Raw genomic sequence first — 41,271 nt, 5'->3', positions numbered from 1 at the left:
AGGGCGAACCGGTACGCCTGGATCGTCTTCACGTCGGGTCGTCCCCGGTGACGGCTTCAACGGCGCGGCGCGCACGGCTGGCAGCGGCACCCCGTCCGTACAGGCGCGCGCACAACGAGGTCACGATCTCGGTCACATCGCGCACGAGATCGTCGTCGACCTCAGCCGGATCGGCAACCAGCAGTCGGCGGCCCTGCGCAGCCAGCGCGGCTTCGACGTACTCGGCGCCGAAGCGGGCACACCGGTCTCGATGCTCGACCACGATCGTCGTCACGGCAGGGTCACGCAGCAGCGCGAGGAACTCCTTCCGCTGCCCGTTCAGCGCTGACCCAACCTCAGTCACGACCTGATCCACGGCCAGGCGCCGGCCAGTGGCCCAGACCGCAACCCGGGCGACCTGCCGGTCCAGGTCCGACTTCTGGCCGGCTGACGAGACGCGGGCATACACCACGGTCTTCCCGGCGTCGGATGCCGCGCCGGTCAGCGGTTCACCGACCATGATGAGACGACCGAGCCGGCACGTGGGAACGGGCAGCGCGCCGGCCGCGTACCGCCGCCGCGCGGTCACGTATGAGACGCCGGTCGCCGCCGCCCATTCCTTCACGTTCACGACGAAACCATACATCGCTATCTGTTGCTAACGATCATCGACACGCCAACAGTTGTCACCCCCGTGGGGCAGGCGGAGTTTCGCCGCCCTGCTCGCGTCCACAGTCGCGGCCGGCGCCGTCGCACTGACCGGCGCGAGCGCGGCGACCGCGGAACCAGCGGCCACGCCGGCCCCAGCGCCCGAGGCGCCCAAGGAGTCGCCTGCCGACACCCTCGGCAACCAGGACGCCGAACTGCTCGCCGACGCGCGGGCGCAGCACAAGCCGGCGGTCACGGTCATCATCGCCACCGACAAGGGCAAGGCCGACGAGGTCACCGCCGAGATCCGCAAGCTCGGCGGCACGGTCACCCACCGGGTCGACCAGGTCGGCTACGTGCTGGCGCAGGTCCCGACCGACAAGGTGGTCAAGACCGCCAAGCTGCCAGGTATCGCCGCGATCGACCTCAACGAGTCGATCAAGCTGCCCGACCCGCGCCCGGAGTCACTGCCCGGCGCGCGGGTCGCCGCGCAGGCCGCGCCGCCCGGCCCCGGCGGGTCGACCCCGGCGGACAACCCGTACATGCCGACCGGGGAGACCGGGGCGGTGGCGTTCAGAGAGGCCCACCCCACCTGGGACGGCCGGGGCGTGACGATCGGCATCATGGACTCCGGCGTCGACCTGGACAACCCCGCGTTGCAGACCACCACCACCGGCGAGCGAAAGATCGTCGACTGGGTCACCGCCACCGACCCGCTGCTGGAAGGTGACCTGACCTGGCGGGCCATGCGCACGCAGGTGAACGGACCCACCTTCACCGCCGCCGGCCGGCAGTGGGCCGTCCCGGCCGGCACGTGGCGCTTCAACGTCTTCAACGAGAGCATCACGGCAGGCAGCGAGCCCGGCGGCGATGTCAACCGCGACGGCGACACGAGCGACAGTTTCGGCATCCTCTACGACCCGGCCAGCCACGACATCCGCGTGGACTCCGACCAGGACGGTGACTTCACCGACAACCCGGTGATGCGCCCCTACAAGGGTGGAAGCCCGGCGCACCTCCCCGGCGCTGAACAACCCGTTCCAGCTCACCACCCGGGTACAGGGGGTGACCGTGGAACCGGCGGTCGTGACCCTGCCGAGCGTGATCGCCGGCGAGTCCACCCCGGTCACCTGGACGGTCACCAACACCTTCGGCCCGGTGGCGATCACCGGCCAGGGCGGGCCGCTGGGCAGCTCCGCATCCTCCCGGGAGACCATCGGCAACGGTCAGCGCAAGACCTACACCGTCGAGGTGCCAGCTGGTGCGACCCGGCTGGATGTGGCCATCGGCAACACCAGCGACCTCGGCGCGGACCTGGACCTGACCGTGCTGCGTGACGGGGTCCAGGTCGGCCAGTCCGCCGACGGCGACTCCGAGGAGGCGGTGTCCATACCGAACCCGGAGCCCGGCACCTACACGGTGCAGGTCGACGGGTACGCCGTGCCGGCGGGCACCACCGAGTTTGACTACCGGGACGTGTTCTACTCCCCCGCCCTCGGTGAGGTCGCCGCCCCGGGCACGGTCGTCTCCCTGGCCAACGGCGCCAGCGCCACCGTCACCGGCACCGTCACGGTCAACGCCGCACCGGCCGCCGGTCGGCAGCTGTTCGGTGAGCTGAACCTGGTCACCGACGAAGGCGCGGTCGTGGGCCGCGGGGCGGTGTCCATCGGCTCCGTGAACTGACCGCGCGAGGTCGATGCCCGTCCCCGGCCCCCCACGGGGACGGGCATCGCCCCGCTTCGAACACTCCGTGAGGTGCTCGTTCTGGGCCCGTATACGAGGGTGGGCCGACGATCGTTGCACGGGTGTTGATATGAACACCTGACAGCTAGACGCGGTTATTGCAAATGACTACCGTTCCGCTAAACCAATGAGCAAGGAGCGGTTGTGACCCTATCCATTCGTATGCTCGGCGCAGTCCTGGCGATCGCGGCGATCGGCGCCGCCGCCGGCTGCGGTGCTGACACTGGCACCGCGACCGCGGCGAAGAACGGCACTATCGCGGTGGTCGCCACGACGCCTGAGGTCGCCGACTTCACGCGCAACGTCGGCGGAAGCGCCGTCAGCGTCACCCAGATCATCAAGCCGAACGTCGACCCCCACGACTACGAGCCCACCCCCGCCGACATCCAGGCGATCGGGGCCGCCAAACTCGTCATCAAGAACGGCGTCGGACTCGAGGAATGGCTCGACGCCACCATCTCCTCGGCCGGCTTCAAGGGCGCTGTCGTCGACACCTCACAGGGAGTGGCCCTGCGCAGGGGCGACCCCGGCGACGAAGAGACGAAGGACGGCGACCCGCACATCTGGCACAACCCCCGCCACGCCAAAATCATGGCGGAGAACATCACGAAGGCCCTCGTCACCGCCGACCCCGGCCACGCCGACGTCTACCGCGCGAACTTCCAGGCGTACGCGGCGAAGCTCGACAAGCTCGACGCCGACAACGAGCGCAAATTCGCCGCCCTGCCAGCGGACAACCGCAAGCTGGTCACCAACCACGACGCGTTCGGCTACTACATCGACCGCTACCAGCTGCAATTCATCGGCGCGGTGATCCCCAGCCTGGACACCAGCGCCGAACTGTCCGCCACCCAGATCAACGACCTGGTGGCGAAGATCAAGGCCACCGGCACCAAGGCGATCTTCAGCGAGAGTTCCCTACCGCCCAAGGCCGCCGAGGCGATCGCCCGCCAGGCAGGCGTGAAGGTGGTCGGCGGGGAGGACGCCCTCTACGGCGACAGCCTCGGCCCCGAAGGCACCCCCCAGGGCACCTACCTCGGTGCCGAGGAACACAACACCGACACCATCGTGGCAGCCCTCGGTGGCTGATCCCACCGCCGCGCCGGTAGCCGATTCGGCCCTGCACCTCGCGCAGGCCGACGTCGGCTACCGGCGCCACGCCGTCCTCACCGACGTGAATCTCACGGTGGCGCCCGGCCAGATCGTCGCCCTCGTCGGTGCCAACGGCGCCGGCAAGTCCACCCTCATCAAGGCCGTCGTCGGCCTCGCCGACATCCTCGCCGGCACGATCACCGTCGCCGGACGACCAGCGCGGCAGGCCCGCGGCGCGGCCGCCTACGTGCCGCAGGTCGACACCCTCGACGCGGACTTCCCCGTCACCGCCGCCGACGTCGTGCTCATGGGCCGCTACCGGCCCGCCCGCTGGCTACGGCAGATCCGCGCGACCGACCGTGCCATCGCCGCAGACGCGCTGGAGCGGGTCGGGCTGGCCGACCGCGCGCGGACCCGCTTCGGGCTGCTGTCCGGAGGCCAACGCCAACGGGTCCTGCTCGCCCGCGCCATCGCCGCCCAGGCCCGGCTGATGCTGATGGACGAACCCTTCAACGGTCTCGACGTCACCAGCCAGGACGTCATCGTGACGCAACTGCGGGACCTCGCCGCCGGCGGCACCGCCGTTCTGCTCAGCACCCACGACCTGCGCCTGGCCCGCGACCTCGCCGACACCGCCTGCCTCATCCGCGGCGGCCGCGCCGTCACCGGCCCCACCGAACAGGTCCTCGCGGAGCTTCCCGGCGCCTACGGCTACGGCAGCCAGGCCGCCGACCTGCACGCCGCGCGGCCCGGACGGTGACGGCATGAGTGGTCTCGTCGCGCCGTTCAGCGTGCCGTTCATGGGCCGCGCCCTCGCCGAACTGCTCCTGCTCGCCGTGGTGTGCGGGCCGGTCAGCGTGCTGGTCTTCCTGCGCCGGCTGGCCTTCGTCGCCGACGCGCTGACCCACACCGTCTTCCCCGGCGTGGTCCTCGGATTCCTCGTCGCCGGCTGGACCGGCATCGCCGGCGGCGCGCTCGTCGCCGCCCTGCTGACCGCGGTCGCGCTCACCGGGCTCACCCGCTGGGGTCGGCTCAGCGACGACACCACCGTGGCCGTGCTGCTGACCGCCATGTTCTCCCTCGGCGTCGTGCTCGTATCCCGGCAACACTCCTACACCAGCGACCTGACCGCGTTCCTGTTCGGCCGGCTGCTCACCGTCACCCCCGCCCAGCTCGCGCAGACCGCCGTGCTGGCCGCGATCGTGCTCACCGGCCTCGCCGTCACCGCCCGGCCGCTGGTCCTGCGGGCCTTCGACCCCATCGCCGCCGCCACCGCCGGGTACCGCCTCACCCTGCTGGATCTCGGGCTCAACACGGCCGTCGCGCTGGTCGTCGTCGCCGCCGTGCAGGCCGTCGGCACCATCCTGGTGATCGCCCTGCTCATCGTGCCCGCCGCCACCGCGCGCCTGCTGACCGACCGGCTCACCGCCATGGCCGTGATCGCCACCGCCGTCACCGGTCTTGCCGCCTACCTGGGCCTGCTGGCCAGCTGGACCGCCTCCGTCCGATACGGCGTCCGACTCACCTCCGCCGCCGCGGTGGTGCTCACCCTCGTGGCCTGCTACCTGCTCGCCCTGCTCGCCGGCCACCTCCGCCGCCCGCCGACCCCACCCACTGCGACGGTGACCCGGTGAGCTGGCTACTTCAGGACACCTTCGGCCGCGCCCTGGTCGAAGCCGTCGCCGTCGGGATGCTCACCGGACTGGTCGGCGTGCACGTCGTGCTGCGCCGGCTGTCGTTCTTCACCATGACCATGGCCCACGCCACGTTTCCCGGCGTGGTCGCCGCCTCCATCCTCGGCATCAACATCTACCTCGGCGGCGTGGTCGCCGGGCTGCTGACCGCCGCCGCCGTCGCCGCCCTGGCACGTACCCGCGGCCAAGAGACCACCGCCGCGACCGGGGTCATCCTCTCCGCCGGCTTCGCGCTCGGCGTCGCGCTGGTCGCCACCCAGAACGGTTTCAGCCGGGACCTGTCCGCGTTCCTCGTCGGCTCGATCCTCACCGTCACCACCGAAAACCTGGTCGTGACCGCCGCCCTGCTGGCCATCACCGCGGTCGCGCTCACCGTCGGCGGCCGGCACCTGCTGTACGTCGGTTTTGATCCCGCCGGCGCCCGCGCCGCCGGGTACCGCGTCCGGCTGCTCGACCTCGCTCTCCTGCTGCTGGTCGACCTCGTCGTCGTCGCGATCGTGCCTGCCGTCGGCACCATCCTCGCCCTGGCGCTGATCGTCGCCCCCGCCGCGGCCGCCCGCGCCTGGACCGACCGTCTCGCCCCCATGACCGCTCTCGCCGCCACACTCGGTGCCGGCAGCGCGGTCGCGGGACTGTGGTTCTCCCGGCTGTGGGATGTTGCTGCCGGTGGCAGCATCTCGCTGGCCGCCGCCGCCGTCCTGCTCGTGTCGCTGGCGGCGCACCGCCTGCGCGACGGGTTCCGCACGATCTTCCTCAGCGCGACGTGACCGCCGAACCCGCCTCGATCGAGGAGATCAGCGAGCTGCTACGCACCATCGCCCACCCGGCGCGCATCCGCATCCTGCTGCAGCTCACGCGAGCCGACGCCTGCGTCACCGAACTTTCGGGCGTACTGCAGCTACCCGCCCCGCACGTGTCGCACCAGCTTCGGCACCTGCGCCACGCCCGCCTCGTACGCCGCTACCGCCAGCAGGGCCGGATGCAATACGCGCTCACCAGCGTCCCCGCCGTCTCTCTCGTCCTGGACGTGCTCAAGCACTGCAGGTGAGCGTGCCCGGCGTCGACGGGCCCGACGCGGACGAACTGTCGGTGCGGCGTGGCTCCTCGCCTGGCCCGGAGAGGAGCCACGCCGCGTCGGGTTGTTCAACCGGACTCACCAGTCCCCCTGCTGACGCATCCGCTCCAGTTGCCTCCGCTGTCGGGAAGGACGAGCGCCCGCGCCGACAGCGGCGCGGGCGCTCAGCGCGGTGGTTGGCGTTGTCACCAGGAGGCCTTGCGGATCCCCGGCAGTTCGCCCCGCAGCGCCATCTCCCGGAACCGCACCCGCGACAATCCGAAGCGGGTCAGCACACCTCGCGGTCGACCGTCGATGACGTCGCGGTTGCGTAGCCGCACCGGGCTGGAGTCGCGGGGCAGCCGCGCCAGTTGGCGGACGGCGTCGTCCCGCACCGCCGGGTCGGTGTCCGGGTGGGCGATGGTCCGCTTCAGCTCGGCGCGGCGCTGCGCGTGGCGAGTGACCAGGTCGGCGCGGCGGGCCTGTCGGTTGGCGAGGCTCCTGCGGGCCATGTCAGCGCGCCTCCCGGAACTCGACGTGCCGGCGGACGACCGGGTCGTACTTGCGCAGCACCAGCCGGTCGGGGTCGTTGCGGCGGTTCTTGCGGGTGACGTACGTGTAGCCGGTGCCGGCGGTGCTGCGCAGCCGGACGATCGGGCGGACGTCGGTCTGCCGGGCCATCAGACCGTCACCCCCTGGGCGCGCAGCTCCGCGACGACCTTTTCGACGCCCTTGCGGTCCACGGTCTTCAGCGCCTTGGCGGTCAGCGTCAGGCGGACCCAGCGTCGCTCCGAGGGCAGCCAGTAGCGGTGGTTCTGCAGGTTGGGGCTCCACCGGCGGCGGGTGCGCCGGTGGGAGTGGGACACGGCGTTGCCGAAGCTCGGCTTCGCGCCGGTGACATCACAGCGACGGGACACAAGTACTCCTCAAGGCTTGCCTTAACGATAACGGTTTTCATTCTTACCGTGGCTGATCGGCAGCCTCCACCCGGGGCCCCGAACGACCTCGGCCGACGCCGGCGAGCCGAGGCCATTCCCGACGCCACGGGCAGATCACCAACAGCCACCGACGTCACCGGAACCCCGGCACTTTCCTGCTAGAGAACCTTGCCTGCCGCCCGCCGTCGACCACGTGCCTATAATGACAATCGTTTTCAACTAAGTCGAGAGGACCGTGATGTCGACGTCCCCGCTCGCACCGGCCAACGCCGGAGTTCCGGCGTCCGACGCCCGACCGTCGTTGACCGTGCTCAGTGGCTTCTGGCCGTCCGCCACGTACGCCGTGGCCCGCAGCCTGCTCGCGGTAGACCCGTCGCTGCTGCTGATCCGCCACGACCTCGCCGGCCTAGGGGCCGGCACCGTCCACCGCATCGTGCGCGACCGCGAGGGAATACTCGAGGACGAGCGCATCACGCTCGCGCACGGCTGTGTCTCCTGCACCCTGCGCGAGGACGTACTGCCGACCCTTGCCCGGCTGGCACGCGCCCACCCACGCCGGGACCTGGTGCTGATGCTGCCGGAGGTGGTCGAGCCGGAAGCCGTCGCCGCGGTCTGCGCGCACTGCCTGGTCGACGGCGCGCCGATCACCGACCTGCTGCACGTCGACTCGTACGTCACCGTCGTCGACACCGAGCACCTGCTCGACGGACTGGCCAGCACCGACGACCTCAAGGCCCTCGGCATCCACGCCGCCGACAACGACGACCGCGGCCTCGCCGACGTCATCATCCGCCAGATCGAGTACGCCGACACCCTCGTGCTGTGGGGACAGTCGCGGGAGGGCGCGTACGACACCAGCCGGCTGTCGGTGCTGCTGGGGCGCATGGCGCCATGGGCGACCCAGGTGCGGATCGACGGTGAGGTCATCGACGCCAGCGCGCTGACCCGCCAGCTGCGCGGCACCAGTCGGCACCGCCCCGAGACCCCTGGCGTCCTGACCCGCGGGTTGGAGGGCTACAGCCTCGGCCTGCACGATCCACACCCCGACTGCGGAGTGGTGTCCGTGGTCTTCCGCGCCCGCCGCCCCTTCCACCCACGACGGCTGCACGACGTCCTCGAGGAGGTCAACGCCGAGGTGATCCGCTCCCGGGGGCACCTGTGGCTGGCCAGCCAACCGGACACCGTCATCGCCTGGGACTTCGCCGGCGGCGGCCTCAGCCTCGGCTCCCTCGGCCGCTGGCTGGCCGCCCTCCCCGACCGGCACTGGGACGAGGCGTCCGACCACCGCCGGCTCGCCGCCGCCCTCGACTGGGACCCCTACTACGGCGACCGGCACCAGCACCTCGTCTTCATCGGCCTCGACCTCGACCCCGGCGGCCTGCACCGCACCCTCGCCGGCTGCCTGCTCACCGACGCCGAACTCGCCGACGGCGAGGGCACCTGGCGCGATTACGACGATCCGTTCACCGGCTGCTTCCCCCTCGCCGACCTCGACCCGACCGACACCGACACCGACACCGACACCGAAGGAAAACCGGTATGAAGCCCGACATCCACCCCAGCTACAAGCCCGTCGTCTACCGCGACCGCGCCGCCGACTTCGCCTTCCTCACCCGCTCCACGGCCACGAGCGACCAGACGATCGAGTGGACCGACGGCAACACCTATCCCGTCATCGACGTGCAGATCTCCTCCGCCAGCTGGGCGGTGCACGCACCCCGAGCCGGAGAGCACGGTCACCGGCAGGGCGCCCGGTCACGGCTGGTCCACCACCTGACGTCCCTTGTAGAGCCCGCAGTGCGTGCAGGCCCGGTGCGGTACCACCATCTCCTTGCGCGGACACGGGCACGGGGTGAGCTGTGCCACCTGGGCCTTCCACCCCGCCGGCACCACGAACGGCGGCCCAGGCCCCGGTCGCGCGGTTAACCGAACATCCGGCAGCGCGCGGTCCGTCGGGACACCAGGCCATCAGGCCTGCTCGCGGGCATGCGAACCAGCACTCCAGCCGCCCCTCGCGGTCTCATCCACGCCGCTACTGGAAACAGTTTTCGTTTTCGTGTTCTAATGCTAGCCCGAAGCCGCCGCCCTGAGAGGGAGAGGTATGACCCAGCCGTACCGGCCAGCCGAGTGCCTGGAGGCCGTAAGCGCCTGCCTGGCGGAGGTGCTCGATCTCGACCCGCTACAGGTGCAGCCCGATGTGCTGCTCACCGAGCTGGGCCTGGAGTCGTTCACGGCCGTGCGGCTGCGGCGCCGGCTGCGCGAGGATCTCGACGCCGACCTGCCGCTGACCGTCTTCCTGGACGGGGCGACACCACGCACGGTCGCGGCCGCAGTGGAGTCGGCACGCCAGCAGGCCACCGACTCGATCCGAAGCGTGCCGGAGCAGGTAACCGTCTCCGCCGAATCCGGACGCGAGGCGTTCCCCCTCACCGCGGTCCAGGCCGCCTATCTGGTGGGCCGAGACCCGTCCTTCCCGTTGGGCGGCGTGGCGACCTTCTTCTACTTCGAGTACGACCGGCAGCCCGCGGGCGATCCGGAACTGGACGTGCTGCGGCTGGAGGCGGGCTGGAACCGGCTGGTCGCCCGTCACCCCATGCTGCGGATGGTGGTCGACGCCGACGCGCGGCAGCACATCCTGCCCGCGGCGCCGCCCTACCGCATCGCGGTGGTCGACCTGCGCGCCCGCGACGACGAGGACGTCGCCGGTGAGCTTGGCCGGCTGCGGCACCAGTTGTCCCACCAGCTACGGCCGGTTGAGGTGTGGCCGCTGTTCGATGTGCGGGCGGCGCTGCTGCCGGACGGGCGGACTCGCCTGTTCGTGGGGATGGACATCATCGCGCTGGACATGGCGAGCTGGATGCGGCTGATGCGCGAGTGGGGGCAGCTCACCGCTGACCCCGACGCGGACCTGGCGGAGGTGCCCACCACGTTCGCGGCGGTGCTGGCCCGCCGCGAACTCGATCCGGCTGAGGCGGCACGGCGGGCCGCCGATCACGACCACTGGTCGCAGCGGGTGCCGGCCCTGCCGCCCGGTCCGGCCCTGCCATGGGCGAAGGCGTCCGCCGACCTCGGCGTGCCGCGTTTCACCCGGTACGCCGCCGAGCTGACCGACCAGCAGTGGGCAGGCCTGCGGCGCCGCGCCGCGGCCCGTGGCCTGTCCGCGACGGCGGTGCTGCTGGCCGCGTGCGCGCTGGTGCTGCACCGCTGGGGTGCCACCGCGCCGTTCTGTCTGAACACCACGCTGTTCGACCGGCCCGATGATGCCGGCCTCGATGGCGTCGTGGGCGACTTCACCACCACCGTGCTGAGCGAGTCCCCGGCCGTCGACCTCACCGCGTGGGACGGGTTCGGCTCGTACGCCGCCGTGGTGAACCGCCGGTTCTGGACGGACCTGGACCACCGCTCCGTCTCCGCCGTCGAGGTGCTGCGCGAACACCGCGACGGCGACCTCACCCCGGCCTACCCGGTGGTGTTCACCAGCGGTGTGGGCCTGGGCGGCGACGGCGCGGCACCGACCGCCTGGCTCGGGCGGGAGGTGTTCGGGGTGTCGCAGACCCCGCAGGTGCTTGTCGACCACATCGTGTGGGACGAGGCCGACCGCCTGCGGATCGCCTGGGACACCGTCGACGGCTGCCTGCCTGACGGCTTCGCCGCCGCGATGCGCGATGCGCACCTGCGCCTCCTGAGGCGTCTCGCCGACGATGAGGCCGCCTGGTCCGATCCGGCGCTGGGGTGGGATCCGTCGTTCCTGCCGGACGAGCCGCTGGACTGTGCACCGTTCGGCGATGCGGGGCCGCTGATCGACGATCCGCTGCGGGCAGCCGCCGCGCTGGCGCCGGACGCGGTCGCGCTGCTCGGCGAAGGCGGCCCCGTGACGCACGGCGACCTCGCGGCGCGCGCCAGGCGCACGGCCGCCGCACTGACCAGCCTGGGTATCGGGCCCGGCGAAGTGGTGGCGGTGGCGGCGCCCAAGGGTGCCGCACAGATCGCCGCCGTCCTCGGTGTCACGGCCAGCGGGGCCGGCTATGTCCCCGTGGAGCCGACCTGGCCGGTGCCCCGCATCGCCTCGGTGTGTAGCCAGGCCGGCATCCGGCACGCCCTCGTGGTCGGCGAGGCGCAACCGTCGTGGCCCGACGGGGTGCGGGTGCACCAGCCGCAACCGGACGGCACCCTGCCGGCGCCGCAGGTCGACGACCATCGCCGGGCGGCACCGGACGCTCTGGCGTACACCATCTTCACCTCCGGCTCGACCGGGCGGCCCAAGGGCGTCGCGGTGGAGCACCGGCAGGCCCGCACCACCCTCGACGACCTGGCCGACCGGTTCCCGCTGACCGCCGACGACCGGGTCCTGGCGCTGTCGGCGATGAGCTTCGACCTGTCGGTGTACGACGTGTTCGCCGTCCTCGGCGCCGGCGCGGCGATGGTGTTGCCGGATCCGGCCCGGCAACGCGACCCGGGCCACTGGCTGGACCTGATGCAGCGTCACCGGGTCACCGTGTGGAACAGCGCCCCGGCGCTGCTGGAGATGCTCGTCGAGTACGCCGAGATCGACCCGGACGCGGCCACGGCCGCGCTGTCGGCGCTGCGGCTGGTGCTGCTGTCCGGTGACTGGATCCCGGTCTCCCTGCCCGACCGGCTGCGGGCCCTGGCTCCCGGGGCGCAGGTGGTCAGCCTCGGCGGCGCCACCGAAGGCTCGATCTGGTCGATCTGCTACCTGGTCGGCCCGGTCGACCCGTCGTGGCCGAGCATCCCGTACGGGCGCGCGCTGCGCGGCCAGTCGTTCCACATCCTCGACGACCACGGCCGGCCATGCCCCGTCGGGCAGGCCGGGGAGCTGTACATCGGCGGTGACGGGGTGGCCCGCGGCTACATCGGCGACCCGGAACAGACCGCACACCGCTTCTCCACCCACCCGGTGCTGCGCCGCCGCGTCTACCGCACCGGTGACCTCGGTCGGTGGCGGCCCGACGGCACCATCGAGTTCCTCGGCCGGGTCGACCGGCAGGTCAAGATCCGCGGTCACCGCATCGAGCTGGGCGAGATCGAATCCGTGCTCGACCGGGCGCCCGGCGTGCGGCAGTGCGTGGCCCGCTCCGTACCGGGCCCGGATGGCCGTCCCCGCCTGGTCGTCTACGTCGCGGCCGCCGACCCGGACGCCGCGCCGAGCGACGAGGATCTGGTCGCCCGGCTGCGGGCCAGCCTGCCGGACTACCTGGTGCCGAGCCGGTTCGTCCGCCTGGCCGCGCTGCCGGTGACCGAGAACGGCAAGGTCGACTACGCCGCCCTGCCGAGCCCGTACGAGGCTGCCTCGGTCCCGGCTGCCGCCGTCGCAACCGGCGACACCGGGACCGGCGAAGCTCCGCTTGCGCCGCCGCCTGGCGCCGGCCGGTTACCGGCGTTGCTGCAGGACGCCGCGCGCCTGGGTCTACAGCTACGCGTCACCGTGCACCCGGGGCGCCTGGACCCCGCCGCGGCCCTGGCGGCGGCGGCCGCCCTGGCGGCCGGCGGCCCCCTGCCCCTCGCCGACGGGTACGAGATGACGCCCCGCCTGACCGACGACGCGCTGCTGGAGCTCGCCGTCACCGCCCGCTCGGCGCCGCCGGCCGTCGACAAAACGGCAACCACGCTCGAACCCACGCTCGCCCCACACATCGCCGACCTGCCGGACCCGGAGCTGGAGCGAGGCATCGCGGCCGTTCTCGGCGACCTGCTGGGCGCGCCGGTCGACGTCACCACCCCGTTCTTCCGGCTCGGGGCCACCTCGCTGACCCTCGTTCGCGCCCACCGGAGGCTGGCCGCCGAGGTCGACGGCGACCTGGCGGTGGTCGACCTGTTCACCCATCCCACGGTGCGCGACCTGGCACGCCACCTCACCGCCCGACGGTCCGGCCGCGCACCCACCGCCGCCGGAAATCAGGGCCTTCCCGCGTTGGTCGCCGCCCCCGGTCCCCTCGATGCCGGCACCCACTCCCCTGCCGGAGAACCGCCGCAGCCGCCCGCCGGCGTGGCGCCGCGGCCGGCAGGCCGGCGGCAGGCTCGGGCCGTCGCGGCGGAGGCCGCCCGATGACCGGCGGGCCGATCGCGGTCACCGCCGCGTCCTGCCGGTTTCCCGGCGCGGCCGACGTCGACGCCTTCTGGCGGCTGCTCGTCGACGGCCGCGAGGGGCTGACCCGGTTCACCGACGAGGAGTTGGCCGACCGCGGTGTGCCGCGGCGGCTGCGCCGTGACCCGGCCTACGTGCCGGTCGGTGGGCTGATCGAGGGGCAGGAGCTGTTCGACCCGGTGCCGTTCGGGCTCACCGACGCCGAGGCCGCGCTGCTCGACCCGCAGCAGCGGCTTTTCCTGGAGTGCTGCTGGCAGGCCCTGGAGCAGGCCGGGCACGGCGGGGGCCGCGACGCCGGTGCGGTCGCCGTGTTCGCCGGCGCGGCGCACAGCGCGTACCTGACCAGTAACCTCGCCGGCCGGTGGGACCCCACGGGCGGCGGCGCCGACCCGGGCGGCAGCCTGCAGACCGCGATCAGCACCCACACCGACTACCTGCCGCTGCAGGTCGCGTACCGGCTCAACCTGACCGGGCCGGCGATCGCGGTCAACACCACCTGCTCCACCTCCCTGGTCGCGGTGCACCTGGCCGCGCAGTCGCTGCTGGCCGAGGAGTGCGACACCGCGCTGGCCGGCGGGGTGTCGCTGATCGTGCCGCAGGGCCGCGGCTACCGGCACGTCCCGGACGGGATCTTCTCCGCCGACGGGCGGGTCCGCCCGTTCTCCGCCCGCGGCACCGGCATCGTCTACAGCCAGGGCGCCGGCGTGGTGGTGCTGCGCCGGCTGGCCGACGCCCTCGCCGACGGCGACCCGGTGCTCGCGGTGCTGCACGGCAGCGCGGTCAACAACGACGGCGCGGACAAGGCCGGATTCACCGCCCCGTCGATACGCGGGCAGGCCCGCGTCGTGGCCGAGGCCCTCGCGGTCGCCGGTGTCGAGCCACGCCAGGTCGGTTACGTGGAGGCGCACGGCACCGCCACCCGGCTCGGCGACCCCGTCGAGGTGGCGGCGCTACGGCGGGTCTTCGGCGCCGACGGGCCGGCCTGGTGCGGGCTCGGCTCGGTGAAGGGCAACATCGGCCACGCCAACTCCGCCGCCGGCATCGCGTCGTTCATCAAGACCGTGCTGGCCCGCCGCCACGGGATCGTGCCGGAATCGCTGCACGCCAAGCCGGTCAACGACCTGCTCGGCCTGGACGGCTCACCGTTCGACGTCGTCACCGAGACCCGGCCGTGGCCGGCCGCGCCGTACGCCGGGGTCAGCTCGTTCGGCATCGGCGGCACCAACTGCCACGTGGTGCTCGGCCCCGCACCGCACCAACCAGCGTCGACCCCGGACGGGCGGCCGCAGTTGCTCGTCGCGTCCGGCCACACCCCGCAGGCGGCCGCCGCCACGGGGGCCGCGCTGGCCGCGGTGCCGGCCGACGAACGGCTGGCCGACCTCGCGTACACGCTGCAGGTGGGGCGCGCGCACGGCCCGCATCGAGTGGCCGGCGTAGCGGATGTCGGGCAACGGCGGCGCATGTCGGCGCCGGTGGCCGCGGCGACGCGGCCACCCCGGCTGGTGTTCGCCTTCCCCGGCGCCGGCAGCGCGTTCGCCGGCATGGGTGGGCAGCTCTACGAGCAGGAACCCGTCTTCGCCGCCGCCGTCGACACGTGCGCCGACCTGCTCGCCGGCGAGCTCGGCGCCGACGTGCGCGCGGCGCTGCGCCCGGACACCGATCCGGCGCGACTGGCCGACGCCGCGTTCGGGTTGCCGGCGCTGTTCGCCGTCTCGGTCGCCACCGCCCGACTGCTCGACAGCTGGGGTGTCCGACCGGATGTGGTGCTGGGCCACAGCGTCGGCGAGTACGCGGCCGCCGTCGCCGCCGGGGTGTTGAGCCTGCCTGAGGCCGCCCGCCTGATCGCCGTGCGGTGCACGCACGTCGCCCGGTCCGCCGGTGGCGGGGCGATGCTGGCGGTGAGGCTGCCCGCCCGGGAGGTGACCGGGCTGCTCGCCGGGCACCCGGCGCTCGACCTGGCGGTGGTCAACGCGCCGGACGCGTGCGTCGTTGCCGGCCCGGCAGCGCCGCTGCAGGCGCTGGAGGAGGCGCTGCAGTCCGACGGTGTCGCGGTGACCCGCCTGCGGGTGTCCGCCGGGCTGCACTCCCGGCTGGTCGAGCCGGCCCTGCCGGCGCTGCGTGCGGCGGCCGACACGGTCCGCCCGCGGCGGCCACGCGTCGAGTACGCGTCGACCGTCACCGGCGCCCTCGCCGACGCCGAGCTGACCGACCCCGGCTACTGGGTGCGGCAGCTGCGCCGGCCGGTCAGGTTCTCCGAGGCGCTCCGTGCCGCCGTCGGAGACGCACCGGCCGTGCTGGTGCAGGCCGGGCCGGGTGCCGCGCTGGTGACCCTCGCCCGACGGCACGGGTTGGCCGCCCTGCGCGAGGCGCTCGCGACGCTGCCGGCCGACGAGCCGGGCGCCGACGCGGTCACCCTGCGGGAGGCGGTCGGCGGCCTGTGGTGCCACGGCACGCCGGTCGACCTCGCCGCCCTGCACCTGCCGGGCCGTCGCAAGGTCACCGCGCCCGGGTACGCCTTCCAACGCCGGCGCCTGTGGATGGACCCGGCGGACACCAGCAGCATCACCGGCGACGGCCAGACCGACACCGACGAGCAACTGCTCGTGCCGGTGTGGCACCAACAGCCCCCGGCACCAGCCGCGCCGCGGCTGCCCGGCAACTGGCTCGTCGTGCCCGGCGTCGACCAGCGGCTCTCCCGGGCGGTCGTCGACGCTGTCCGCGCCGCCGGTGGCGCGGCCCGCACCTGCGACGCCGGCAGTGACATCGCGGCCCGGGACGAGCCGGCGTGGGCCGGACTGATCGTCCTACCCGACGCGCCGGTCGCCGAGGACATCGCCGACGCCGACGCCGCTGCTGGTGCGGGCGCCGGCACCGGTTCCGTGGCGGCTGAGGTGGTCCGCGCCGCCACGCTGGCCGGCCAGCTCGCCGCAGCCCCGGTCCCGCTGCTCGTCCAGGTCACCCGCAACGCCGTCGCGGTCCTGCCGGCAGAACGGCCGGATCCCGCCGGTGCCGCGGCCCGCGTGCTGCCCCGCGTCATCGCCCAGGAGCGGCGCGGGCTGCGGTGGCGCACCATCGACATCAGCGGCGACGACGGCGCCGGGACGGTCGCGCCCCACGTGGTCGCCGAGGTGGCGGATCTCGCCGACGGTACCGGGTCGGGCATGGAGGTGGCTGTCCGCGGCGAGCAACGCTGGCGGCGCAGCGTCGTGTCGTGGCGCCCAGCAGCCGGGGACTCCGAGGCCACCGCAGGGACAGCGGTGATCGTCGGCGGGCTCGGCGAGGTCGGCCTGACCGTCGCCGGTCACCTCGCCGGCGCCGGCCACCGCGTGGTGCTCACCTCCCGGCACGGCGAACCGCCGCCGGACAGCGACCGTGGCCGGGTGTTGACCGCGCTGCGCGGCGGCGGCGCCGACGTCACGGTGCGGCGGCTCGACGTCACCGACGCTGCCGCCACCGTCGCCCTGCTCGCAGAGCTGTCCGACCGAGGACCGCTCGCGCTGCTGGTGCACGCCGCCGCGGCAGTCGGCGACGACCGGTGGGTGATGCTGCGCGACACCGCACCCGCCGACGTCAGCTGGCATCTCGCGCCCAAGCTGACCGGCGCAGGTGTCCTGCGCGACGCCGTCGCCGCGCTGCCGGACGAGCGTCGACCCGGTCTGGTGCTGCTGATGTCCTCGGCGGCCACCATGCTCGGCGGCGTCGGCACCGGCCCGTACGCGGCGGCCAACGCCGCCATGGAGGCGTTCGCCCACACCGCCGCCACCGGACGGACCCGGTGGCTGGCCGTGGCGTGGGACGGCTGGCGCACCAGCGCCCACGGCGAAGACGCCGCCGTCACGCTGACGAGCACCCTGGACGCCGCCGGTGGCCTCGCCGCCCTCGACCGGCTCCGCGGCGCGGTCACCGCGCCGCCGGTGGTGGCGGTGTCCCACCGCGACCTGGTCACGGCGATGGCCGACGCGGCCCGGGCCGGAGCGCAGGCCGCGCCGGCCGCATCGGTCGCGTCGGCGGAATCTGCGCTGACGGCGGTCGAACGCGCGGTCGCCGACGTGTGGGCGCGGTTGACGGGCAGCCCGGTCGACAGCCCGACGGCCGACTTCTTCGCCCTCGGCGGCCACTCCCTGCTGGCGACGCGGATGCTCGCCGAGCTGCGCGACCGGTTCGGTGTCGACCTGCGCCTGCGTGACCTGCTCGACCACCCGACCGTCGCTGGCCTGGCCACGCTGCTGAACCCGGCCGCGGGCGTCCCGGCAGCCGAACCCGCGGCGGTGGCGCTGCCGTCGCCGGCTGGTCCATCGGGCGTCGACGCGGACGGCACGTTCCCGCTCACGCGAGTACAGCACGCCTACTGGGTCGGCCGCGCCGGTGGCTACCGGTGGGGAGACCGGCCCTGCCACTTCTACCTGGAGTACGACTGCCCGAACCTCGACCTCGACCGCTACCAGCAGGCGTGGCGGCAGGTGATCGACCGGCACCCGATGCTGCGGGCCGTCGTCACCGCCCACGGCCGCATGCGGGTCCTCGACAACCTGCCCGCCTACCGCATCCGGGTCCACGAGCTGACCGGCCCCGACGATGAGCACCGGCAACGCCGGCTGGCCGCGCTGCGCGAGAGGATCTCCACCCGACCCGGCCCGCCGGAGACGTGGCCGCTGTTCACCGTGCAGGCCGCCCGCCTGCCCGACGGGGCGGTCCGGCTGTTCATCGGCGTCGACGTGCTGATCTGCGACGCGTCGAGCTGGTGGCTGATCGACCGGGAGCTGCGCGCCTTCTACACCGACCCGCACGCGCCGCTGCCGGCACCGGTGGTGCACCCCGCCGCCTGCGTGGCGGCGCTCGAGGCCCGCCGCGCCGGCCCGGCCGCGGCGAAGGCTGCGGCGTACTGGCGGGAGCGGCTGCCCGGCCTGCCGCCGGCGCCGGACCTGCCGGTAACCGAGCACACCGCCGCCCGGTTCGTGCGCCGCACCGCCCGGCTGTCCCCGACCCGGTGGCGGGCGCTGCAACGGCACGCCGCGCGGCACCGGCTCACTCCGAACGCGGTGCTGCTGGCCGCCTACGCCGATGCCCTGCAGGAGTGGTCCGAAAGTGACCGGTTCAGCCTCATGCTCACCCTGTTCGACCGGCCGGACGACCTGCCCGGCGCGGGTGCGGTCGTCGGTGACTTCACCTCCCTGATCGTGCACGAGGTGGACCGGCGGACACCGGCGCCGTTCGTCGAGCGGGCCGCCACAGCGCAGCAGCGGCTGTTCGCCGACCTGGACCACCGCGAGTTCTCCGCGCTGGACGCCCTGGCCGAACGCTCCGCCGCCGGAGGACAGCTCGCGTCGGTGCCGGTGGTGTTCACCAGCGCCCTCGGTGTGGCCGACATTATCGGCGAGGACCACGACCTGCAGTGGGCCGGCCGGCAGGTGTACGGGGTGAGCCAGACCCCGCAGACCCTGCTCGACCATCAGGTGCTCGAACAGGGCGGCGAGCTGTGGCTGCAGTGGGACGCCCTCGAACCGGTCCTCGACCCCGGTCAGGTCCAGGCGGCGTTCGACGCCTACACCACCCGGCTGGCCCGCCTGGCCGACGCCGCCGACGCCTGGACCGACCAGCCGGCCGCCGGCTCCCACAGCCGCCCGGCACCGGTCACGCACCGGCCGGCACCGGCCGAGCTTCCGGACGTCGCGCTGCCGATCCGCGCCGGCACCGGCGCGCACACGCTGTTCCTGATGCACCCGTCCGGCGGGGACATCCTGTGCTACACCGAGCTGGCCCGGCTGCTCGACGAGCGGGTGAACGTGGTGGCGCTGACCGACCCGGCCCTGGTCGGCGCGGCAGCACCGGACACCATCGCCGACCTCGCCGCGCTGTACCTGGCCGTGGTGCGGCGGGTGCAGCCGGCCGGGCCGTACCTGATCGGCGGCTGGTCGATGGGCGGCAGCGTCGCCCAGGAGATGGCCCGCCAGGCCCACGCCGACGGCACGCCGGTGCCGCTGCTGGCCATGGTGGATTCCAACGACCCGACCTACATCCGCCCGATTTCCGGCACGCCGCCGCAGGTGCAGGCCGACCTGGTCGTCCGCCACCTCGGCGCGTTGGAGGCCTACCTCGGCATCGACCTGGACAGCACCCGGCCCGGCCTGCGGGACCGGCTGGTCGCCGCCAGCGAGGACGACCGCTACGGCCACGCCGAACGGCGGCTGCGTGCCCACCGGCTGCTCGGCCGCGGCGAGCAGGTCCGCGGCCGGCTTTCGGTCCTCGACCGCCACCTGCGGGCTCTGGCCGCCCACGAGCCGGCCCGGCTCGACGCCGCCGACACCACCACCCTGCTGGTACGCGCGGAGCAGCCGGCGCCGCGCAACTCCGGCATCGGCATGGGCGTCGACGACACCCCACGCGGCGAAGCCGCCCTGGGCTGGGCCCGGCATCTGACGGGTCCGCTGCGCGTCGTCGGCGTCGACGCCCACCACTACTCGGTGCTGCGCCGGCCCGCGGTCGCCGCCGTCGCCGCCGCGATCAACGAAGCGCTGCACCCGCACCTGTCCACGAACAACGACATCCGATCTTGAAGGTGATCATGGCAACTCCCCTACGGCGCCGGCGTGCCGGCGTCCTGACCGTCCTCGCGCTGCTGGCCACCGTGGCCGGCTGCGGCGGCACCGCCGCGCCGGCCACGACCAGCTCCGGCGACACGCTGCGCTACGTGTCGATCGGCTCGCCCGCAACGGCCAGCAACGACCCGCACGGCGGGCTGGCCAACGAGTCCGACGCGCTGCGCTTCGCCCTGACCTACGACGTGCTGACCGGCCAGGGACCCGACGGCCGTACCCAGCCGCGGCTGGCCGAGTCCTGGCAGCCCGACCCGACCCTGACCAGATGGCGGTTCACCCTGCGCCGCAGCGCGGTGTTCAGCGACGGCCGGCCGGTGCGCGCCGCGGACGTGCTGTACTCGCTGCGGCGCATCGAGCGCAAGGCCGCAGAGAACTACGGCCGGCTCGCCGCGTTCGACCTGGCCGCCTCGCAGGTCGTCGACGAGCACACCGTCGAGGTCGTCAGCCGGCAGCCGTTCGCCGACGTACCCCGCGCCCTGGAGTCGGTGACGTTCGTGGTGCCCGAGGGCAGCGACGACTTCACCACCCCCGTGCCCGGTTCCGGGCCGTTCCGGCTGGTCAGCAGCGACGCGCAGACCGCGGTGCTGGAACGCCACGACCGGTGGTGGGGTCCGACCCCGCCGCTGCGTCGGGTCGAGGTTCGCGTCGTGGCCGACCCGCAGGCCCGCGCGCAGGCCGTGCTGTCCGGGCAGGCCGACGCGGCCGCCAGCATCGCCCCGACGGCGGCGAAGCAGGCCGAAGGTCGCGGTGACCTGACGCTGGTGCGCCGCCCGGCGGTGACCATGTACCCGTTCGTGATGCGCACCGACCGCAAGCCCTTCACCGACCCCCGGGTACGCGAGGCGGTCAAGCTGGCCGCCGACCGGCCGGTGCTGGTGCAGGCGGCGTTCCTCGGCTACGGGCAGGTCGGCGACGACGTGCTCGCCCCGGTCGACCCGTCCGCCCCGACCGGGCTGGCCCCACGCCAGCGCGACGTCGCCCGGGCCAAGCGGCTGCTGGCCGAAGCCGGCTACGGCAACGGCCTGACGGTCACGCTGCACACCACCACCTCCTACCCGGGCATGGACACCGCCGCGACCCTGTTCGCCCGCCAACTGGCCGAGGCCGGTATCACCGCGCGGGTGAAGCTGAACCCGCCGGACACCTACTTCACCAAGGTGTGGGCCAAGCAGGACTTCTACACCGGCTACTTCGGCGGCATCCCGTTCTTCGACGTGGCCCGGGTGGCGCTGCTGTCCACCTCCCCCACCAACGAGACGGCCTGGAGGCGGCCGGCGTTCGACACCGCCCTGAACGCCGCCCTGGCCAACCCCGACGAGGCCGCCCGCAACCGGGCCCTGGGCGAGCTGCAGCGGCAGGTCCGCGACGAGGGCGGCTACGTCGTGTGGGGCACCGGCGACGGCCTGGACCTGACCCGCAAGGGTGTGCAGGGCCTGCCCACCGGTCCAGGGTTCGCCCGGCTGTTCATCGACCAGGTTCGGATCGGAGCATGATGCTCCGGCTGGTGCGGGCGCCGCTGCTGCTGGTCGGGGTCTCGGTGCTGGTGTACGCCGCCACCGAGGCCCTGCCCGGCGACGCCGCGGACGCCCGCACCGCCGGGCGGGCCACCGCCGCGCAGCTGGCCGAACTCCGTACCCGCACCGGCCTGGACGCCCCGGCCTGGCAGCGGTACCTGGACTGGGTCAGCCGCCTGCTGCGCGGCGACGCCGGTGTGTCGCTGCTGTCCGACCGGCCGGTGGCCGACCTGGTCGGCCAGCGGCTGCCAGCCACCGCCACCCTCGCTGCCGCCGCCCTGGCGGCAGCCGTGCCGGCGATGCTGGCGCTGGCCTGGGTCGCCGGTGCGCCGTCGCGGACCGGCCGGATCGCCGCGGCCGCTGTCACCGCCGCGGCGGCGGTGCCGCAGGTGGTGGTCACCGCCGGCCTGACCGCCGTGTTCGCCGGGATGCTGGCCTGGCTGCCGCCGGTGTCGCTGCTGCCGCCCGGCGGCACCCCCGCCGACCCGCGGGCGCTGGCGCTGCCAGTGCTCAGCCTGGCGCTGCCGTCGGCGACGTACGGGGCGGCCCTGCTGCGTGGCGTCGTCGCCGACGCCGCCGCGCGGCCGTACGTGCGCGACGCGCACCTGCGCGGGCTGCCCCGATGGCGCGTCGCCGTTCTCTACGTCGGCCCGATGCTGCTGGCCCCGTCGGCACGCGTCGTCGCGGTGGTCGCCGGTGGTCTGGTCGCGTCGACCGCGGTGGTGGAGACCCTGTTCGGCTACGCCGGGCTCGGTGAGCTGCTCACCGGGGCCGTGGCCAACCGGGACACGCCGGTGGTGCAGGCGGTGGCGATGCTCGCCGCCGCGGTCGTGCTCGCCGGTCTGTTCCTCGCCGACCTGCTGGCCGCCGCCACCGACGCGCGGAGCGCACCCGCTTGACATCCTCCCGGCCCTGAAGGGTCGGGATTCTCACCGTCGCCCGTGAGGTTTCCTGTTTCATCGCCGACTGCCTTTCCGGGAGGATCTTCCCTTGAGGTCTTACATCAGCTCCGCAGGCGTTTTACCTCTCCGCCAGCCCGGCGGCGAGGATGTTCTTAGCAGCGTTGATGTCCCGATCGTGCTCGCCCCCGCAACCCGGGCACGTCCAGACGCGGTCGTTGAGGGCGAGGGTGGTGTTGATCCGCCCGCACGCCGAGCAGGTCTTGGACGACGGGTACCAGCGGTCGATGGGGATCACCTCGCGCCCGTACCAGGTGGCCTTGTACTCCAGCATGTTGCGGAACTCGGACCAGGCCGCGTCGGAGATGACGCGGGCCAGGCGACGGTTGCGAAGCATGTTACGCACGCTGAGATCTTCGATCACGACCGTTTGGTTCTCACGGACGAGTCGAGTGGTCAGCTTGTGCAGGTGGTCCCGACGCCGATCGGCGATACGGGTATGGATGCGGGCAACCTTGTGCCGGGCCTTGGCCCGGTTGTTGGAGCCCTCCTGTTTGCGGGCCAAGTTCCGCTGCGCCTTGGCCAGCTTGCGCCGGTCGGCCTGCCCGTAACGCGGGTTGGCCACCTTCCCCTGCTCGTCACTCACCCCGGGCACCGGACGGGACAGGGTGAGCAGACTGGTGATGCCCGCGTCCACACCAACCTCCGCAGTAACGGGCGGCAGCGGCTTGACCGTCTGGTCCTCGATCAGGATGGAGACGAACCAGCGGCCGGCAGCATCCCGGGACACCGTGACCGTGGATGGCTCCGCTCCTTCGGGCAGGGGCCGGGACCACACGATATTCAGCGGGGTGTTCATCTTGGCCAGCGTGAGCTGACCGTCACGCCAGCGGAACGCGGAGCGGGTGTATTCCGCCGACGCCCGCGAGTTGCGCTTGGACTTGAACCTCGGGTACCGGGCCCGCTTGTCCCAGAACGCCGCGAACCCGGCCTGCAGATGCCGCAACGTCTGCTGCCACGGAACCGACGACACCTCGTTCAGAAACGCCAGGTCGTCCGACCGTTTCCACTCCGTCAGCCACGCCGACGACTGCACGTACGTGGTGCGCCGACGTTCCACCGCCCACGCCCGAGTACGCGCCTCCAACGCCCGGTTGTACACCAGACGCACACACCCGAAGGTCCGATTCAGCAGCGCAGCCTGTTCCGGGGCCGGGTAGAAGCGGTACTTGTACGCCCGCTTCACTACGCCACCCACGCCTCACAATTTACCGTCCATGTAAGACAATCATCGGAAGGGAGGGAGCGGCGTTTCCTCCCGGCCCTGAACGGCCGGGTTTCCACGCCGCAGTTCCGATGACCGGCCCCGCTACCTGGCTCTCCCGCGTCCGGCACGGCGCCTGGGCCGGGGCGGCGGCCGTGACGGTCGTCGGCCTGCTGGCGGTGGCGGGCGGCGTCCTGGCTCCCCACGATCCCACCGCCCCGGTTGGTGCCCCCTGGACGCCGCCGGGCCCCGACGCCGCCTGGGGCACCGACGCCCTCGGCCGCGACGTGCTGTCGAGGGTGCTCGCCGGCGGCCGGCATCTGGCGGTGACCGCCGCCGCGGCGGCAGTCGCCGCCAGCGCGCTCGGGGTGGCCGGCGGGCTGGTCGTCGGCTGGCACCGCGGCCCGGTTGCCCGGCTGCTGACCGCCGGCATGGACCTGCTGCTGGCGGTGCCGCTGCTGCTGATCGCGATGGTCCTCGCCGTCGCGCTGCCGGGCCCGGTGGCGGTGGTCGCCGCCACGGTGTGCGGGGGCACCCCGCTGACCCTGCGGGTGGTCGCCGACACCGTCACCGTCGTGCGCCACACCGGGTACGTCGAGGCCGCCCTCGGCCGCGGCGAGTCCGACCCGGTGATCCTGGCGCGGGAGGTGCTGCCCGCGCTGACCGGGCTGGTCCGCGCCGACCTGGCCACCCGGTTTGTCGCCGCCCTGCAACTGGCCGCCGCGCTGAGTCTGCTGGGCCTGGGGCCGGCGCCACCCGCGCCGGACTGGGCCGCCATGATCCGGGAGAACCTCACCGGCGCGGCCCTCAACCCCGCTGCGCTGGCCGCGCCCGCGGCCGCGCTGGCCGTGGTGTCCCTGCTCGTCACGGTCGCTGGTCAGCTCGCCGGCCGCACCCGCGGACGGCCGGCATGACCAACCGCCGCTTCACATCAGACCCGGCGGTGGCCGGCGGGCTGTCCGTCACCGGCCTGCACGTCGTGGACGCCGGCGGACGCACCGTGATCGGCCCGGTCGACCTGCACGCCGCGCCGGGCGAGGTCGTGGCGCTGGTCGGCCCGTCCGGCACCGGCAAGACGGTCCTGCTGTCGGCCGTGCTCGACGCGCTGACGCCGCCGCTGCGGCGCGCGGCGGGTCAGGTGCGCTGGCAGGGCACACTCATCGCGCCCGGCACGGCGGCCCGCCGGTGGCGGCGCCGCTGCGTCGGGGTGGTCGGCCAGGATCCCGCCCAGGCGTTGCACCCGTTGCGGCGCGCCGCCACGCTGATTGCCGAAAGCGGCGCCGATGCCGTATCCAGCCGGGCAGCGCTGGCCGCGGTCGGCCTCGACCCGGCCAGGTACGCCGACCGCCGCGCCCACCAGCTCTCCGGCGGACAGGCCCAGCGCGTCGCCGTCGCCCGGGCGGTAGCCGCAGCACCCGATCTGCTGGTCCTCGACGAGCCGACCAGCGCCCTGGACGAGGCGGCCATGCAGCTCGTGGCCGCCGCGGTCCGCGTCCGGCGTGGCGATCCCCGCTGCGTCACCCTGCTCGTGTCGCACGACGCCGCCGTCGTGGCCGCCCTCGCCGACCGCGTCGTACAGATCGACGCACCGGTGACGCCAGCGAGGACCGGATCGGTGCCGCGGCCGGCGCCTGGGGCCACGCCGCTGCTGAGCGTCCGCGGCCTGACGGTGTCGCAGCCGCCCGGCGGCACCGCCCTGCTACGCGAGACCGACTTCCAGGTGGCCGCCGGCGAGCTGGTCGCGGTGCGCGGACCGTCCGGGTGCGGAAAGAGCAGCCTGCTGCGGGCCGTGGCGGGGCTGCACCCGGTCGACGCCGGGCACGCCCGGCTCGGCGGCACGAACCTGCCGTGGCCGGTCCGCCAGCGAGCCCGGCCGCTGCTGCGGGCCGTCCAACTGGTCGGCCAGCACCCGGCCGATGCGCTCAACCCCGCCCACCGCGTCGGTGCCGCGCTGGCCCGCCCGCTGCGCGCCCTGGCCGGTGCCGACGCCCCCGACACTCACATCGCACGGCTGCTGACCCAGGTCGGCCTCGACCCGGGCATCGCCGCACGCCGCACGCACGAGCTGTCCGGCGGGCAGCGGCAACGCGTCGCGCTCGCCCGCGCCCTCGCGGCCGGACCGCGGCTGCTGCTGGCCGACGAGGTCACCGCCGCGCTCGACGCCGCCACCGCAGCCGGTGTCCTGGACCTGCTCGACCGGCTGCGCGGCGACGGCCTGGCGGTACTCACGGCCAGCCACGATCCGGCAGTCACCGCCCGCGCCGACCGCGTCCTGCTCCTGCACGACAACCACCTCGCCTCGGAGGATCCTGCACATGCCCGTTGAGCCGCCCACCCCAACCAGCCAGGCCGCCGCTGTGCTGGCCGCCCACCCGTGGATCGCCGCCGCGTACCCCGACGAGGCGCGCGGCCTGCGGATCGCACCGGAGCCCGCCGCGCTGACGGTCGGCGCCCACCCCGGCGCGCTGGTCGTCGAGTTCCTGGACCACTGGAGCGAGCTGTACGACGCGACCTACGCCGGCGCCCGCGGCCGCCACGCCGACGACCTGGACCTGTCCGGCTGGCGGGCCACCGACACGGGCCAGCCGCTGCCCACCGACCACATGACCGAATGGGTCGATCGGACCGTCGCACTCATCCGTGGCACCGGAGCCCGGCACGTGCTCGAACTCGGCTGCGGCACCGGGCTGCTGATGCACCGCCTGCACCCGCACCTGACCGGCTACGTCGGCACCGACGTAGCCGAACACGCCGTAGCCACGCTGTCGGCGACCGCGCCGCCCACCGTGCGGGTGCTACGCGCCGCCGCCCACGAGCTGGCCGGCGCGCCCGTACGACGGGCCCTGCACGAGCTCGGCTTCCCGGGCGGGCGTCCGGACTGCGTCGTGCTCAACTCGGTCACCCAATGCTTCCCCACCGTCGCCTACCTGACCCACGTCGTGGCCACCGCCATCGACCTCGTCGCACCGGGCGGCGCCGTGGTCGTCGGCGACGTGCGCCACGCCGGCCTGCACGAGCACTTCTGCCGGTGGGCCGAACGCGCCGCCGACCCGGACGCCGACGCCGCCACCGTGGCCGCGCGGGCGACGGCCCGCGCGGCCCGGGAGGAGGAGCTACTCGTCGGCCCGGCCACCATCGCCGCCGCCACCGGCGGCACCGGCCGGGTCGTGCAGGTCGGCGTGTACGCCAAGACGATGCGGGCCGACACCGAACTGACCCGCTACCGCTTCGACACCGTGCTGCACGTCGACGCCGCGGCCCCGGCGTCGCGTCCGCCCGCCGTGCGGTGGGCTGACCTGCCAGCACCCGACCGCCTCGACGCGGTGCGGGCGCTGCTGGCTGCCGGGCCGGTCCACGTGCAGGGCGTCCCCAACGCACTGCTGCACCCGGGCGCCCCGGACGCCGTCACCGCGCACGCGCTGCACAGCGTGGTAGGCGACCGCGGTGCGGTGCTGCTGGACCCGCGCGACCCCACGCTGCTGGAGCTGGTCGCACCGGCCGGCGCCGTTCCGGTTCCCGCCGCTGTGCTCGCCGCCAGCGACCGGCAGGCCCACGAGCCGCTGCCCGCGTTCGTGCGCCGACGCCTGACCGAGGAGGCCCGTCGCACCCTGCGCCGCCGCCTGCCCGCGGCCGCCGGCACCCCCGTCCGCGTCGACCTGGGCCGGGCCGCCCGATGAGCGTCGAGTTGATCCGGCAGCGGGCGACGCAGGCCGGCGAGCAGGCCATGGCCGGGGTGAACCGGGCGGCGTTGCCGGGATTCATGCGCCGCCTCGACGAGGCGGCGCTGGTGGCAATGGCGGCCACGCTGCACGCTGGCGGCGTTTTCCGGGCAGGTGTGGCGCGCACCGCGGACGAGGTCGGTGACCTGCTGCGCGTCGCCCCTCGGCACCGGTGGATCCTGCGCCGCTGGCTGGCCGTGCTCACCGCCGAGGGCTGGCTGCGTCACGACGCCGGCCCCGGCCGCCACCACGGGCTACGCCCGGCCACCCACGACGATCTCGCCGCCACCGCCCGCGACCTCGACGCCGCCCGCGCCGGCCTGGGCTACCCGGCCGCGATGACCCGGTTCTTCACCACCGCCGCAGCGCACCTGCCGCAGCTGCTACGCGACGAGGTCCCCCTGCAGGCGCTGCTGTTCGCCGACGACGACCTGGCCACCGCCGAGGCCGCCTACAAGGACAACGTCATCAACGGCTACCTCAACGCGGTCACCGCCGTCGCCCTCGCCGCGTTGGCCAGCCGGCACCGTAGGCCGGGACCGCTGCGAATCCTGGAACTCGGCGCCGGCGTCGGCGGCACCACCACCGACGTGCTGCTCGCGCTGGCCGGGCAGCCGGTCACCTACCACTTCACCGACGTGTCCCGGTTCTTCCTCGACACTGCCCGGGGCCGGTTCGCCGCCTACGACTTCCTCACCTACGGGCTGTTCGACATCAACCGCCATCCCACGGAACAGCTACCCGCCGGCTTGCAGGACGTCATCGTGGCCGCGAACGTCGCGCACAACGCGGTCGACGTGACCCGGCTGCTGGCGGGGCTGCGCACGCTGCTGGCACCCGGCGGGCACCTGCTGCTCATCGAATCCTGCCGCGAGCACTACCAGATCGCCACGTCGATGCAGTTTCTCATGTCCGCCCGCCCGGGCACCCCGGCGGCCGGCAGCGGCGACCTACGTGCCGGCACCGACCGGATCTTCCTCACCCGCACCCAGTGGCTGGCGCAACTGTCCGGCGCCGGGTTCACCGGCGTGCTGGACCTGCCGCACCCCGACGATCCGCTGAGCGCCCTCGGCCAGCACGTCTTCCTGGCAGTCCGGTGAGCCGCCCCGGGCGTCCTGCCGCTGCGGCCACGGGCCGTCGCGGTCCCGCTGCCTCACCCGGCGCGTACGGCACGGACCACGTCCATGGGGCCGACCTCGGCGCGCAGTCCCGCCTCGGCCAACTCGGTCCTCAGGTCGTACTCGGACAGTACGTGCCAGGGGTAGTCGACGGTGTGTTCCCGCAGCGCCACACCGTCGCCGTCGAGCACCCGGTAGCGCATCCGCCAGGTCACCGTGTCGGGCGCGGCCGGCTCGGCGGCGCCGCCGCCCTCATAGGTGTGCCGGCCGATGCGCACCGCGCCGAACGTGGCGAACCCGACCACCGCCGGCTCGGCCGGCGGCTGCAGGTTGACCACCAGGGGCGCGCCGGGCGACAGGCGCGCGGCGACGCGGTGCCAGAATTCGCGCCGGTCCTGCGGGGGGAGGTGTCCGATCATGTTCGCCGCGAGCACCGCGCCGAGCTGCTCGGGTAGTGACGCGCTGAGGGCGTCGCCGGCCAGCACGGTGACCCGCTCGCGCAGGTCCGCGTCGGCGGCGACGCGGGACAGCAGCACCGCCCGCAGGACCGGCGACGGCTCCACGGCCAGCACTGTGGCAGTGGGGCACGCATCAGCCAGTATCTGCGTACCGAGTCCGGTGCCGGCGCCAACGTCGAGCACCGGCCCGTGCGCGGGATCGACCCCGCGCAGCGCCGCCCGCACCGGATCGCGGAGCACCTGCCATGCCGGTCCACTCAGGACGTCGAGGAACTCCCCCGACGCTTCGTACCCATCTTCCATGCCGCCAGGTTAGTGGAAACCGTTCTCATTTTCGACTAGGCTGCCGTGGTGACATCCCGGCCATCACCGCTGGAGACTGCGACACCCATGACCCTCACCTCGACCGCCGCCCCCACCGAGCACCACCAGACCACCGTGCTGGCCGGCATCTGGGCCGAACTGCTCGGCGTCGACCCCGACGCGCTACCCCGTGACATCAGCTTCCTGCGTCTCGGCGGCGACTCCGTGCTGGCCGTACGGATGTCCGCGCTGGTGCGCCGGCGACTCGGCGTGCAACTCGCCCTGTCCGACGTACGCGTCGACACCACACTCACCGAACTGGCCGCCCTGGTCGCCAGCCGCGCCGCCGGCACCACGACCGACGACCGGCCCCTGCCCGTAGACCTGCACCGCCGCGCCGACCCGGCAGCGCCGTTCCCGCTGCTGCCGCTGCAGCAGGGCTACTTCGTCGGCCAGCAGGACGGCTGGGAGCTGTCCTACGACTCCGCGCACTACTACCTGGACCTCGCCCTGACCGGCCCCGACCCCGACGAGGCACCGGAGGCGCTGCGCGACGCGCTGCAGCGCCTGGCCGCCCACCAGCCCACCCTGCGGGCCCGGGTCACGCCGGAAGGCCACCAGCACGTGCTGCCCCTCGAACATCCCGGCGCGGTTCCGCCGCTGCATGTGCTCGACCTGCGCGATGATCCGGACCCCGACGCTCGGCTGGAGGTGCTGCGCCGCGAGATGAGCACCCGCGGCCCCGATCCCACCCGCGGGCCCGGCGTCAACGTGCGGCTGAGCCTGCTGCCCGCCGGCCGGGGTCGACTGCACCTGTCGCTGAGTCTGCTGCTGGTCGACGGCTGGTCGTCCAACGTGCTCACCCGCGAGCTGCTCACCCTCGCCGCCGACGTCAACGCCACCCTTCCCGCCCTCGACGTCGACTTCGGCGACTACGTCAACGCCCTCGAGCACCTTCCCGCCACCACCGGATGGCGAGCCGACCGACAGTGGTGGCGGGCGCAACTGCCGAGCTGGCCCGCGGCGCCGGCGCTGCCGCTGACCCGCGATCCTGCCGAGGCGACGCCCCAGGTGATGACAAACCGGGAGGCCCGGCTGCCGGCAGCCGTCTGGACGGCGCTGCGGCAGCGGTGCGCCGAGCAGGGCGTCACACCGTCCGTCGCCCTGCTCACCGCCTACGCGGCCGTCCTGGCCCGCTGGGCCGGGCACCACCGGCTGCTGCTCAACACGTTGCAGCTCAACCGGCTTCCGCTGCACCCCGACGTGCATCGCCTCGTCGGCGCGTTCGCCTCGACCATGCTGCTGCCGGTCGACCTGCCACCCGGTGCCACCTTCGCCGAACTGGCCGGGCAGACCCAGCGCCGGTTCGCCGAGCACACCGCCCACAACCTCGTCTCGGGTGTCGAGATCGCCCGCGACCTCGCCCGCCTGCGGGGCACCCACCGGCCGGTCGCCCCGGTGGTGTTCCTCAGCACCATCGGCATGGACGCGGCGATGGGCGAACGTGCGCCCCGGCACGCGGGCCCGCTCGGCGACGTGAACGCCACCGACCACCACCACCAGCTGCGTACCCCGCAGGTGGCCCTCGAAGCGCGCCTGTTCGAACTCGACGACGAACTCGTGCTGGTGTTCAGCACCGTCGCCGAGATCCTGTCCGCCGAGCAGGTCGACCGGGCGTTCGCGGAGTTCGTCGACCAGGCTGCCGCCCTCGCCGACGCCGACGCCTGGCACGAGGCGGTGCCGCTGCCTACCGCGCCGGACCCCGGCCCCCTCACCGGTGGTCTACGCCTCGGCCTGCTCGACGAGGCGCCGCAGGCTTGCCACGACGAGCCCGGCCCGCCCCGCGATCGCGTCGAGGAACAGATCGCCGCCGTCTTCGCCGACCTGCTCGGCGTCGCGGTCACCGACCGCACCACCAGCTTCTTCACCCTCGGTGGCGATTCCCTGCTCGCCGTGCGCGCCCTCGCACGGCTCGCCCGCGACGGCCTCGCGGGCGCCACCGTGCGGGACTTCCTCGCCGCGCCCACCGTTGCCGGCCTCGCCGCCGCCGCTCGCCCCACCCAGAACCAGTAGAGGGAGCACCAACAAGGTGTACGACGTCATCATCATCGGCGCTGGCGCCGCCGGGCTCAGCGCCGCCCAGGTCCTCGGCCGTCAGCAACGCCGCACCCTGCTCATCGACGGCGGCCCACCGCGCAACCACCCCGCCGACGGCATCCACATGTACCTCAGCCGCGACGGCTTCCCACCCCTACGCCTGCTCGGCACCGGCCACCGCGAACTGGCCGCCTACCCCAGCGTCGAGATCCGTCAGACCCGCGTCGAGGCCGCCCACGGCAGCATCGACGACTTCGCCGTCACCCTCACCGACGGCACCACCCACCACGCCCGCCGCCTGCTGCTGGCCACCGGCCAGGTCGACGAACCCTGGCCTATCGACGGCGTCGCCGAACGCTTCGGCCGCAGCGTCTTCCACTGCCCCTTCTGCCACGGCTGGGAAGCCCGCGGCAAGAGCATTGCCGTGCTCGGCCGCGAACCCGCCCAGGTCATGCTCGCCGCATACCTCGCCGACCGTTACACCGACGACATCGTCGTCGCCACCCACGGCCCGCACCAGCTAGCCGAGCCGATCCTGGACAACCTCAACGCGCTGAACATTCCCCTCATCGAGCAGCCGGTCACCGCGCTCACCGGCGACCTCGACGCCCTGCAGCTGCACCTCGCCGACGGCACCACCCTGGACCGGCAGGTCGTCTTCCACCGGGCGCCCACCCGCCAGCACGCACCCGTGGCCGCCCAGCTCGGCGCCGAACTGCTGCCCGACGGCTACGTGCGCGTCGACGAGTTCGCCCAGACCACCGTGCCCGGCGTGTCCGCCGCCGGCGACCTCGCCCGCCTGCCCGCCCTACCCGACGGGCTCACCCTCGTCAGCCAGGCCGCCGCCGACGGCGTACGCGCCGCCGTCTGGCTCGAACAGGGCCTGTTCCGCGCCGGCCTACCCGTCCCCCTTCGCTGACAGCCCCGCCGCCGACTGCCACGGCGACAGTTCCGCGCGGCCGACCGGCCAGCAGGTATCCGAGGGGGCGATCGAGGCCCCGTACACCGGGGCCGCGCGGGTGCAGAACGCGTCGCCGAGATCTCTGAGGAGGGCCGAGGTTCGGGGCAGAGCCCCGAGGTCTTCAAGGTCTCGTGTCCGCCTGGCGTGGCCGGCCGGCCCGGCCGATGCCGGCCGGAGGTCGCCAGCAGGCCGGGGCCGGGCCGGCGCGGCCCGCTTGCGGGCCGCCTTGACGAGCGAAAGGGAACAATTCGGCAGGTAACAGGGCTGGCCACATGGCTTGACCGGCACTCCGTTGGAGCGGGTGCCCTTGCCGGTCTTCGGTGCGCAACCGCGAAGGGCCCGGCCCGCCGAAGCGGTCCGGGCCCGTGTGGGAGAACGCGTCCGCCGCTGACTAGAGAGTCAGGGTCCAACTGTCGATGTAGCCCGTGTCCGCCGTGGCGGCGTCCTGCACCCGCAGACGCCAGGTGCCGCTTCGCGCCTCGCTGGAGAGGTTGACGGTGTAGGTCTGGTTGATGTTGTCGGCACTGCCGCCAGCGCGGTTGTGCAGGACGTAGGCGCTGCCGTCCGGGGCGATCAGGCTAACCACCAGATCGCCGATGTACGTGTGGACGATGTGCACTTCGACCTTCGAACTGCTCGACCCGGTGCCCGTGCAACTAATCGAAATGTTGCTGTACACCGTCGTGTTGTCGGGAATTGACACGTTGGTGCCATTGGTGGCGGGTGGGCACCCCCCAACCGGATTGACCGTCCAGGTGAACGACGTACTGCCGGTCTGGCCCGTACTGTCCCGCGCCGTGACCGTCGTGGTGTAGGTCGCCGCGGTGGTCGGCGTACCGGTGATCTGCCCGGTCGAGGAGCTGATGACCAGGCCGGCCGGCAGGCCGGTGGCCGACCAGGTGTACGGCGCGGTGCCACCCGTGGCGCTGTTGCCCAGGGTCACCGCGGTACCGACCGTGCTGGTCTGGTTGCCAGGGTTGTTCACCGCAAGGCCGCCTGGCGCGCCGCCGAGGGACTGCGCCGCCGCCCTGATGTCGTTGGCGAAGTAGCGCACCTCGGTGTAGACACCGGGCGCGTTGGGACGGGCGCAGCCGATACCCCAACTGGTGATCCCGACCTGGATCCACTGGCCGGCGGCGTTGCGCTTGAACATCGGACCACCGGAGTCACCCTGGCAGGTGTCCACTCCACCCGTACTCATGTAGCCGGCGCAAATCTCCTCGTCGTAGATCAGACCGGAGTAGCTGCCGCCGGCGCTGGCACAGGTCGGATCGCTCACGAACGGAACGTCGGCCTTCATCAGGTACCGCGACTGGGGGCCGCCCTCACTGGTGGCGCCCCAGCCCGCGACGGTGAAGGTGCCGCTGTGCAGCGAGGTGTCCGTGGCGATCGGCAGCAACGGACTGTTGATCGGGCTCGACAGGCGTATCAGCGCCCAGTCCTTGCCGTTGCCGTTGTACCCGGGCGCCCGGTACACGTAGTTGGACGTCCGGGTCACCCGGTTCGGGTCCTGCAGGTCCACCACGCCCCAGGTGGCCGTGATGGAAGTGGTCGGGCCGGTAGCCCCCACGCAGTGCGCCGCGGTCAGCACCAGGCTCTGGGTGTACATGGCGCCACCACAGCCCATCGACAACCGGACCATCCATGGAAATTCGCCCTGCGCCGCCTGCGTGCCACCCACGACCATCGGACCGACGTCAGAAGCGTGGCTCGGCACTGCCGTGAGACCACCGCCCATCATCGCCCCGACCAGCGCCACGACCAGCGCCACGACGCCGACCCGGAGCGCCTTGCCCAGTGCTCGTCTCAACAGGTTCCTCCCTCGATCCACCGGCGCGACGCGACCACCATGCGCACATCGCCGCCTGCTGCAAGGTAACTCCTGCAGAGATGAATTTCAATGTAGAAGATTACAGATGAGGGTGGGTTGAGGGAGCTCCCTCACGGCTGCTCGCCGACGCCGGGATCACCCGTCGGTCGTTCCTAATGAGTTCTGGGAGCCAGCCATCGGGCAGACTCCTGGCGGGTAGGTAGCCGCCAGCTGGTGAGCACTCGTCCTTCCTGGGCATGGAGCCCTGCGGTAAGAGCGTGCCCCGGTTGGTCGGTGTGGAGAGTTGATCGGTCGTACCGTGGGGCAGACCGCACGACATCGCGGTGACGACCGAGACCGGGTGCAGACATGGGCCATCACCTCACGGAAGTCGTCTTGAAGAAGCGCGGGTTCGTCCGCGTCAGCACCCCCGCAACGCCCCCGCGGTGGCGTGTCAGGAGACCTTGCCACGCGCATCCGCGCCGTACGGCGGCTCGTCGATGGGCGCCAGTGCGACCGGGGCCCTGCTGAACAGCCGCTCGCGCATGTCACCGTCCCAGGCGAGGTAGCCACCGTCCATGCCACCCGCGCTGGACAGCCAGACCGGGTCGCAGAACTCCTGCAAGCCGAGCTCAGTGGTCATCGTGCTGCCGAACAGAGCATCGACATGGTGGGTGATCCAGGCGACGGCCGGCCCCACACCGTGTTTCTTGATCAAGGTGCGCAACTCCTCCGGATGTTGCCGCCCCCAGCGCTGCCAGTACCTCCACACATCACCGAACTGAGTGATCCGGAGCTCGCCCCCGGCTATGGCGCGTTCGAACCAGCTGTCACGGAAGAGGTGCAGCACCACGAAGAGGAACGCGTAGCCGTCGCCCAGCATGGGCAGTATGTGCCGGGCGTCCGGCCCGACCCGAACCTCCCGGGCGCTTCCCATCACCTCGGCCATCGGCAGCTGCCAGGCGCTGCCGAACCAGGTGGGACTCAGCGCCACGTCCACCGCGTAGACGGGGATACCGGATTCCGGGTCGACGCGGTGGAAATGGGGGACGTGATCCGGATAGAGCCGGTACATCAGAAGCGTTTCCCGGGGGAGCTTGACCAGTCCGCCGAGGTCCGGGTCGAAGGTCTGCTCCGGCAGGTAGCCAAGGCTCTCCAGCACCGCTCGGGCGTCGGGAACGTTGTCGGGATGCAGCATGAGGTCCACGTCTGAGAAGCTGCGGACACCGAGACCGTCATAGAGCAAGTGCTGCAATACGATTCCTTTGTTGAACACCACCGGCACTCCCCGCTCCGCGAACCGGCCAGCGATGTCGAGGCTCTCGGCACGCAGCTTCTCGACCTTGAACCGGTTCCATGCCAGCGAGCCGTTCAGCAGATCACGCATACCTGTGGGCAGCGTCGAGTTCAGCGCGGCACTGCTATAGAAATGAGCCAGCGCCGGCACCATCTTGTGCCTGGCCGCCAATGCGATCAGCAGGTCCGGGTCGTCCAGGACCTTCGCCAGGCCGACCGCCTGCTCGAACCAGGAATCCGAATAATCGGTGACCGCTACCGATTCGAGGAGGCTCCAGACTTTCCTCTGAGCCTCGCGGGCTTCGTGCATGTTGTATCTCCTCCTTGGATGGTTTTGCGATTCCCACGGCCCGGATGGCCACCCTGGAACCTCTGAACCGGTATGCCGAGTAACTACGGCGCCACGACGATCATCTCCCGGATCCCGCCGCTCCGAGAACGCCGGAGAGCAGCCGTCCGGTCTCCTCCGCCGCGCTACTGAAAAAGTCGTGGTGCTCCGCTTCGAGGCGCAGGACCGTCAAACGGCCGGCAACGAACCGCTGCCATGCCGCCGGATCTTCCCGCTGAGCTGCGACGAGGGTCATGTCACCCCGAAGAAGTTCCGGTACGAAGCAGCGCTGGAGACGGAGATTGTTCATTCCTATCCGCAGCGCCGTACGAATGGCATGATCATCGGCATCGGCCAATGCGGGAAAGCGCTGGCGCACCTCGTCCAGGCTTCGGCTCGTGAGGTCGTCCGGATCCCGGGCATCGCCGACAGCATCACCGGGCGGAACACCGAGCGCGTTGTGCAGCGCCTCTCGGAGCAACTCGCTCGCGGCTTCCTCACCGGGCATCTCCGGGTAGCCGTCGAGGACCACCACAGAGGCCACCTGGTCCCCCGCACGTTCCAGCCGCGTAGCCATACTGTGCGCCACCAGGCCGCCGAAGGACCAGCCGACCAGGTGATACGGACCGTCCGGCTGGATCTTGCGGATCTGAGCCAGATAGTCCGCAGCCATCTCGGGGATGGATTCGGGCAGTGCCGGCAGCGGGCCTCCAGCGATCGCCTCGGCGAATCCGCGGGCCTGAAGCGCATAGACCGGCCGGTCGCGACTCAGATGCTCCAGGATCCGGAGGTAGCACCAGCTCAGGCCGGCGCCGGGGTGAATGAGGAACAGAGGTTCGCCGGGTCCCTCGGGGCGTAGCTCCAGGACCGGCCCGAAAACCTCCTCCGCCGCTTCGCTTCGCGACACCTGCCGGGCCAGGGCCGCTGGCGTGGGATGGCGGAAGATGCTTTGCAGCGGCAAATCCACGGCGAGTTCGGTACGGATACGCCGGGCCAGCTGGACAGCCAGCATCGAGTGTCCGCCCAGCTGGAAGAAGTTGTCCTCAACCCCCGCGCCGGGCACGCCCACCACCTCCGCGAACAGCTGCACCAGGCGCTGTTCCACGGTTGTTCGCGGCTCCCGGCTCCGCCGCACGCTGACCGGGGGCGGCGGTAGAGCTCGGCGGTCGAGCTTTCCGTTTCGGCTGAGCGGGAACTCGTCGAGGACGACGACGGCGGCCGGGACCAGATGGCCCGGAAGCACATCGCCGAGGCCGGTGAGTAGAGCCTGAGGATCAACCGCCCCGAGGTCTTGCGGCCTGGCCGGAGTGACGTACCCGACCAGACGCTGGTCTCCCGGCGTGTCCTCGCGGATCACGACACAGGCGCTGCCCACCGTCTTGTCGGTCAGGAGCGCGGCCTCCACCTCACCCGGTTCGATCCGCTGGCCGCGAAGCTTGACCTGGTCGTCGGCTCTGCCGAGGAAGACAAGCTCGCCTGCGGGCGTCCATCGGACGCGGTCACCGGTCCGGTACATCCGGCTGCCCGGCGGGCCGTAGGGATCGGCTACGAAACGGGTCGATGTCAGCGCCGGGCGAGCCAGGTATCCGTCGGCGAGCTGGGCGCCGCTGAGATACAACTCCCCCACCAGCCCGACCGGGCACGGGGCCAGCCGGTCGTCCAGCACCCGCACCTGCGTGTTCCAGACCGGACGGCCGATCGGCACCGCGCCTGACTCGCCGGGAACGCAGTCGTGATAGGTGACATCGACGGCGGCCTCGGTCGGCCCGTAGAGGTTCGTCAGGGCGACCCCGGGCAGGACCTGGTGGAGGGCGGCAACCGCTTCGCGCGGGAGGGCTTCGCCGCTGCAGAAGACGCGGCGCAGGCCGCCGCAGCGAGCGGCGGTGGGCTCGGTGCAGAACAGGTTCAGCATCGACGGGACGAAGTGCACGGTGGTGACGTGGTTCGCCACGATGGTGCGGACCAGCGCGGCCGGGTCCCCATGCTCGTCCGGGCCGGCGACGACCAGCGCCGCACCTACCCGCAGCGGCCAGAAGAACTCCCAGACCGAGACGTCGAACCCGCTGGAGGTCTTCTGCAGAACGCGATCAGCGGCGGTGAGGGGGTAGGCAGACTGCATCCAGCGGAGCCGGTTGTCGATCGCGGCGTGGGAGACGATGACACCTTTGGGGCGCCCGGTGGAACCGGAGGTGTAGATGACGTACGCGGGATGCCGCGGACAGAGCTCCGGTCCGGTCTCCAGGGGATCACCGGCGGCCTCCGTCGCGTCCGCCATCAGATCCTCGGGGGTGACCAGGCGAAACTCGCTGCCGGCCAGCCTCGTGCACAGCTCCGGGTCGCTCAGCACACACACCGGCTGGGCGTCGTGCAGCATCATCCGGATCCGCTCGTCCGGATGGCCGGGATCGAGCGGCAGATAGGCGCTGCCCGCTTTCACCACCGCGACCAGTGAGACGACCAGCGCGGCGGAGCGCGGGAGGCCCACAGCGACGATCGTTCCCGGGCCCGCGCCCAGTCCGCGCAGCTTCCTGGCCAGGTCGTCGGTCCGGAGATCCAGCTCCGCATAGGTCAGCGTGCCGGCCGCGGAGACCAGGGCGATGCCGTCCGGGGTTCGCGCGGCCTGCGCCCGGAAGGCCTCCGGTAAGGTGGTCACGGGCAATCGTCGGGCGGTGTCGTTCCAGTCCTCCAGGACCTGCTTCCGCTCTCCCGGCGTCAGCAGGGAGACCGCGCTGATCGGCAGATCCGGCGCGTCGACGACCGCGTCGAGAAAGCGGGACAGCCGGCCGGCCAGCACCTCGGCGGTATCAGCGCGGAAGATGTCGGCGGCGTATTCGAGGACTCCCGAGATTCCCCGCGGTACGCCGCCCGGGTCGACGATCTCGGTCAGTTGCAGATTGAGATCGGCCTTCGCTCCCGGGACGTCCGGCGCCGCCGGCCGCTCGGCCGTGACCGCGCCGAAGTCCAGATCCTGGTCCACCCTCGTGTCGAAGGCGAGCATGACCTGGAAGAACGGGTGGCGGTCCACGGAACGCGGCGGGTTGAGCACTTCCACCAGCAGGTCGAAGGGAAGATCCTGATGCGCGTATGCCTGCAGGTCAACGTCCCGGATCCGGTGCAACAGCTCGGCGAACGACGGATCACCGGACAGGTCGGCGCGCAGCACGAGCGTGTTGACGAAGAAGCCCACGAGCTCGTCGAGCGCCTCGTCGGTACGCCCGGCCGTCACCGAGCCGAGCGGGATGTCGACGCCTGCTCCCATCCGGCATAGCAGCCCGCACAGCGCGGCTTGCACCACCATGTAGACCGTGCAGTTCTGCCGCCGGGCGAGATCCATCAGCTTCCGGTGTCGGCTGGCATCCCAGTCGATCGCGACGCCCGCGCCGCGGTGACCCGAGAACGCCAGGCGGGGATGGTCGGTGGGAAGTGGCAGGGCGGCGGAGACCCCGTCGAGAGCCGTGCGCCAGTAGGCCAGCTGGCGCGCGGCCACGCTCTCCGGGTCCTCGCGGTCGCCCAGCAGCTCCCTTTGCCACAGGGTGAAGTCGGCGTACTGCACCGGCAGTTCCGCCCAGCCGGGCGGGCCGAGGCCACCGCCACGGGACCGGTACGCCGTCGCGAGGTCGCGCAGCAGCACCTCGATCGACCAGCCGTCCGCGATGATGTGGTGCAGTGTCAGCAGCAGCACGGAGTCGTCCGCCGAGCACACGAAGAGGTCGGCTCGCAGTGGCGGCGCCTCCGCGAGCACGAACGGCGCGGACGCGGCGACTTGGATCCGGGCGTCGAGCTCGGCCGGATCGACCGCGGCCACCCTCAACTCCGGGCCGTCGGCCGGGAGATCCAGGACGTGTTGGCAGGGCACCCCGTCGGTGTCGGGAAAGACCGTGCGCAGCGACTCGTGCCGGGCGACGACGTCACCGAGGGAGAGCCGCAGCGCGGTACGGTCCAGCGGTCCCCGCAGCCGCAGGACGACCGGCAGATGGTAGGCCGGGTCGGATCCGTGCAGTCGGTCGAGGAACCACAGGCGCTGCTGGGCGTGCGACAGCGGGATCACAGCGCGTACGCCCGGCTCTGCACGGCGTAAAGCTCGGCGTATCTGCCCTGCATGCGGGTGAGTTCGTCGTGTGTGCCCAGCTCCACGACCCGGCCGTGATCCAGCACGACGATGAGGTCCGCCGCCCGGACGGTGGAGAATCGGTGCGAGACGAGCAGGGTGATGCCGCCGGCGGCCGTGTCGGCCGGGCGGCCCGGGCCCGTGAAGCGCTCATAGAGATCGTGCTCCACCTGCGGGTCCAGCGCGGCGGTCGGCTCGTCCAGCATCGCCAGCAACGGCTTGCGACGCATCAGCGCACGGCTGAGCGCCAGCTTCTGCCACTGGCCGTGGGAGAGTTCGGCGCCGCCGAAGGTCCGGCCGAGCATGGTGCCGAGTCCCTGCGGCAGCCGCCGCGCCACGTCCGGTGCCTGTGCCGCCGCCACCGCCGCCCCGACCGCGTCCTCGTCGTCGACCCGCGACACATCGCCGATGCCCACGGTGTGCCGTGCCTTGCCTTCCAGCTTGAAGAAGTCCTGGAAGGCGGCGGTCGTCCGGGCGCGCCACTCGTCCAGCCGCAGATCCCTCAGCGGGACGCCGTCGATGAGAACGTCGCCCTGTTCCGGTTCGTACATCCCGGTGAGCAGCTTGACCAGCGTGGTCTTTCCCGCGCCGTTGATGCCGACGACCGCCACGGTGGAGCCGGCCGAAAGATGCAGGTTCACGTCGCGCAGCACGGGCTGGTCCGTGCCGGGATAGGTGAAGGTCACCCCGCGCAGGCGGATGCCGTCGGTGAGCCGCGCCGGAGCCGGGCGGGTGCCGGTGTGCGCGTGCTGCTCGGTGTGCGCCTGGAGCCAAGAGAGGTGGCGCATGGTCGCACGCCCCTCGGCCAGCTGGGAGAGGCCGTTCACCGTCGTGGCGAGCTGCGTGCGCAGGTAGCCCGACAGGCTGGCCACCATCAGCAGATCGCCCGGGGTTCCCCGGCCCTGGCTCACCTGGTGGGCGACGAAGGCCAGCGCGGCCAGATAGCCCGCGACGAAGCCGGTCCAGCCCGCGACCTGCCAGAGCGAGGCGATGCGCAACGCACGCACCATCCGCCGGGTCACGCTGTCCCAGTAATCCGCGGCCCGTTTGTCCACGTGCTGGTCGCTGCCGCTGATCCGCAGCTCCTTGGCGGCCGCCGGCGAGGTGCCCAGACGGTGCAGGCCCAGCTCGCGGCGTTCGGCCTCGGCGCTCTCATCGCGAGCGCGGGCGAGCAACGACGACGCCCGGCGGGAGAAGTACAGCGGCGGGGCGGCCAGCAGCACCAACGCGGACAGCGCCGGGTGCACGCCGGCCAGCAGCCACGCGCTCAGTCCGAGGCTCAGCGTCGAGGAGGCCGCGCTGACCGCACCCCAGCAGGCGCCGGCGAGGGTTTCGGTACTCGACCGGATCTGGCTCAGCCGGTCGAGGAAGTCGGTGCGTTCCAGGTGCTCCACGGTCGGGGCGCCCCCGGTCATCACGTGCAGCCGCTGGCTCAGCACGAGGTCGACCCGCTCGGTCAGGTCGAGTTGCAGGCCGCCCTGCACCCGCTGGGCCGAGGCGATCATGGCGTAGGCGAGGGCGCCGACCAAGGCGGCCAGCAGGATGCCAC

Annotated in this window: 27 protein-coding genes and 2 pseudogenes (1 of these 29 cut by a window edge); 18 read left to right on the top strand and 11 right to left on the bottom strand. The window is 72.8% G+C overall.

Annotation, left to right across the window (positions count from 1 at the left end; genetic code table 11):
* Positions 1 to 28 precede the first annotated feature (28 nt).
* Positions 29 to 610 (bottom strand): IS607 family transposase, encoded by a 582-nt coding sequence (locus tag ABGB16_RS13580; protein ID WP_347668376.1) that lies wholly within the window; start codon positions 608 to 610, stop codon positions 29 to 31.
* A gap of 52 nt (positions 611 to 662) precedes the next feature.
* Here ABGB16_RS13580 and ABGB16_RS13575 point away from each other — a divergent pair.
* From ABGB16_RS13575 to ABGB16_RS13550, 6 genes and pseudogenes are all read left to right on the top strand, one after another.
* Positions 663 to 2,310, top strand: a pseudogene (locus ABGB16_RS13575) (S8 family serine peptidase).
* Between the two features lie 204 nt (positions 2,311 to 2,514).
* A complete protein-coding gene (locus ABGB16_RS13570) occupies positions 2,515 to 3,459 on the top strand; it encodes a metal ABC transporter substrate-binding protein (protein WP_347668375.1) in 945 nt (314 codons plus the stop codon).
* Positions 3,452 to 4,222, top strand: coding sequence for an ABC transporter ATP-binding protein (locus ABGB16_RS13565; protein WP_347668374.1), 771 nt, complete (start codon positions 3,452 to 3,454; stop codon positions 4,220 to 4,222). The genes ABGB16_RS13570 and ABGB16_RS13565 overlap by 8 nt, the downstream gene beginning before the upstream one ends.
* 4 nt (positions 4,223 to 4,226) lie before the next feature.
* Positions 4,227 to 5,096, top strand: a complete 870-nt coding sequence (locus ABGB16_RS13560; RefSeq protein WP_347668373.1) for a metal ABC transporter permease — start codon at positions 4,227 to 4,229, stop codon at positions 5,094 to 5,096.
* The gene (locus ABGB16_RS13555) at positions 5,093 to 5,923 is read left to right on the top strand and encodes a metal ABC transporter permease (protein ID WP_347668372.1); all 831 of its coding nucleotides are present in this window, start codon (positions 5,093 to 5,095) and stop codon (positions 5,921 to 5,923) included. Before ABGB16_RS13560 ends, ABGB16_RS13555 begins: the two co-directional genes overlap by 4 nt.
* Positions 5,920 to 6,204: a metalloregulator ArsR/SmtB family transcription factor gene (locus ABGB16_RS13550; protein WP_347668371.1), complete on the top strand. Its 285-nt coding sequence runs from the start codon at positions 5,920 to 5,922 to the stop codon at positions 6,202 to 6,204. Before ABGB16_RS13555 ends, ABGB16_RS13550 begins: the two co-directional genes overlap by 4 nt.
* A gap of 212 nt (positions 6,205 to 6,416) precedes the next feature.
* Here the strand turns inward: ABGB16_RS13550 and rpsN are convergent, their stop codons facing one another.
* From rpsN to rpmB, 3 genes are read right to left on the bottom strand one after another with little or no spacing between them, the layout of a single operon-like run.
* Entirely contained in the window at positions 6,417 to 6,722 is a 306-nt protein-coding gene (gene rpsN, locus ABGB16_RS13545; protein WP_347668370.1) for a 30S ribosomal protein S14, read from the bottom strand.
* 1 nt (position 6,723) lies between these two features.
* Positions 6,724 to 6,891, bottom strand: coding sequence for a 50S ribosomal protein L33 (gene rpmG, locus ABGB16_RS13540; RefSeq protein WP_013287204.1), 168 nt, complete (start codon positions 6,889 to 6,891; stop codon positions 6,724 to 6,726).
* Positions 6,891 to 7,127: a 50S ribosomal protein L28 gene (gene rpmB / locus ABGB16_RS13535; RefSeq protein ID WP_347668369.1), complete on the bottom strand. Its 237-nt coding sequence runs from the start codon at positions 7,125 to 7,127 to the stop codon at positions 6,891 to 6,893. The genes rpmG and rpmB overlap by 1 nt, the downstream gene beginning before the upstream one ends.
* A gap of 256 nt (positions 7,128 to 7,383) precedes the next feature.
* Between rpmB and ABGB16_RS13530 the strand changes: the two genes are divergently transcribed.
* Complete coding sequence (locus tag ABGB16_RS13530) at positions 7,384 to 8,691, top strand: GTP-binding protein (protein ID WP_347668368.1); 1,308 nt, start codon at positions 7,384 to 7,386, stop codon at positions 8,689 to 8,691.
* Positions 8,688 to 8,849: pseudogene (locus ABGB16_RS13525) on the top strand (50S ribosomal protein L31); the annotation flags it as partial. The gene ABGB16_RS13530 and the pseudogene ABGB16_RS13525, both read left to right, overlap by 4 nt.
* 54 nt (positions 8,850 to 8,903) lie before the next feature.
* On the opposite strand, the gene rpmF reads toward ABGB16_RS13525, so the two are convergent.
* Complete coding sequence (gene rpmF, locus ABGB16_RS13520) at positions 8,904 to 9,089, bottom strand: 50S ribosomal protein L32 (protein ID WP_347668378.1); 186 nt, start codon at positions 9,087 to 9,089, stop codon at positions 8,904 to 8,906.
* A 160-nt stretch (positions 9,090 to 9,249) separates the two neighbouring features.
* Between rpmF and ABGB16_RS13515 the strand changes: the two genes are divergently transcribed.
* Genes ABGB16_RS13515 through ABGB16_RS13500 form a run of 4 tightly spaced genes read left to right on the top strand, consistent with a single transcriptional unit; the run spans position 9,250 to position 22,260 of the window.
* Positions 9,250 to 13,215: an amino acid adenylation domain-containing protein gene (locus tag ABGB16_RS13515; protein WP_347668367.1), complete on the top strand. Its 3,966-nt coding sequence runs from the start codon at positions 9,250 to 9,252 to the stop codon at positions 13,213 to 13,215.
* On the top strand, positions 13,212 to 19,805 hold the full coding sequence (locus ABGB16_RS13510) for an SDR family NAD(P)-dependent oxidoreductase (protein ID WP_347668366.1): 6,594 nt from the start codon (positions 13,212 to 13,214) through the stop codon (positions 19,803 to 19,805). The genes ABGB16_RS13515 and ABGB16_RS13510 overlap by 4 nt, the downstream gene beginning before the upstream one ends.
* Positions 19,806 to 19,813: 8 nt before the next feature.
* Entirely contained in the window at positions 19,814 to 21,340 is a 1,527-nt protein-coding gene (locus ABGB16_RS13505) for an ABC transporter substrate-binding protein (RefSeq protein ID WP_347668365.1), read from the top strand.
* Positions 21,337 to 22,260 carry an ABC transporter permease gene (locus ABGB16_RS13500; protein ID WP_347668364.1) on the top strand — a complete coding sequence of 308 codons (924 nt, stop codon included), beginning with the start codon at positions 21,337 to 21,339 and terminating at the stop codon, positions 22,258 to 22,260. Before ABGB16_RS13505 ends, ABGB16_RS13500 begins: the two co-directional genes overlap by 4 nt.
* A gap of 121 nt (positions 22,261 to 22,381) precedes the next feature.
* Here the strand turns inward: ABGB16_RS13500 and ABGB16_RS13495 are convergent, their stop codons facing one another.
* A complete protein-coding gene (locus ABGB16_RS13495) occupies positions 22,382 to 23,518 on the bottom strand; it encodes an RNA-guided endonuclease TnpB family protein (RefSeq protein WP_347668363.1) in 1,137 nt (378 codons plus the stop codon).
* A 98-nt stretch (positions 23,519 to 23,616) separates the two neighbouring features.
* On the opposite strand from ABGB16_RS13495, the gene ABGB16_RS13490 reads away from it, so the two are divergent.
* Genes ABGB16_RS13490 through ABGB16_RS13475 form a run of 4 tightly spaced genes read left to right on the top strand, consistent with a single transcriptional unit; the run spans position 23,617 to position 28,343 of the window.
* Positions 23,617 to 24,438 carry an ABC transporter permease subunit gene (locus ABGB16_RS13490; protein WP_347668362.1) on the top strand — a complete coding sequence of 274 codons (822 nt, stop codon included), beginning with the start codon at positions 23,617 to 23,619 and terminating at the stop codon, positions 24,436 to 24,438.
* Positions 24,435 to 25,850, top strand: a complete 1,416-nt coding sequence (locus tag ABGB16_RS13485; RefSeq protein ID WP_347668361.1) for an ATP-binding cassette domain-containing protein — start codon at positions 24,435 to 24,437, stop codon at positions 25,848 to 25,850. The genes ABGB16_RS13490 and ABGB16_RS13485 overlap by 4 nt, the downstream gene beginning before the upstream one ends.
* A complete protein-coding gene (locus ABGB16_RS13480; RefSeq protein ID WP_347668360.1) occupies positions 25,840 to 27,201 on the top strand; it encodes a class I SAM-dependent methyltransferase in 1,362 nt (453 codons plus the stop codon). Before ABGB16_RS13485 ends, ABGB16_RS13480 begins: the two co-directional genes overlap by 11 nt.
* Positions 27,198 to 28,343: a class I SAM-dependent methyltransferase gene (locus tag ABGB16_RS13475; protein ID WP_347668359.1), complete on the top strand. Its 1,146-nt coding sequence runs from the start codon at positions 27,198 to 27,200 to the stop codon at positions 28,341 to 28,343. Before ABGB16_RS13480 ends, ABGB16_RS13475 begins: the two co-directional genes overlap by 4 nt.
* A 53-nt stretch (positions 28,344 to 28,396) precedes the next feature.
* Here ABGB16_RS13475 and ABGB16_RS13470 read toward each other — a convergent pair whose 3' ends face one another.
* Positions 28,397 to 29,122: a class I SAM-dependent methyltransferase gene (locus tag ABGB16_RS13470; protein WP_347668358.1), complete on the bottom strand. Its 726-nt coding sequence runs from the start codon at positions 29,120 to 29,122 to the stop codon at positions 28,397 to 28,399.
* Between the two features lie 87 nt (positions 29,123 to 29,209).
* On the opposite strand from ABGB16_RS13470, the gene ABGB16_RS13465 reads away from it, so the two are divergent.
* Together ABGB16_RS13465 and ABGB16_RS13460 are read left to right on the top strand one after the other, a co-directional pair.
* A complete protein-coding gene (locus ABGB16_RS13465) occupies positions 29,210 to 31,195 on the top strand; it encodes a condensation domain-containing protein (RefSeq protein WP_347668357.1) in 1,986 nt (661 codons plus the stop codon).
* Positions 31,196 to 31,211: 16 nt separating this feature from the next.
* Entirely contained in the window at positions 31,212 to 32,138 is a 927-nt protein-coding gene (locus ABGB16_RS13460; RefSeq protein ID WP_347668356.1) for an NAD(P)/FAD-dependent oxidoreductase, read from the top strand.
* Between the two features lie 433 nt (positions 32,139 to 32,571).
* Here the strand turns inward: ABGB16_RS13460 and ABGB16_RS13455 are convergent, their stop codons facing one another.
* From ABGB16_RS13455 to ABGB16_RS13440, 4 genes are all read right to left on the bottom strand, one after another.
* Positions 32,572 to 33,951 carry a trypsin-like serine protease gene (locus ABGB16_RS13455; RefSeq protein WP_347668355.1) on the bottom strand — a complete coding sequence of 460 codons (1,380 nt, stop codon included), beginning with the start codon at positions 33,949 to 33,951 and terminating at the stop codon, positions 32,572 to 32,574.
* A 493-nt stretch (positions 33,952 to 34,444) separates the two neighbouring features.
* Positions 34,445 to 35,596 carry a nucleotidyltransferase family protein gene (locus ABGB16_RS13450; protein WP_347668354.1) on the bottom strand — a complete coding sequence of 384 codons (1,152 nt, stop codon included), beginning with the start codon at positions 35,594 to 35,596 and terminating at the stop codon, positions 34,445 to 34,447.
* Positions 35,597 to 35,696: 100 nt separating this feature from the next.
* Positions 35,697 to 39,662, bottom strand: coding sequence for an amino acid adenylation domain-containing protein (locus ABGB16_RS13445; protein ID WP_347668353.1), 3,966 nt, complete (start codon positions 39,660 to 39,662; stop codon positions 35,697 to 35,699).
* Positions 39,659 to 41,271, bottom strand: the 3' portion of a protein-coding gene (locus ABGB16_RS13440) for an ABC transporter ATP-binding protein (RefSeq protein ID WP_347668352.1). Its footprint extends 169 nt past the window's final position; 1,613 of the gene's 1,782 nt are visible here — the last part of the coding sequence; the start codon falls outside the window, past its right edge; its stop codon occupies positions 39,659 to 39,661. The genes ABGB16_RS13445 and ABGB16_RS13440 overlap by 4 nt, the downstream gene beginning before the upstream one ends.

The organism is Micromonospora sp. B11E3 (assembly GCF_039871625.1).
Lineage (GTDB): Bacteria > Actinomycetota > Actinomycetes > Mycobacteriales > Micromonosporaceae > Micromonospora.
Note: the sequence above shows the minus strand (reverse complement) of the source record. Positions and strands in the feature narration are given on the sequence as shown.

Bases quoted from the DNA above. Each gene is read 5' to 3' on its own strand.
- ABGB16_RS13505 (WP_347668365.1), top strand. From the start codon at position 19,814: ATGGCAACTCCCCTACGGCGCCGGCGTGCCGGCGTCCTGACCGTCCTC.
- ABGB16_RS13560 (WP_347668373.1), top strand. From the start codon at position 4,227: ATGAGTGGTCTCGTCGCGCCGTTCAGCGTGCCGTTCATGGGCCGCGCC.
- ABGB16_RS13475 (WP_347668359.1), top strand. From the start codon at position 27,198: ATGAGCGTCGAGTTGATCCGGCAGCGGGCGACGCAGGCCGGCGAGCAG.
- rpsN (WP_347668370.1), bottom strand. From the start codon at position 6,722: ATGGCCCGCAGGAGCCTCGCCAACCGACAGGCCCGCCGCGCCGACCTG.
- ABGB16_RS13500 (WP_347668364.1), top strand. From the start codon at position 21,337: ATGATGCTCCGGCTGGTGCGGGCGCCGCTGCTGCTGGTCGGGGTCTCG.
- ABGB16_RS13450 (WP_347668354.1), bottom strand. From the start codon at position 35,596: ATGCACGAAGCCCGCGAGGCTCAGAGGAAAGTCTGGAGCCTCCTCGAA.
- ABGB16_RS13465 (WP_347668357.1), top strand. From the start codon at position 29,210: ATGACCCTCACCTCGACCGCCGCCCCCACCGAGCACCACCAGACCACC.
- ABGB16_RS13510 (WP_347668366.1), top strand. From the start codon at position 13,212: ATGACCGGCGGGCCGATCGCGGTCACCGCCGCGTCCTGCCGGTTTCCC.
- ABGB16_RS13490 (WP_347668362.1), top strand. From the start codon at position 23,617: ATGACCGGCCCCGCTACCTGGCTCTCCCGCGTCCGGCACGGCGCCTGG.
- ABGB16_RS13515 (WP_347668367.1), top strand. From the start codon at position 9,250: ATGACCCAGCCGTACCGGCCAGCCGAGTGCCTGGAGGCCGTAAGCGCC.
- ABGB16_RS13470 (WP_347668358.1), bottom strand. From the start codon at position 29,122: ATGGAAGATGGGTACGAAGCGTCGGGGGAGTTCCTCGACGTCCTGAGT.
- ABGB16_RS13480 (WP_347668360.1), top strand. From the start codon at position 25,840: ATGCCCGTTGAGCCGCCCACCCCAACCAGCCAGGCCGCCGCTGTGCTG.
- ABGB16_RS13485 (WP_347668361.1), top strand. From the start codon at position 24,435: ATGACCAACCGCCGCTTCACATCAGACCCGGCGGTGGCCGGCGGGCTG.
- rpmG (WP_013287204.1), bottom strand. From the start codon at position 6,891: ATGGCCCGGCAGACCGACGTCCGCCCGATCGTCCGGCTGCGCAGCACC.